Here is a 57,671-nt window from a genome sequence, read left to right as displayed (position 1 = left end):
TTATGCGCTCGAAACGCGAGTTAAAATCACAATTTAAAGTAGAAGAAGAAATAGCAAGGTTTAATGAAAATGATATTTAAGCACTTATTCACACCTAAATGGAAACATCCTAAACTATCAGTACGATTAGTTGCAATCGATAAATTAGATATAAGCGATGAAAAAGACGCAAAAATATTAGATGATTTGGCCTTTAATGATGATGCTATAGAAATTCGTAAGGAAGCGCTAAATAAGTTAAATGATATTACGCTTTGGTGGCAAGCTTATAAAAAAGATCAGGCTCAGGGAATAAAAGATATTGCTGAACAGCATGTATCAAAAGCGATATTAAAAGATGACGCATCTTTATCAAGTAAAATTAAAACTGAATATATTGATACTTGTACTAAAACTTCTTTATTAGAAAAGTTGGCTTTAGAAGATAAAAATAATAGTTTAAGAGTCAAACTGTTAAAACGTTTAGCGAAACCAAATTTGATAGAAACAGCATTTAAGCAAGGGGATGAATCTTTTCAGTTAACGCTTGTTGAGTTAGTTGAACAATATAAGTTATTAAAATCATGTCAAAATAAAGCTCATGGAGCCGCAAAAAGTAAAATAGAGCAATGTCTAGAGCAACTGAAATTAGCTAAAGAAATGCCACTTTTAGTTGAAAAAGAATCAAAACTAATTTTAGCTAAGCTGAATGCATTACGTGAAAAATCAGATTATGAGCTTGTAAAAAATCAATTTGCGCTATTAAATGAAAACTGGCAAGCATTAGAACTAAAGTGGTTAAACGAAGAACAACTTAGTATTGCAAGTGAAAAGTATTTAGCTTTAGTGAGTAAAGTAGAAGTTACTTTAGCTAAATTAGAACAAATAAATATCGACAAGTTAGCTCAAATTGCACTAAAAGAACAAGCTGAAGCTAAGTTGAGTTATTTTAATACACTTATTCATGATATTGAAGGTAAATTGAAGTTAAGCCTGTTATCTCCAAATGAAGAAACAACAGCACAATTAACGCGTTTATTAACTCAGTCACAAGAAGAGCTAATCGCTTGCGAGCCTAAATTAAAAGAACAAGCAAGCATACAAAGGCAATTTGATAGCTTTTCAGCACAAATAAATCGCTTGCCAGAGTTATTATTAAATGTGGAAGCGTTTTCTGAACATGTGTCAGAGTTTGAGACATTAGTTATACCTGAGGATTTATTAACATATGATGATGCTGTTATTGCTTTTGAACAATGGCAAAAACAGGCAAAAAGCTTACTGAACCAAATGCCTGCGCCAGTTAAACAAACAAATATAGACATACTTAATACACTTATAACACAGTGGAAAAGTAAATCATTTGAATTAAAGTCAAACCTTGAAAGTGCAAAAAAGCAATCTCAGAAAAAGTTGAGAGATTTAAAAAGATTATTAGATCAAGGGCGTTACAATATTGCTTTTGGTGTTTTTAAAGGTATGAATGAGTTATATCAAACCTTAACACCGGGTTACCAAAAAAGTTTACAAAGTGATTATGAGTTAATAGAAATAGCGTTAAAAAAAGCGCAAGATTGGCAGCAGTATATCGCTGAACCAAAACGTGATGAATTATTAAATGAATTAAAATCACTTATTGCTGAGGACTGTAAAGAACCTAAGTCTCGCGCAGCTCAAGTGAAACTATTTCGTAAGCGTTGGAATGAGTTGGGACGTATAAATAGTGATGAAGCAAAATTAAAAGCAAATGAATTTGATTTACTACTTGAAGAGGCCTTTATACCTTGCCGTACATTCTTTGCTGAACAAGAAGCCCAAAGAAAAGTACACTTAGCCGATCGTGAACAAATTATTGAAAAAATGACTTCTTTAAATACCTTAGAAAGTGATTCAATTGCACAGTTTAAGTTATTAGAGACTGAATATAATAAGCTTACCAAAGCTTGGCGTCAGGCTGGATCAGTAGATACACAAGCATACCAAGCATTATTAACACGTTATAAAAATGCTGAAAAAGTTATCATTACTAAAATCAAAGCAAAACATAAAATGCATGCACAAAGCAAAACAGCCTTGCTTGAACAGGCAAAAGTTTTTGCTGCTAGTGAAGATGCTTCTCAAGCATGTGAGCAATTAAAGCAATTACAAGAACAGTGGAAGTTAATAGGTTTTGCTGGTAATAAAGCTGAGAATGAATTATGGCAAGCTTTTAGAAAATGTAATGATGATGTTTTTTCAAAAAGAGAAACAGCTAAAAAACTACAAGAAAGTGAAATAAATGTACAGGTTTCAGCAATGGAGGCTGAGTTAAATGAATTTCAGCAAGCATTTTTAGCAGTAAAAGATTCAAGTGAAAAAGTGAAGTATTCTGTACTTTTAAAACAAGTTAATGAGTTTTCATTACTAATACCTCATGGTATGAAAGGACTTAAGTCAAAAGTAAACGAACTTATCGACAGCATTAAAGATAAGATTAAACACAGTGAGCGTTTGAATAAGCTTGCTAAACACGTTGAATTATTTGATGTACTGAGTCAGGATTTTTGTTTACCAAAAACATGGCATAAAGTGATAAAAAATAAGTCATTGAGCAGAGCGCAATTGACTGTTCGAATGGAAATTCTTGCGCAAGTTGAAACTCCAAAATCGGACGCTAAACTTAAAATGGATGAACAAATTGCCATGTTAAGTGAAAAAATGTTGGGTGATAATAATCAGTTAAATGATTTATTTATGCAGTGGCTAAATGTTACTGAGTTTACCGCGAAAGATACTGACTTCATTAAAAGAGTCAGGCCTATTTTTACGCAGTAAATATCTAAAATTAAAAAGCCAGATGCTTTGCATCTGGCTTTTTAATTTAATCTACCTGTGCTGAGAATAGCCGATTATGAACTTTATAGGCATATTCATCGCTCATACCTGCTATATAGTCACAAATTACTCTATTACCACATCCTGTTAGTTCAAAGGTTTCCAGCCATCTTTGTTGAGTATTTTCTGGTAATAACCTTAGGGGATCAGTAGAGAAAGCATTGAATAACTCAATAATAAGTTTTTGTCCTTTAAATTCTATTTGTTGCATTTTTGGTTTACGGATCAATAATTTATTAATGAAACGTTTAAGTACTTGTAAAATTGCCTTATATTCATCAGGTAAAGATAAACTATATGATAAAATTTCAGATGAAAAGCCATGCTGATTATTCTCAATTCTATTTTCAGTTATAAATAAATTTACTAGTTCACCTATCGCGTCTTTACGATCAGAATGATGTTTTGAAAATAGTTTGTGTGATATACGGTCAATGTTCGACTTAAGCCAAGGGCCTGATATTGATTTAAACTCACTTAGAGCAAAATCATGCCATTGTCCTAAACTTATGATTCCTGTGGCGATAGCATCCTCAAGATCATGTACTGCATAAGCAATGTCATCTGCCAACTCCATAATGGAGGCATCTAAAGATTTAAAACAGGTTTTATTACGATACTTATCTAAAGGTTGATGTTGTCGAATTAATTGCCTATCTGATTCATTTAAAGGTTTTAGGATCCAATCAAAAACATCTTTGTCATCAGAATATAAACCTTTGGCAGGTAGCCATAAGTCTGCTTTAATAAAAGGAGCCGTTGGGTCTACTTTAGGTTGTGTTAACCAAAGATTATCAATGAAGTCGGGATATTTTATAAAACCTAACAGTGTTCTACGGGTTAAATTCATACCAAACCCCGGTGTATAAGGTTCAAGTTTAGAAACTATTCTTAAGGTTTGTGCATTGCCTTCAAAACCTCCGCTATTTCTCATCATATAATTAAGCGCAATTTCACCACCATGACCAAAAGGCGGGTGACCAATATCATGTGCTAAGCATAAGGTTTCGATTTGACTGCGGCAGGGCAAAAAATGAGTATCGGGTAATGTACTTCTTAATTGCCCTAAAATACCACTCCCAATTTGGGCAACCTCTAAAGAATGCGTTAACCGCGTTCGATAAAAGTCATCGACTCCTATCCCCATAATTTGTGTTTTAGCTTGTAAACGCCTAAATGCTGCTGCATGTATAATGCGAGATCTGTCTTTTTGAAAAGGGGTTCGATGATCATTTGGTCTGTTCTTATCTTCTGTACTGCGTCTTTGGATCCAATGGCTCATATCTATTCCAATGTTTTGTAACAAGTTGAAAGTGTTTTATTATTTTTACTCAAGCCATTTCAAGATATGTGTTTAGGATAGGTATTTTATTGATGCACTAGTGAATACCCTCTTAAAATAGCTCTGACGATTTGTTTAATTTACCCTTAAGCGGTTGAATTCTGAATCTTGAACTGGCTTGGGTATATCATGTCATAAACTCAGCCTATGACAAACAATTAAGGAGCTACAATGCTTTGCCTATATTTATAACTAACACAAGCATCGCTGGTGTTATGTTATTAGCGCGTAAATATAAGAAATTGTTGAAAAACAAGATAATATTATTGGTCTTCTGAACCATCAGAAATATTACCAAGTTAAAACAAACAAAAATGAGTTTAGGCTTAACGAAAGCAATATTAATAAAGCTATTTTTATCGGATAGAAGCGGCTCTCATATTTCTTGCCTGAAATAAAGAAGGTGGTGTGTTTGAACTTTTTATTTGCAAAATAAAGAGCACAAGCATAAATATATAAGCTTTATAATCATCACTTATTTATTTTAATACAAGTAATTGTTATTCGCATACTTGGTTTTTTATGTCAGGAATGAATGATACTGTTAAGCGTTCTAATCAATAAAGTGAAAAAACCTTTCAACTCATACACAAAAAATATATTGGGATAGTGTTCAAAATTAAGCATATTCGCGTTTTTTTATGAAGTAGGTATAATACAGCCTAATTTGCTGGGGTTTGTGCTAGAAAAGGAATGATTTAAATGCACATTATTCATTGGTTTCGAATACGTTTTAAACGACCCTATATTTGTATCGCAATACTTATTTGTTGATATATTAAAACAAAAGAGGAACACTGAATGTTTAAGAGCGTATTACGTTTGTGCGTGATCACTTTTACCCTGTACGGTATAGTTTATCCATTTTTAATTAACCCACCAAAAAAAACAGAGCAAGTAGCAGAAGAAGATATTGTCATAAATAAAACTGTAAAAGTGATAGAAGAAAAACCATTACACACAGTAAAACTCCCTGATTTTTTAGCAATAAAAGATATAAAATTAAAAAAGAAAACATTTTTCAATTTTATAAAGCCGCATGTGAAAGCTGTAAATAAGCAAATATTACAGCAAAGAGCCCAGTTAGAAATTGCACTTATGATGTTGCAATTTGATGATAATTTAGCCGATAAACAATTAAACCAAGTTATTGCTATTTTTAAGCAATATAAGGTTAAGCATAAAGTTGATGTTGAAGGTATTTCATTAGCTTTGGAGCGAGTAGATATTGTACCCAGAGAATTAGCCTTGATGCAGGCTGCTAATGAGTCAGCCTGGGGAACTTCTCGCTTTGCAAAAATAGGTTTAAATTTTTTTGGCCAATGGTGTTATAGAAAAGGCTGTGGAATGGTACCTAAAAATAGAAACTCTGGTGCGGGTCATGAAGTTGCAGCTTATCAAACTGTACGGGCAGCAGTTAATGCTTATTTTTATAATATTAATACTAATCGCGCATATCGATCTTTGAGGAAAATAAGAGCCCACCAAAGAAAAATTCAGCAAACCCCTACGGCAGAAGGTTTAGCACAAGGATTATTAGCATACTCTGAGCGAGGAGAAGCCTATGTTAATGAAATTAGCCATATGATACGTTTAAATCAGGAATATTTTAGTGAATAAACAATTTTTTATTTTAGTTTGCAGCTCTGTTTTAGTATTTTCTAGTTTTCTTTCATCAGCAAAAGAGTTTGTTGTTGCTTATGACGGTTTTTATGATCGAATGAAAGTGGTAAATAAGGGAGAATATAATAGGGCTAAAGTGGGTTTTTATTTAAAAGAATTAAAGAGTGGTAAAAGTTGTATTTTATCACACGGACAGATTATTACAGAGCAACAGGAGTTTCCCTTAACATTTTCGCCTAATATGGAACTTTTATTGCCATTTGATGAAAAATTAGATAAAGATAAAGCAATTGTTATTGCACAGACTCAAAACCCAAAAGATGAATGCCAGTTGGTTATGCAAATAGAGGCATCGGGTAGTGATAAAACACAGTTAGCTAAAAATGACTTATTTGAAGTATATACTGAATTAAGTGATTTGATGGATGACTTATCCGGTTTTGTTTTAAGTACTGTATTCGGGTTTTTAATGCCAGATATCGTTGGGATCACACTTATTTTTGATGAACCAGTTACCTTATTATCAAAAAATGAGTCTGTAATGAATTGTTCTGATTTTAAATGTAAGGTTGTCATAAATGATGATTGGGAAGATGACATGCAAACTATAAGGTTTTCATCTGCACCAAGTAAAATAGTTCCATTTATTGAAAAGTAATGCTTAACAGTTAAACTCAGTAATTTTTATTCAGGAAATTACTGAGGTTCATCATTCAATATATTGTTGTTTTCTATCTTATCCTATAATGTAAGTACAATTACTCAAAAGTACAGCATAAAATACTATAGCGGATTTAGTTATAACAGCTATACTGAAATTCAAGTCTAAACAACAAACCTCAATGTAATGTTAAATAGATCATCATTAATAATTATGGACGCATTTCTGATGAGCCCATATTGCACAAGCGGCTTTACGATAGATAATATGCTAGGAGCAATGACTTGTTTTATTTCCTGCCCAGAATACCTGGAAGAAGCTAACTTAGAAGAATTGATTGCAGGTAATGCAGAAGAGGGCTTTAAGCAGATATATGGTCCAGGTCCAATTCATACAGCTTGGGTGGACATATTCAATCATATAGATACGGCTTTATCTCAAGGAGAGTTTTCCTTAATCAAACATTATAAATTATCTACTCAAGACGAATGCCCTAGTTTAGGTTTAGCACAGTGGTGTGAAGGTTATATTAAAGGCACACAACTCACTTATAGTATATGGCAAGAAGATTTTAACCTTCTTGATTCAATTCCACACTTTAGGAAAGGCGCTAATTTAGCAAAGGAATGTGATGCGACATTGAATTTAGTTGCTATGTTTGCAGATTGGCAAAAAGCACTTGAATTAAATGAAAATGCTCACGAGTTAAAAGCACAAGTAATGAAAATTTGTTCATCAATAGAGCTGGGTGTCGGTTTATTTTATCAACTAGGATGTGCATTAAGCGAAATAAAACTAGATGTTAGCGATTGTGATTTTGAATTATTTGAAATTGATGATGTTGAGTTTGATTTATCTGAATTTGAAGGAGTATGAGTTAAAAAATGGTGCTCGCTACTGGACTTGAACCAGTGACCTACGCCATGTCATGGCGGCACTCTACCAACTGAGTTAAGCGAGCCTAATAAAGCTTATGTTGAATATAAATGGTGCTCGCTACTGGACTTGAACCAGTGACCTACGCCATGTCATGGCGGCACTCTACCAACTGAGTTAAGCGAGCATTTATATGTTAAGGTCTTTAGCCTCTCAACAAGCCGCTAATATATAGCGACTTTTAATTGGGATCAAGTAACATTTTGGTTTATTGGTTTGTTTGCTGTTTTTTTAGTCTTTCTTTTTCACCGTTTTAGATTATTTAATCATTTAGCTAAAAAATTATACATGTTTATTTGATATCCATATTTCCGTTATTAAATGGCGTACGTGTTAAACGGTTTTTAACCGTTAGAATCATTAAAAATGATGCAACAGATAAACCAATAATAATGCCTAACCAAAATCCTTGAGCGCCCATTGGAGAGACGATTAAATTTGTTTTGCCTAAAACATAGCCAAAACTAAATCCAATGAGCCAATAGCTTATGAATGTGATGTACGAAATTGGGGTTGTGTATTTTAACCCTCGTAATACACCATTTGCTGCAACTTGTATTGCATCAGGTAGCTGATAAAAACAGGCTAAAATCAATATGGACGATGCAAGAGCAATTACTTCTGGTACATCTGAATAGATAGTACTGATCCAAGTGCGACCTAAAAAGGTACTTGATGCAACAATAATTGAAATCGCAATTGCCAATAAGAAACTGGTAAAAATAGTGCTTTTTAATTTCTTATATTGTTTTTGACCGTATAAATTACCTACACGAATACAAATAGCCATAGATAAGCTTAATGGCATCATAAAGAGCACAGTTGAAACACTCGCTGCAACTTGGTGCCCAGATACAACCACTGCGCCTAAGTTCGCTATAAATAAGGGAATACAGGCAAATAAGGTTACTTCAAAAAATGTAGCAAGCGAAATTGGTATTCCCATTTTAAATATGCTGGCCATGATAGAGAGGTCAGGCACTTTAAATTGGCTTAATAAAAATTTCCCTTGTAATTTTTTACTTGAATAGGTGTAAATTATTTGGCTGAGTGCCATGCACCAAAATACAATCGCAGTTGCAATGCCACAACCGGCACCCCCTAACTCAGGTAAGCCTAATTTCCCATAAATAAATATATAATTAGTAGGTATATTGACTGCTAAGCCAATGATGCTGATATAAAGTGCAGGTTTAGTAAGTGTCATTCCTTCGCTTACATTTCTAAAAATACAATAAATTAAAAAACCTGGTAGGCCCCATTTCACATAATTTAAATAAGCTAAAGTGAGCTCAATTACTTGCGGTTCAATGTTTATGAGGCCAATAATTAAATGTAACTGATTTATTAGAAACAAACCAAATAATGACAGTATTATTGATAAATAGAGTGCTTGATGAAATTGTATACGAACATCTGTAATTCTTTTTGCACCAAAAAGGTGAGCAACTATACCGGTTAATGCAAGTAAAATTCCTTGTAAACTCAATAGTATCGGATTCCAAAGCCCTGAAGCGATAGACAGTGCGGCCAAATCAAACTGACTTACTTGTCCCGCCATTATAGTGTCAACAACACCCATTAAAACGAGGATTACTTGTGCAAAAAATACTGGAATTGCGAGTCGAAGCAGGTACTTTGCTTCCCATAAACAAAATCTCATACTTGCCTATATGATAAAAAATAAGGAGAATCAGATTATATTCTAATTTATAACACTTTAGGTAAATATAAATGTTTACAGGTATTGTTCAAACACAGGCAACTGTGATCTCAGTGAGTGAATTACAAGGAATAAAAAGGTTAGTGCTTTCAGTTCCGGGTCAGTATCTACAACATTTAGACTTAGGAGCAAGTATTGCTATAAATGGATGTTGTTTAACGGTTGTGCATTTTGAGCTTGGGATCCGAGATGTCGTTGGACAAGTATATTTTGATATCATAGATGAAACATTAAGACTTACCAATTTAGGCTTATTAATTCAAGGTCAAAAGGTTAACTTTGAACGTTCAGTATGCTTTGGTACTGAGCTTGGTGGCCATATTGTATCAGGTCATATTCATACAACAGCTGTATTAAGTGATATTAATTACTCAGGCGATAATTGTAGCTTCAAATTTACAGTCGATAATAATTGGATGAAATATATAATTCATAAAGGTTTTGTGAGCATTAATGGGGCAAGTCTAACGGTTGGTGATGTGAATGAAAGTAGTTTTTATGTACACCTTATTCCTGAAACTCTAAAAATAACTAACCTGGGCTTAGCTAATGTGAATGACAAAATAAACATAGAAGTTGACCAACAAACTTATACAATTATCAATACTGTTGAGCGATATATGAAAAATAACATGTAGATGATTTGAGCTTATATAAATTATTCATCATCGTTATCTATATGCAATTCTACTTTGTTATAAGCTCTATCAATGTGCATGTTTAAGTGAATTGGATTGCAGCAGGCTGCACAGTCTTCATAATAGTCCTGATCGCCACTGGTTGTATCTACTTCAACTAAGACATGATGGCCACAGTGTGGGCAACTTATTCTTTGCATTTTGTAGTCTTTCATTGTCAGCTCACTTTGTTGCTTATAACGCAATAATTAAAGTGTAGTTGGCAATTTCGTATTAGGAAAACTCAGCTTGTGGTTTTTTATTAATCTATTATTCTTGATCAAAAATTGATTTTATATGTTCTTGTGCATCAATCAAATAATGGCCCTGAAAGAGGTTTGCATGATTTAGTAGGTGATAGAGTTGGTATATTTTTTTTCGCAAAAGATAGCCTTTTTGTAATGGGTATGTTTTTTCATAGGCTTGATAAAAGGTATCAGGAAAAGGGCCAAAGAGTTCTGTCATAGCAATATCTGTTTCACGATCACCATAATAACAGGCACCATCAAATATGGCGGGTTTACCTTTAACAAAACCTGTATTGCCTCTCCATAAATCACCGTGTAATAAACTTGGTAAAACGGTCGTATGGCGATGTAATTTATTTTTGACTAAACTGACCACATCATTAATATTACACAGGTTAAAACCCTTTTCTTGTAATAACTGAAGTTGCCAACCAATTCTTTGTTCAGAGAAAAAATAACACCAATTTTTGTGCCATTTGTTTGGCTGCAAAGTTGAAGCAATAAAATTATCATGTTCCCAGCCGAACATAGCTTGTTCATGTTTGTTATGCATTTTTGCGAGTGTAATACCAAATTCTGCCCAGTTTTGTTCACTATTATTTTGAAATTCCAACCATTCTAAAACAACATAACTATGTGCAAGTGTACTACCTGTACAGATACAATCAGGAATGAAAAATATACTTTTATTTGTAAGTTCAGCGAGATTGAATGTTTCACATTCAAAATTCTCTTTAAAATGATATGGCGCAAGTTTTACAAAATAATGATGATTATTATCACTTATTTTAAAAAAAGAATGGTTAGAGTGAGATTTTAATTGCTGCTTATGTTGAATAACAAAATCGAAATGTAACTCTTCACTAATATGTTTTGATATTGCGTGCCACATTATTTGCTCACTTTGTCAGTTTAGATTGATATGACCTTGTTAGCGCATAAAGAGTATGGCAAATAAATATAAGTTAGGCATTGTTTTTTAAAATAACAAACAGATAGCTTGTAGAGGGGTTTGTATCAGCTTAAAATTAGAAACTGCATCTTGAATTGAAATGGGTGTAAATAATACATTAAACCGATAGTGATTAAGTTATAACTAAGAATATTAGTGGAGTAGGATCTTGAACAAAAGTGTAATAACAAATTTTTTAGCTTTAATTTTAGCAGTCGTTGGTTTTTTAAGTGAGCAAGAAATCGTTAAAATGGTTGGTTTATTTGCATTGTCGGGCGCATTTACTAACTGGCTTGCCGTTCATATGTTATTTGAAAAAGTTCCGCTATTATATGGCTCAGGTGTGATCCCCGCAAATTTCATGCAATTTAAGTCAGCAATAAAATCAATGATAATGGAACAGTTTTTCACAAAAGAAAATATTGATAACTTTATGTCGGAGCAAAATGGTCAAGCACACCAGTTTGAATTTTCACCTATTATAGATAAAGTTGATTTGTCTCCTGCGTTTGATACTTTAGTAGATGTAGTGCAAGAGTCGTCTTTTGGCGGCATGCTTGCCATGTTTGGTGGAACAGAAGCTTTAGTACCATTAAAAGACCCTTTTATTATCAAAATGAAAGCATCAATCGTTGATATGACTCAAACTGAGGAGTTCAGTGAGTTATTAAGAGAACAATTAGAGCAACCCAGTGTTATTGCAGATATGCAAAATAAAGTGGGCGAAATAATAGATAAACGCTTAACAGAGCTTACGCCTGAGATGGTTAAAGATATTATTCAAACAATGATTAAAAAGCATTTAGGTTGGCTTGTTGTATGGGGTGGTGTTTTTGGTGGACTATTTGGTTTATCTGCTGCGGTTATCTAAGGTTTTATATAAAAATGACAGGTTCATTGTTTAACCTGTCAGCTTACAATGTATTAAAAATCAATACTCCTTTCAAAATAAACTCTTGACTATTTTTATGTTATCACTGCAAATTGTAGTTAGTAAAAAACCGATTAGTTATGTTTTTAATTATTCATAATGCAGGGTATTAATTGATGATTACAAGTATTTACAACTCAAATGTAAATGATTTCACTTTGTATTTTTAAGCTTTTGTAATTTATAATTTATTGAATGTAAAGATGAAATAATATTATTTGTTATTACATTTATTCACATCAATGCATTCAACTATGAGTGAGTATGGATGCAATACAGTACTTATTCGTTCATTCAGTTTCTATTCAGTTTCAATGCCCTAATTTGCATCTCAACCGAGTAACAACATGATGAGATGTGTTGTTACCCTGCGTTTTTATTGTTAAATAATTTAAGCAAGTAGGGTTATAAAAATGAAAAAATCACAGTTAAGTTTAGCTGTTACTTCAGCAGTATCACTGATCACTAGTATGCAAGTAATGGCTGTTGAGTCTTCAATTGAAGAAATCGAAAAAATCCAAATAACGGGTTCTCGAATTAACAGAACTGATATGGAAACGGCAAGTCCAGTTACTGTCATTACATCCGATTTTATTGCACAAAGCGGTTATACATCGGTTGCCGAAATTTTATCAACGCAACCTGCTGCTGCTGGTATGAGCCTAGGTTCTAGCTCAAATAATGGATCAGGAGGTTCGTCAACAGTTAACTTACGAGGTATGGGGGAGAATCGCACGCTTGTATTATTAAATGGTCGTCGTATGGTGTCATCTGGTACTGGGGCTGACTCATCTGTTGACTTAAATACGATTCCTGTTGCTATGATACAGTCTATTGAAATTTTAAAAGATGGGGCGTCAGCCGTATATGGTTCTGATGCAATTTCTGGTGTTGTTAATATCATCACTAAAAAAAATTATGAGGGTACATCAATATCGATTGAAGGAAGTCAAGCTGCACAGGGGGATGGTACAAGTTCGGGAATGAGTATTTTACATGGAATGGATTTTTCTAATGGTAATTTAGTTGTTGGTGCGCAATATTCAAAACGTGGTGAAGTAATTCAAAGTGACCGTGACCATGTTGACTCTGGTTGCTCTTCTTTTGTGCCTGAGGGCTCACTTGGAGGTAAAACACCAACAGGTGATGGTGGATTTGAAGATAGAGATCATTGTTATGATTATACAAATGACAGTTATGCTCAAACGCCAAATGAGTTGATAAGTCTTTTTTCTAGCTTTAATACTGAAATTGATGCAGATACACAATTTAATATTGATTTAATGTATACGCGAAGAAACTCAGACCAACAAATGGCACCACAACCTGCCAATATTGATTTAGATACATCAAAATTAGATACCCAATATACCGACCAATTTAAAGATGAAAATGGTATGACACCTGATGAGTTAAACTATAGACGTCGTATGGTTGATGCAGGTCCACGTATTTATGAACAAACAACAGATACATATAGATTCTCTTTAGGACTTGAAGGTTTGTTAGATAATGATGCTACTTGGGATGTTTCAGTAACATATGGCCGTAATGACTCTGTTGATAAAGTACAAAACTCGATACATGCAGGTAATATGGAAGCTGATATTTATGTAAATCAAGATGTATGGTTCAGCGGTGAGTCCATTGATACTGCATATTTACAAGATGCAGGGATCATGTACACAGAGTCTAATAAAGGGGGAAATGAACAATTCATTATGGCGGCTGGTTTAAGTGGAATAACTGAGTTTGATTTAGGGTATGCTGTCGGTATTGAAAATCGTTTTGAAAGTGGCTTTTATACGCCTGATTTAATAACACAAGCTGGGGAAAGTACGGCTGCACAACAAGACCCAACATCTGGTAATTATTCTGTACAGTCAGTGTATGCGGAACTTTCTTTACCTGTTACCGATGAGTTAGCTGTTGAAGCTGCCACGCGTTTTGATAACTACTCCACCTTTGGCAGCGCGATGACTTGGAAGTTAGGTGCAACATATCGCTTTAATGATAGCTTCATGTTGCGCTCGGTTGTTGCTACGGGGTTTAGGGCGCCAAATGTTTCGGAACTTTATTCAGGTAACTCAGGTTCTTTTGATTATCTAGATGATCCTTGGGGTAATGCGCAAGATGCGCAAATATTGGTAAATTATGCAGGAGATAAAGACTTACAACCAGAAGAAAGTGAGTCATTAACTTTTGGTGCTGTATGGGAAATATCTAGTGGTTTGTCAACAACACTGGATTATTGGAGCTTTAATATTACAGATGCGATTAGTCGGTTGAATGTGCAAACGCAAATGAATGAATGTTATGCAGGTAGTCAGGAAGCTTGTGATTCGATTAATATCGCAATGGACGGCAATTTAGATAATATGACATCAACATTAACGAATATTGGTTCACAAAAAACATCAGGAATTGATTGGAATATTAGTTTTAGACAAGAAAGCTATAAAGTTGCATTAGATACAACTTACTTAATTAATTTTGAAGAAGATGATGTTAGTTATGATGGCACTATTGATGGCAATATGGGGGGATATTCAAAACTTAAGGCTAATTTATCAGTAGATGTCAATTTAACTGATGATTTTACGCTGCTTTATAATGCACAATATATACAAGGAATGGATGGTGAAAATAATGGCAATTCCTATGCAACAGATGATGTCGTTTATCATAATGTATCTGCAGCAATTAACATGAATAATCAGTGGAGTATTAATGGTGGTGTTAAAAACTTACTTGATACTGATCCTGAGTATGTCCCAGATGGTAATGATATGAATACAATCCCTAGCTTATATGATGTTGTTGGGCGGACCTTTTTTATAAGTACATCGTATAAATTCTAATACTTTGTCCTGTGTTCCTTTCTAAAATAAACGATTTAAAATATTAAGGCGGCTTTTTTGCCGCCTTTAATTTAAACCGTCAACAGGTTTTTTTGATGGGTATAATAACTAATACTACTCGCAGTTTTGAGTATTTTGCTTTTCATTTTCAATTTTTTCACGTTCAGCTTTTGAAACATAAGCAGGTTTGTTACTTGTATGCATTTTAGATTTGAATTTCTTCAACTTTTTTTTAAAAATGCCATTAATTTTCTTTTGACGATTCATGGTAGACCTCATACTTACATAATACTATTGAGGCTATTGTAAGACGAATGGATGAAATAACAAAATAAACAACTAAAATAATAAATAAAAATCGACTTAATGTCTGTATTCTTGCTTGATACAGTAAGATATTGTAAGGTGCACCTCCTTTGACGCACAAGCGTATTTTATTAATGATAAGAGTGAATATATGAGCTTTACCACATTGGGTTTATCTGCCCCCATTTTATCTGCGGTCAGTGAACAGGGTTATGAAACGCCAACACCCATTCAGGAAAAAGCAATACCAGCAATCATTCAAGGCCGAGATATTATGGCCGCTGCACAAACCGGAACCGGTAAAACAGCTGGATTCACTTTACCATTATTAGAAATATTATCTAAAGGTCAAAAAGCAGGACCTAATCAAGCTAGAGCGCTTATTTTAACGCCTACGCGAGAGCTCGCTGCTCAAGTGAGTGAAAGTGTTGAGCTGTATAGCAAAAATTTACCACTTACCTCTACAGTTGTTTTTGGCGGAGTTAAAATTAATCCACAAATGATGAAACTGAGAAAAGGGGTTGATGTATTAATTGCAACACCTGGGCGTTTACTTGATTTAATGAATCAAGGTGCTGTTAAATTTAAGCATTTAGAAGTTTTAGTATTAGATGAAGCTGACCGTATGTTAGATATGGGTTTTATTCATGATATTAAACGTATTTTAAAATCATTACCTGATAAACGTCAAAATTTAATGTTTTCAGCAACATTCTCTGATGATATTCGCAAATTAGCAAAAGGGTTGATCCATAACCCTGTAGAAGTATCTGTTGAATCAAATAAGGCTGCAAAAACAATAGAGCACTGGGTGCACCCTGTAGATAAAGCTAAAAAACCAGCTTTATTAACCCATCTTATTCAAAAAAATGACTGGCGTCAGGTATTAGTTTTTACTCGCACAAAACATGGCGCAAATCGCCTAGTTAAACAGTTAGATAAAAATAAAATTGAAGCTGCTGCAATTCACGGTAATAAAAGTCAAAGTGCACGCACTAAAGCACTTGCAGGTTTTAAAAACGGAGAAATACGCATTTTAGTTGCAACAGATATTGTTGCTCGTGGTTTAGATATAGATCAACTTCCTCATGTCGTGAATTATGATTTACCAAATGTTTCTGAAGATTATGTACATCGTATTGGTCGTACAGGACGTGCAGGAGCGAATGGTGAAGCAATATCACTCGTAACTGCAGATGATATTCATGAATTATCAGATATAGAAAGGTTAATCCAAAAACTTTTACGACGTGAAATTGTTGAAGGTTTTGAGCCTATTAATAAAGTGCCTGAAACACGATTAGATACACGGCCTATCAAACCTAAAAAGCCGAAAAAACCAAAGAGTCCAAAAGTATCTGATAGCCAAGGTGAGCAAAAAAATAAACGACGCCATGGAGATAAAGCACCGCAAGGGCCAAAAAAACGTTCATCTGGTCATAAATCACAATCAAAGAAAAATACAGATAATAAAAGTGGTTCACAAGACGTATGGAAGAACAGTGCTAAAAAGCATAAGGAATAATCTTATTTAGCTAAAACTAATAAAGGCTTGATAACAAACATCAAGCCTTTATTGTATGAGAACTTATCTTTCTAATTCACCACGTAAATTGTCTTGCATTAAATGCCTGATAGTCTCAGTTTCAAGGCTTTGACTTAATAGATAATGTAGTTTCGTTAAACAGGCTTCTAATGTCATATCATAACCACTTATAACGCCAACATTTAATAGTGCGTTACCTGTTGCGTATCCACCCATATTAACACTGCCTTTCAAACATTGGGTGAGGTTGATTATTACAACGCCACGCTGGCTAGCATCTTCTAATAATTTTAAAAATTCAGGCTCCTGTGGTGCATTGCCTACACCAAAACTTAATAATACTAAGGCTTTTAGCTTTCCTTTTAAAAGGCTTTGCACAACATCATTGCTGATCCCAGGGTATAAATGTAACACTCCGATGTTTTGCGGTGTAATAGAACATACATCTAATTCATTTTCAATATAAGGACTTAATGTACCTTTAACTAATTCGATACTAATTCCAGACAATGCAAGAGGGTCTAAATTGGGTGAACCAAATGCATTAAAGCCATCAGCATGAATTTTAGTTGCGCGATTACCACGAAAAAGTTGGTTGTTAAAAAATAAACTCACTTCAGCAATTGGATAATTAGCGGCTAAAAACATTGCATTTAGTAGGTTTACCTGACCATCAGATCTTAGTTGTGAAAGGGGGATTTGAGAGCCTGTGACAATAACAGGTTTGGTCAAGTTTTCAAACATAAAGGATAATGCAGATGCGGTATAGGCCATAGTATCTGTACCATGCAATACAACAAAACCATCATAATCCTGATATTTACTTTTAATATCATCGGCTATCATTTGCCAGTGGGCTGGAGACATATCTGATGAGTCAATTAAAGGTTGATATTCATGGATATCAAATAAAGGCATTTCATCACGACTAAATTCAGCACTGGCCTTCACTGTTTCAGTGAGATAACCATCTGCAGGGATATACCCCCTCGCTGATTTTTTCATCCCGATAGTACCGCCAGTATAGGCAATATAAATACGTTTTCTTTTCATATTATGCTCAAAAATAATAAGGGCTTATAATAAAAAAGCCCAGTTAAATTACTGGGCTCTTTATATACTTAATATGCGTTCGACTCAAGCTTAATGAGTCTAATATTGACTAGTTTATGTCACATACTAAACAACGGGCGTATACGGCATTTGGATCATTATAATCTTTAAGTGATTGCACTTGAGAATGTAATTTATAAATCATAGAACCAACTTGGCTTTGTAAACCGGCTTCAAAGGTATTATCATTTTGTTCAAGATTTAAAAAGCTTTTAACATGTGCATTACTTAATAGCTCTTGAATAAATTTATCTTTAGTTGATAATTCTTGTTCAATTGTGATCACATCATAATACTTAAGGCTTGCAAGTTTAGCAGCAGCTTCAATAGCATCTTGCTTATTACCTAAGTGGTCAACTAAACCTAATTCTTTAGCTTTACTTGCGATCCAAACTCGGCCTTGGGCTATCGCATCAACTTCTTCAATACTCAGTCCTCGAGCTTCACCAACGATCGTTAAGAAACGTTCATAACCGCGTTCAATGCTCATTTGGATCATTTGACCTAGCTTAGGGTTGAGCTCACGCATTGGAGAAAAACCAGCCATTTCAGTTGTTGAAACACCGTCAGAGTAAACACCTAATTTAGCTAAGGTTTTATCGAATGTCATGATAGTACCAAAGATACCAATAGAGCCTGTAATGGTACTCGGTGCAGCCCAGATTTCATTGGCTGCGGATGCTATCCAATAGCCACCAGAGGCAGCAACAGAACTCATAGATGCAATAACTGGTTTACCAGATTCTTTAAGTGCTAAAACTTCAGCACGAATAACTTCAGAGGCAAACATGCTTCCGCCACCTGAGTCTATACGTAAAACAACGGCTTTAACTTTTTCATCTAAACGCGCTTTACGAAGTAATGCGGCTGTAGAGTCTCCGCCTATTTGTCCGGCTTTACGTTTACCATCTACAATATTTCCTTTTGCAACCACAATAGCTACTTTTTCTGTTAATGGATTAATAAATGGGATGGGTGGTTTAATTGTTTTTAAATAGTCTTTTAAAGAAACACGCTTAAAACTTTTACCTTTGATATCTTTACCCACTAAGGCAATTAATTGTTGGCGAATTTCTTCTTTTGTTTTTAATGAGTCAACCCAGCCATTATCTAGTGCATACTGACCGGAGTCACCATTTGCTGTTTTGAATTTAGATAAAAAATCATCCATTTTTTCATCAAAGTTATTTATATCAAAATTACGTTGCAGTGCGATATCTGTTTTGTATTCTTGCCATAATGCACCTAACCAAGCTTGAGCTGATGCTTTTGCGGGCTCTGACATGTTATTTCTTATAAAAGGTTCAACGGCCGATTTATAAGTTCCTACACGGAAAATATGCTGAGATACAGATAGTTTCTCTATAGCGTCTTTAAAATACATAGGATACATAGCATAACCTTCAACACCCATCCAACCATAAGGATGCATAGATATTTCATCGGCGTAAGCAGCTAAATAATATTGTGCTTGAGAATAATAATCACCTGTGGCAATTATTTTCTTTTTGGCATTTTTGAATCTAATTAAAGCATCGCTAACTTCTTTAAGTTTATTTAAGTGAGTATTACGCATGTTACGTAAGTCGAGTACCATCACTTTAATATTTTTATCTGAGGCTGCGCTATCAATAGCAGTGATTATATCGTCTAATAAAATTTCTGGTGGCTCATCGCTTTTTCCCATTGAGTCGCCAATAGCAGCTTCAAATGGGTCAACATATTTTTGTTGTTCAACAATAAAACCGGAAATGTTTAATACCAGTGCCGAACCTGGCTCGATAATTATTTCATCTTCATTTGAGCTGGCAGCAATGACAATTGCTATAACAATAAACAAAAAGAAAAAATTAAGGATGAGTCTTCTGGAAAAATTTAATGTATTCCAAAACCCAATAAAAAACTTCTTAATCAAAATTAGATCCTTAAATAATGCGTAAATAAATTAGAAAAAGCTATATTTCACATAATACCGTATTTTTTAGACAAACTTAAATTTAAATAGTTACGAATTGTTTATCTTGATAATAATTGTAAAAATCGTTAATGTCGCTAGCAGGTATGACCAGTTATGAAAGAATCAAAATGTTAGAAAAAAAATTAGAACTAAAAAACAACGCACTTAAAAACCGGTTAGTTATGGGCTCTATGCACACAGGGCTTGAAGAAGGACTGCGTAACCGTAGTAAATTACGTGCTTTTTATGAAGCAAGAGCAAAAGGTGGTGTCGGTTTAATCATTACAGGTGGTTATAGTCCTAACCTAAGAGGCAAATTAACGCCATTTTCATCATCGTTCAATTCGTGGATAGATGTTGTAAAACATAAGCCTATAACACAAGTTGTTCATAAGCACGACGGTAAAATTTGTTTACAGCTATTACATGCAGGGCGTTATGCATATCATCCATTAAATACAGCACCCAGCGCGATAAAAGCACCAATTAACCCATTTAAACCAAAGGAAATGTCTCAAAGTGCCATTAAGTCAACAATAAAATCTTTTGCACGTTCTGCATATTTAGCGCAAAAAGCAGGATATGACGGTGTAGAAATCATGGGGTCTGAAGGCTATTTAATTAATGAGTTTATGGCACCTAGAACAAACAAAAGACAAGATAAATGGGGAGGAAGTAATGAAAACCGCATGCGTTTTGCATGTGAAATTGTAAAAGCAGTTAGAAGTCTAGTGCCAAAAGATTTTATTATAATCTTTCGTCTCTCTATGCTTGATTTAGTAGAAAATGGTTCAACAATAACAGAGGTTGAAGAACAAGCAAAAACATTAGAACGAGCAGGTGTTGATATATTCAATACGGGTATTGGCTGGCATGAAGCAAGAGTGCCAACAATCGCAAGTATGGTACCACAAGGGGCTTTTAAGCGTTCGTCTGAGCAATTAAAGCAAATGGTATCAGTACCTGTTATTGCCGTTAATCGAATCAATACGCCAGATATAGCGAATCAAATATTAAATGACAACCAGGCTGATTTAATTTCAATGGCAAGGCCCTTATTAGCTGATCCTGATTTTTTTATTAAATATCAGAAAAAGCAAAGTGACAATATCAATATTTGTATTGCGTGTAATCAAGGGTGTTTAGATAATGTTTTTAAAGGTAAACGCGCAACTTGTCTGGTAAATCCACAGGCAGGTTATGAATTGGAATATGCACTAGAAAAGGCACCTAAAGCTAAAAATGTATTAGTTGTGGGGGCTGGACCTGCGGGTATGTCGTGTGCGTGCTATTTAGCAAAACGTGGTCATAAGGTGACCTTAATTGAAAAGTCAGCAAGCATGGGTGGTCAATTTAATTTGGCGATGCGAATTCCCGGAAAAGAAGACTTTAATTTTACGTTAAGTTATTTCAAGAATGAATTAGCAAAGCTGAATATAAACATTGAATTAAATACTGCTTTTAATCCTGAAATGAAAGATCAATACGATGACATTGTATTTTCTACGGGTGTGCGACCTAGATTGGCAAATATAGAGTGTAGCGATGGCAAACGTATTTTGGCTTATGATGAAGTCATAAAAGGTGAAGTTGAGGTTGGTAAAAAAGTGGCGATTTTAGGTGCTGGTGGTATCGGCTTTGATATGGTTGCATTTTTGGCTGAACCTGCTGATAAATCGATTGAGGAATTCCAAACTCAATGGGGTATTGAAACAAAGCAGCAAAATGAACAAGCAAAAGATAAAATTTATATGTTAAAGCGTAGTGCTGGACGGTTTGGTTCTGACTTAGGTAAAACAACAGGGTGGATCCATCGACAAGTTGCAAAGCAACAAAAAGTGGAGCAAATATCAGATTGTCACTATGTAAGTTTTAGCAACAAAGGTTTAGAAATAAAAGAAAATAATGAAACACGTTTTTTAGATGTTGATACAGTTATTGCTTGTATAGGACAAGTATCAAATACCAAAAGCTACGAAGCGGAAAAAGAAAATTCAAATATACATGTCATAGGTGGTGCTAAATTGGCCCAATCTATTGATGCAAAAAGAGCGATTTTGGAAGCATTAGAGATTGCCAGAGTAATTTAAATAATTAAATTTAGATCTAATTTAAATGTAAAATAAAAAAAGCCCACTAATCTTATTGAGTGGGCTTTTTATTTTTTGAAATAAAACCCTCTATTTCTAGGTCTTGGTTATTTGTTAAAAAGATTAATTGTTTTATCAATTTACAAGGTTTCAAATATGCTACAAAAAGTAATACATTTTTATCATACCAGTGTCGATAAATCACAAATAGCGTCAGGTTTAGCACCGCTTTTATTTAGACTTATTTTAGCGCCTGTGATGATTATTGCGGGTTATAATAAATTAGGCATCAGTGCTCCGTGGGATGGAGCTATTAATGCTGTGTTGGCAGATCCGAATGTTGTGGCTTGGTTTGGTAATACACAATGGGGACTAGGTTTACCTTTTCCTGATTTGCTTGCTTTTTTAGCTGGTTGGACTGAGTTTTTAGGTGGGTGGTTTCTTCTGATAGGGTTATTTACCAGAATTACAGTGATACCGCTTATGTTCACTATGCTTATTGCAGCAACAACTGTACATTGGGATAATGGCTGGTTTGCTGTTACACCAACTAATCCAAATACCAGTGCGGCCAAAGTACTTGATTGGTTATCTATTCCAGGTGCTAAAGACAGTTTACAAAACAGTATAGAAGCCAAAAAGCGATTAGATAAAATTAAAGAAATAATTGAAGTTAATGGCTTTCCTGATTACCTCTATGAAAAAGGCAAACCGGTTATTTTAAATAACGGTATTGAGTTTTCAGTGACCTATTTTGTTATGTTATTAAGTTTGTTCTTTTCAGGAGGTGGACGTATTACCAGCATGGATTATTGGTTGACTCGCTCTGGTACAAAGAAATAATGATTCTATAAAATAATTTAACAATACGTTATACCTATTATTGTAACTTTGTTATTCTCACATTAATTTAACAATAATTGATGTGAAATAACAAAACTATGAATGCACTAGATTTACTTTTAAACCGCCAATCTGATAGTAAGCTTCAAGCTCCGGGCCCAAATCAGGAGCAACTCAATATTATAAAGCAAGCTGCTTTAAAAGTACCAGATCATGGTGCCTTAACACCTTGGCAATTTATTATTGTGCAAGGAGATAAACGTAAGTTACTGGGTGAGATTTATCATCAATCTGCTATTGCAACTTTAAATCCACAGATACCAGCAGATGCAAAAGCCATTGAAAGGTCAAAAGAAATGCCAATGCGTGCACCTTTGATCATTATTGCAATTGCTAAATATAAAGAACACTTAAAAGTGCCCAGAGTTGAGCAAATTCAATCTGCTGGGTGTGCTGTTATGGCGATGCAACAGGCGGCATATGCACAAGGTTTAGCTGGAGTTTGGAGGACGGGAAGTTATGCCAGTTGTAATCATGTTAAAGCTGCTTTAAATTTATCTGAACAAGATGAAATCGTGGGATATCTTTATTTAGGTACTGCTGCAAATGATTTCATTAAACCTCACAGACATGATGTTAGTGAGTTTTTCTCAGAACTAAAATAAACGCATGGTTTGTCAATTGAGGATGTAAATTGAAACTTTTAAGTAATTAGGTCTAAATCTTTTTACTTAATTTCATATTCTATCCACATTTGTTATTTATCCTAAAGTTATTGAAAATCTAGCTAAATGTTTATAGAGCCCTAGTGTGTTCTTTGATCATATCCTAAAATTTATTTTTGCAGAAGTATGAATGAGAACCCTGATCTTAAAATGAAAAAACAATAAATAGAAGATACAAATAATGAAAATAATAAAATCCCACATTCTTATGGGACTTATTTTTGCTGCCTCAGTTTATCTGCTGGGCAGCACATTTGACCTTGCTCATGAAATTACTTTGACGCTGACTATCACCAGTTTAACAGGCTATTGGTGGATCACAGAAGCTTTACCTATTCCTTTAACTTCTTTATTGCCTATTGCAACTTTTCCGCTTGTTGGCATTTTAACGCACAAACAAGCCGCAAGTTCTATTGGTAGTCATGTTATTTTATTGCTTATGGGCGCATTTATGTTAGCGGTTGCAATAGAGCAATCACAAGTACATAAAAGAATTGCATTTATGATCATTAATAAAATAGGTGGAGGCAGTGCGCAGCGAATTATATTTGCAATTATGACAACGAGTGCAGTTTTATCTATGTGGATTTCAAATACAGCAACTGTTGTTGCATTATTACCTGTGGTCATTGCTTTATGTGCTAATACTGACAACGTTAAGTTTAAAATTGCATTATTATTAGGTTTGGCTTATTCAGCTTCAATAGGCGGTATAGGTACAATTATTGGCACCCCACCTAATTTAATATTTGCCTCTGTTTATGAGCAATTTGCCCATAAAGAATATGGGTTTATCAGCTGGATGAAAATTGCGGTACCCATCGTTATATTAGCGATCCCATTAGCTGCACTTTGGCTTGGTAGAAATATAAAATTAAATACGGCAATTGAATTACCAGATATGGGCAAATGGCAAGTTGCAGAAAAACGTGTTTTAACTATTTTTGGTTTGGTTGCTCTGGCTTGGATATTTAGAAAAGAACCTTTTGGGGGCTGGTCTGGACTTATCAATAATCAAACAATTGGAGACTCTAGCATCGCATTGTTGGGTGTAATCGCGATGGCTTTAACGCCTAATGGTAAAGGTAAAAAATTATTGGAATGGGAAAGTGCCAAAAATATTCCTTGGGGTATGTTATTACTTTTTGCTGGTGGTATTTGTATTGCTAAGGCATTTGTTAGTAGTGGCTTAAGTGAAATGCTTGGGCAGTTTTTGGTAAGTTTAGGTGCGTTACCCGTTTTGGTAATGTTATTTGCTTTAACTATTTCAGTGTCTTTTTTAACAGAGATCACTTCAAATACAGCAACAGCAACGTTACTTATGCCTGTGATAGCTTCAGCTGCAATTGCATTAAACTTACCTATTGAATTATTAATGATACCCGTTGTTATTAGCTGCTCATGCGCATTTTGTTTACCTGTTGCTACAGCTCCTAACTCAATTGTATTTGCCAGTGGTGAAATTAAAGTGATAGATATGGTAAAACAAGGCGTAATTTTAAATGTCTTATTGGCTATTATCATCACCTTAGTTTGTTTTTATTTGCTCACCTAATAAAGACCAATAAATCTAGTGGTTGGTGGTTTTTTATTCTTGCTATTTTTGGTATGGTTGTTAAATGTCAAAGCGAATTGCTTTAACAACCAATAAAATTAAATAAAAATAATAAGAAAGAGGCCGCGTAGGTGAATCATTTATTTTATCGCGAGAAAGAAACTTGGTGGCAGTGGTTAATTTGGGGCGTATTTGGTGCTTTATTAACTTATTACATCGCAACCTTCACACAAACTGAAGAATATATTTTTGCATCTTTAATCATCATCATTGGTTTATTAACTTGGCGGATGCAATCAGCAAAAAGATTTGGTTTTTTACGGGCATTTAAAATCAGCTTTTTTGTCTTTAGCTTTAGTTCTTTACCTTTATTACTCACAAAACCGATAAAACTGATTATATTAGGCGATGTCGATTTATCATTTGGATTAATACTTGCTGCGAGTGCGGGAATAATCGTAAGTTTGATTAGTTCATTTATTGCCAAATCACCTCGACAATATTATTAATTGTATTATTTATGAACCATCTGGATTAAAAATGTTCAGTTAAAATAAATAATTAATTTAGTGCTTTACAAGCATCTGCATAGTGACTATTATGCGCCCCAACAGCGGAGAGATGGCAGAGTGGTCGAATGCACCGGTCTTGAAAACCGGCATGGGTTTATAGCCCATCTAGGGTTCAAATCCCTATCTCTCCGCCACTTAATTTATAAAGAAGAGCCTAATCATTTGATTAGGCTTTTTTTTTGGAATAATAGGTTTTAGCACAACTCAAGTATATAGTTTAAAACGTATATATTTGTGCCATTAATTTATTACAATCGATATGAATTTCATTATAACTCTATGTCCTATCTAATCATCACTGTATATTATTGTTAATTTTACTTTCTAGATATTATTGATATTTATGGTTAAACAAAATTCAGAATAATTTTAATTAGGCTGTGATTAATAGCGATCAAAGTATATGTTTCTGTGAATTATAATCTTAAAGATAAGAAACTGTTAAACCGTTTAAATTGAGGTTGAAGCTTTAAACACTTTCATTAATTGTTTTACAAAGGCTTGGTTATCTTCTTCCAAACTTGAAAGCGCAAGTCCAAAAGGGGCAGATTCGATAATGCGGGCGAATGCCTCTACTGTGATATCTATTTTACTTAACGTCATGCGATTTTCTGTAAGCTCTTTTGAAACCCTTAAGCTGATTATTTTACGTACTTCTATCTCATTTTCAGTGATAATATCATTACAATGGCTTTGGCCTGCATGAAGTAAATCTGTTCTAATTAATGAACTGGATACTTCCTCAAATAACCCATCACATCGTTTTAATATAAATGCTTCAGTTTCAGCCCAAAAATCACCGTCTGATTGGCTATAATCCTGTAAAAGAACATTGTTATCCGATATGTATTTTTCTACAACAGCTCGAAAAAGGGCTTCTTTGGTCCTAAACTGTTTATGTATTGTTACACGGGAAATCTGTGAATATCTGGCGATCATAGATATATTAGCGGCGATATAACCGTGCTGAAAAAAACATTCTGTTGCACAGGTAAGAATTTTCTCTCTTGAGCTTGGCAAAATTAACATCTCGTTTGATTTGGACTTTATTTAACAATTTTAGCTTACAATTAATCGTTACTCAACAGGTTTACACTTATTGTAAATGTGTAAACCTCTTGCTATAGTTGCACAAAATTAAACAGGCTAGGTAATAAATACCTGGTTAATGATAGTGTTTTGGAGATATCGTGAATCGAATATTAATAGGTGTTTTACTTTTATGTTTACAAGCGTGTTCTGAGCAAGTTAAGCAAGAAAAAACTCAAGAACCCATTGTAGTTCAATTATTTGAAACAAAAAGAGTTGATGTTTCTAGTGAATACGAATTTCCTGCAACAGTATCTGCAGTTAAAAGTGTTGACCTTAAATTTGAAGTTTCAGGTAGGTTAATTTTTGAAAACCTTGTTGAAGGTAGCCCTGTTGCCAAAGGTGACGTATTGGCGCGTATTGATTCAGCGCCTTTTGAACGCCAAGTTTCTGAAGCAAAAATAAGATATGAAGATGCTGTACGTAACTTAGCGAGAATTGAAGAGGTGTTCAAAAAAAATGTCGCTTCTCAAAGTACATTTGATGATGCTAAATCACAATATGCTATAACGGAATTAGCCTTAGCAAATGCAAAACAAGACTTGAGCTATACCACCATAAAAGCACCATTTGATGCGGTAGTTGGTGCAAGGTTGATTGAAAATAATAGCTATATCAGTGCTGGAGATACCATCGCTAATTTGCAAGACAGATCTAAGCTTTATTTTACATTTGATGTACCTGAACGTGTTATGACTGCTAATGCAGGAAATCGAAATATAAAAGCAACAGCACATATCATAGGTCAAGAAGACAATATATTTGATATTACTTATGTAGAGCATGAAACATCGCCTAATCCAATTACTCAAACTTATGGTGTGACTTTTGCCTTAGATGGCAAAGTAAGTAACTTATTTTATCCGGGTTCTAGAGCAAGTGTAAAAATTGAAAATATGAGTGAACAACACAGTGCGATTTTAATTCCAATTAAGTCACTTATGGGTGATAAAAACAAGGGTTTTAAAGTTTGGAAGTTCAATCCAGAAATGAATAATGTACAAGCTGCACCAGTTGAAATAGCGAGTTTACAAGGTGAGTTTGCAGTTGTCTCTAGTGGTGTAAATGTAGGCGATAAAATCGTATCTGCTGCGGTTAATCAAATGAGTAAAGGGCTAAAAGTTAAAGAATATAAGGCAGAGTATTAATATGGATATTGCACGTTATTCTTTATCAAAACCAATAAATATATGGCTTATTGCGCTGTGCTTTATTGTAGGTGGTGTGATTGCTATGGGGAAAATAGGTCGCTTAGAAGACCCTGCTTTTACCATAAAACAAGCTGTTATTTTTACTTATTACCCGGGCGCAAGTGCTGAGAAAGTTGAAAGAGAAGTCACTGAACAAGTTGAGATAGCACTTCAACAAATGTGGCAACTTGATAAGTTAGAATCTGTTAGCAAACCAGGTTTTTCACGTGTCACCATGGAAGTTAAACCTACGATAGATGGACCTCTATTACCCCAAATATGGGATGAACTAAGAAAACGATTACGAGATATCCAAGGCTCATTACCACTAGGCGCAAGTGCCCCTGTTGTAATAGATGATTTTGGCGATGTGTATGGTATCTATTATTCATTAACGGCACCTGATTTTACAGCTTATCAAATGAGAGAGTTTTCACGACAAATTCGCAGAGAATTACTTGCTGTAGATGGCGTTGCTAAGGTACAAGTTGAAGGTATTATTGAAGAGCAAATTGTTGCTGAGATTGATAGTTATCAAATTGCTGGGTTAGGTTTGTCATTCCCTGAAATAAAACAGGTTTTGGCTAGTAATTTAAAACCATTTGTTGGTGGTAGGCTTTATATTGATGATAAACAGATCCGAATTCCAGTTGAAAGTTCAACCAATCGTGTTGAAGAAATAGAAAATTTATCTATTGTCCTACCAGGTAAAAATGCTTCTATAAAAATTAAAGATATCGCGAAACTTTCTGTGCAACCAGTTGATATACCAAGTGGATTAAAAAGATACAATGGCCACCCTGCTATTACTTTAGGTGTATCAGCACAGAACGATATTAATATAGTGGAAGTTGGCGAAAAAATAGAAGCTAAACTTGCCCAAGTGCTTAAGCAGTTACCAGCAGGGATAAATGTTGCTTCTATTTATGATCAAGCAAAAGTTGTTGAAAAATCAGTTGATGGGTTTATTTTAAATTTAGAATTATCTGTTGCAGTAGTAACTATAGCGCTATGTATATTTATGGGGTGGCGATCGGGCATTGTCGTTGGTGGCACATTATTAATTACAGTACTGGGTACAGTTTTAATTATGTGGTTATACGACTTACAGTTACAGCGTATATCTCTTGGCGCTATGGTAATTGCAATGGGCATGTTAGTGGATAATGCCATAGTAGTCGCAGAAGGCATGATGCTACGAATGGAAAAAGGGAAGTCGGCTTTTGAATCAGCCAGTTTTATTGTAAAAAGAACCCAGTGGCCTTTGCTTGGCGCGACTATTATCGGCATCGCTGCGTTTTCTGGTATAGGTTTATCAGATGATGCAACCGGTGAGTTTTTATTCTCTCTTTATGCAGTTGTATTAATTTCATTGATGTTGAGTTGGGTATTAGCTGTTTCTTTAACACCATTATTAGGGCGTTACTTTTATAAAGTGGGGCAAGTAACACAAGAGCAAGAATCACACTCTTTTTTACATAGAGGGTATTTAGTTGTATTAAAAGCTGCACTTCATTGGCGAGGGTTAACTTTAGTTACATTAATTGCAATAACAATCACTGCTTACGCAAGTTTTGGTTTAATAAAGCAAGGATTCTTTCCGCCTTCGAATACGCCTGTATTTTTTGTTCATTATTGGGGCGCACAAGACTCAGATATTAGAGCAACAGAAAAATACATGAAAGCAGGTGAAAAATTAATAATTGAAACACAAGGTATTGAATCACTATCAACTTTTATAGGTGAAAGCTCAGCAAGATTTACTTTAGTTTTTGCTCCTGAAATGCCAAATGAAAGTTATGGTCTATATCTTATTAGAGCAGAAAATGCTGCTGAAGTACCAAGATTAGCAAAAGAAATTTCAGATAAGTTAAGAAAGAATAATCCTAATGTTGAGTATTTTGCAGAAGTCATGCAGTTTGGGCCAGGCGCCGGCGCAAAAATTCAAGCAAGGTTTTCTGGGCACGATCCTGAAATTTTGCGTAGTTTATCTGAACAAACTAAAACAATTTTTCGTCAAGATGGTTTGATAAGGGATATTAGAGATGATTGGCGCGAAAAAGGCATTGTGCTTATTCCTGAGTTTGATGACATTGCGGCAGGTGTTGCAGGTGTGAGTCGAAGTGATTTTAGTGATGCGGTGAAATTTTATACTGATGGACTTACAATTGGGCAACTACAAGATGGCGATTATTTATACCCCATCGTTGCAAAAAATCAGAAGCAATCAGAGAATAAATTATTTGGCTTAGAAAATAGTTTAGTGTGGAGTAGCAGCCAACGTACTTATATTCCTTTTAAGCAAGTAAGTGGCAATATAACTTATCAAAGTGAAGAGTTACTTATCAATCGTCGCGATCGTGTCAGAACAATATCTGTTAAAGCTGAAGCTGGTTATCAAGAAACAACAGGGGAAGCTTTTGCTCGTATTAAACCTTTAGTAGAGGCAATACAATTACCAGATGGTTATCAGTTGGAATGGGGTGGTGAGTATGAGTCTTCACGTGACGCACAAGCCGCTTTAGGTCAGGGGCTACCACTTGGATTTTTAGTAATGTTTATTGTCAGTGTTTTATTATTTGGCCGTGCTAGGCAGCCTTTGATCATTTGGTTAATTGTACCTATGGCTGTTGTTGGTGTAGTAGCAGGGTTATTAATAGCAGATATGCCATTTGGCTTTATGTCATTACTGGGTTTTTTAAGCTTATTTGGTATGTTGATTAAAAATGCGATAGTGCTTCTTGAAGAAATTGATCTTCAAATAGACGAGGGCAAAGAAAAAGCAGTAGCTATCGTTGAAGCAAGTTTGAGTCGTTTACGCCCTGTATCACTTGCTGCTATCACAACAATTTTAGGTGTGATGCCTCTCGTATTTGACCCATTTTTTGCTGATATGTCAGTAACCATAATGGGCGGACTGGCATTTGCAACAATTCTCACTATGATTGCAGTACCTGTGTTATACAGTATTTTTTATAAAATAGATGTAAATAGAAATTAAGAGAAACAGGACTGATCACTTTTCTAATTTATTATCAGGTGTTTGTCTCGTCCTTAGCTAAGTTAGGGGTTTAATAGAAGACCAGTAGCGCTTGCTCTTGGTCTTTTTTATTAAGTAATTGAAAATAAACTTAAGTTACTTTATTAATGGTACACATAAGTGACTTAACCGCGTTTTAATCTTTTATGCCCTTTAAGAAGTGGTTTAACAAAACACAACTTTAAAAGGATATTTATTATTACTTGCCTATGATTAATTTTTTAATCGATAAATGTTTTTTGAATAATAACATTTGATTTACCCCAAATAGATACTATCTTTTTAAACTTAACTTCGAATCAAATTACCTTCAATAATTTAAAATATTAAGGATATAGCATGGACTTCAAAAATAAATCTTACGCTTTGTTTCTTTCTTTTTTATTAAACGCCATAACTGGCTCAATAGTTCGAGAAGGCTTAGTTTTAAATATCAATAGAAATGATCTTTTAGATAGATTGGAAGATTCAGATAGTAACTTAATCAATTATGATACTTTCCCTGAGTTTACCGCATGTAATAAAGCGTAATATTTTTATCATAAAACGGTTCTAGGCCTATCTAATATTTATAGTTAGGGACTAAAGCTAAGGATAGAACCATCACTTTAATGCGAGAAACGATTGTGAGGGAAGTTAAAATGCATGGAAAAATACAACTTAATCATGAGCTTGTAATAAAGCTACGTAGAAATTTAGGCTTGAGCCAATTTGAAATGGCGATGCAGTGTAGTGAAAAAAGACTCAATATTGCATTATCAACTATTAAGCGGGTTGAAACGGGTAAAAAAATTCTATTACGTACAGCGTTGAGTATTTCTGAATTCTTTCAGTGTAGTTTGGAGTCATTGACTGTGGGCTGTAATACAACAAAGCAGAATATGCCTGAGCAAATTCGAGGATCTAACGTATTTACTTTTAGCAGACAGTTTGAGCTAGATTTGTTTAATATCTGCCTTAAACACACGATACAGTCACATAAATTACATTTAATATCTGTATGTGCCTTGGCAAATATGGGTAAAACCCGTTTAGTTGGTGAGTTTATTGATGTGGCACAAAAACAAGGCTTTACCAGTTTCAGGCAAAGCATATTGCATGATCAAAATCTTCCCTGGTTTCATGCTTTAACTTCACTATGTGGTTATGAGATCCTTCAAGTAGGGTCATTACACAATACCATGCTGCAACAGCACAATCCGCAACTGAGAGTAAATAGAATTTGTAAGGCATGTCTTGATAAACTAGAAACAGAGCAGGGACCAATACTTCTAGTTTTGGAATATTTACATTGGGCTAAAGAGAGTTTGATATTATGCATCATACAGATGATAGTTGCGTTATCTGATAGGCCATTTGTTGTAGTGTTAACTTTTTTACCTGAGGTTGAACAAGAAGTTAATAGTTGGTGCCAAACATTATTGAATATACCTGTATTAAACCTAGAATTAAAAGCGTTAGCTGGTCATAATCCTAGAGAGCTGGCTCAACAAAATTTATGTGCTAATGGACATATAAATTGAACTGCACTTATTGAGGAAATAATATCGTTTTTTAATTACTGGATACAAGATTTGTGGCCTTATCGGAGCTATGTTTAAATTTATTACCTTCGATAAGCATGCTCATTTTAAATGCTCCTGCTCCACTTTTTATGCTCATCAAGCCAACCAATAAAAATAATCAATAAGGTTTTATATTTCAGGTTTTATAAAGATCCTTACCTTTTAATTTTGTAATAAATTCAAAAAATATCATTATGGACTTCAATTAATAATGATCACAGTCTTAATTATAAGACAAGCTAAGTGAGCCCGAGGTGACACTGAGGTGACACCAAACTGACGCCGATGGTTTCATTCGACTTTGATATAGTATTTGCATGCACTGAATAGGAGGTGCATTAGTTTGAAATAAGTGAGTTGCTTATTTAATTTAATAATGAAAACCGCAGAGCCGGACTTGCATTGTCTAGCCGTGAGAGTTCAATTCGGTTAACTTTGAATATGCAAGATACAGGACCTGACACTATATTTTTTATTTAATAAAGGATCTTAAAATGAGTCAAGAATATAAAATAATCTTTCAAAACAACGCTAGCGCAGGCGGAAATGTCTGTGTTTATCAAACTGCGCCAACTGGATGGGATTCAGTGTCTTGGTTTGTAAAAGGTACTAACCCAGGTACTGGTGCTACTTTTGATTGGACTATAGATTATGGCTTTCAATGGACTGAGTCAGGTACTTTGGTTCCCGGTGTTCAATTTGAGGCGCAAGGATTAGTTTCTGCTGAGTTGCAATCGAATAATAAAATTGAATTTGCCCAAAATGAATATGGTGGTCAGTTCATAAATCAAACTAATGGCACAAGTGGATCACTTGAAATTGATATAAACCCACAAGTTCCAGACCAAACTTATTCAACGGGTGTCACTATGAGTGGTAATGGTGCTTTCATGCAAGCTGCTCATCCTAATACAGCACAAACCTTTACTCCTCATCCAGAATATTGGATAACTTTTGGCGATATTAAAGAGTCTGCAGTTATGACATCAGCTTGGATGACTGCGGCTGCTGCTGTGAGCTTTCCTGCAAATGTTTATACTATGTATGTAACATTAAATGCTGATTATACTTGGACAGTATCACAATTTAATTCTAGTGAACTTACTGCACATACTTCAAGAATGAAGTTACGTGAAGTATCACAACTGAGTGCGAGAGAACTTGATGAGCATACATCAGTAGCTAAGTTACGCAAAGCGTGATTTAGAGCCATAACTTGTACTAAAAATGCGTACTACAAGTTATTAAGTTAATAATAATGAGAGTCTATATAAAAATAGGTTCTCATTATTTTATCTGTAGTGTTTATATATAAACTATCCAATTAAGTTTATTTTTAAGTGGCGTAAGTGATATAGCTTATTAAAAAAATTAGGTATGTTTTTTATATATCTCGAATGAAAATAATAAAAATGTTTGTTAGAGGTATCGTTATAATAAGGGAATTATAAATGGCTTTGTACAAGGTTATATTTACAAATAACTCTTCCGTACCAGGTGATGCATGCTTATTTCAAAAAAATAGTAAACAAGACTCATGGGAATCACTTGCTTGGTTTAGTTATGTCACAAATATTGGTGTTTCTAATACATTTAACTGGGATGATACGTCTTATGGGTTTATGTGGAGTGCAGAATCTATTCCAGCAACTAAGTCTTTAATCTCATTAAGAACTGCTAACCAAGTACTTTCTGCAAATTTAACAACAGAAAACTTCACCGAATTAAAAATGAATGATTATGGTTATTACTTTGATCCCAATCCCGCGACACAAGGCACTTCTTCTGGAACCCTAACCTATGCTGTCAATATAAATATTCCTACAAATTCAGCAAGTATCGGAATTACCATGAGTAACAACCCAGCTTTTGGGATGACAGCAAATCCAAATACAACTTCGCAGTTTACGCCTGATATTTCATATTGGATTACTTTTGGTAACATTCCTCAATCAGCAGTGATGGAGAGTTTATGGATTGAAAGTGCCGCAGAAATAATATTTCCCGCTAATATTTATACTATGTATGCAAATTTGAGTAGCCAAAATATTTGGACAATATCTCAAACACCCATCAACGAATAGTAATATTTTTCACAAAATGCATAACACAGTTTACTGAGTCCATTTACACTCATCTAATAGAGGGAGGAGTCTCAGAACCGTATTTTTAGGTTGGTTATCTTAAACTCGATTAACAAGCTTACAAGTTCAATTTTTAAATGACAGTGAATTAAAAACACCGCCATATACAGATAAAATGCGGCAATATCACAGCCAATAAAGACATGAATAAGTTCACCTTGCGAGGACAAGATAAAGTGAATGCTCAGTGGCAAATGTACTGTTTAGTTCATAACATAGAAAAGCTTAGAAATAGCCTGCATTAAAGATAAAACTCACGAAAGCACCCTAAATATCATTTAAATACGTCCTTTTTATTAATAAATACCACCACTATCTTCATTCTAGTTATAAAAATAAAAAATCAGCAAAAACGTAAACGTTTTTGATTGTTAAAACAATTTAATATCAGTAGAGTGTTTCGATTGAAAAATATTAATTTAAAACGAGTAATTCTACAGGCTCGTTAGGTTTTCAGTCATAAAAGGAGAGTATGATGATAAAAATACATTTAGTACTAATTATTAGTTTAATTCTTAGCGGGTGTAGCATTCATGAAATGGTCAATGGAGATGAAAAGCCAGGTTTAGCATATGTCTCAATAGATAAAAATGGTGATGTTGTTTCAAATAATAAGGGAACGGCACACTTTTTTGAAACATATGAAGAATCGTTAGAAAATACAAATTCTATTGGGTCGAAAATACTTGAAGACCGCGAACTCCTTAAAAGTTTGATGGAAGCAGGCACCAATAGATCAACTCTTTTTATATGGAGTGCTGAATACAATGGCGCTATGGTAGACTCAAAGGGAAATACATGTCTACAAGCTGCTACTTATGCAAAAACAACAAATACAAGTGTCGATATATCATCATCGTTATTAAATGTATTGAGTAAAATAAATCTTTCTTCAAATCCATCAGAAGCTGATAAATTAATAGCATTAAGTATCACTCAAGCAATAACAAAGCTTAATGATTCAACTGCTCAAAGCACATACTTAGCTGCTGGTCTATTTGGTTTGTGTGTACTCCAAGCTAACGGAGGCTTACAAGGAAGTGAATTACAGCCTGTTATTAAAGAGCTTATTAAAGCATCTTCATTAGAAAAGACAGAGCTTTAAAAAGTAGCTCTTCAATCAGAAGAAAAACCTAGCTAGGTGGCCAAAATGACTGTACCACTACAATCAAGCGTTAGTTGGCGATAAGATTCTTAGAGATAAGATATAGCAAAGTTTTTATCAATCTTTATTGACTGCTGACAATTTTGTTTTTGGCATACCTTGAAACTAAAGTATGAAATACCATATTTCAGGTTTAGTCAGGTTTTTAAAGAATATTTAAGCCATGCTTGGTTTATACGTAATGTATCAATCTATCGACTATTGATTATTTCAAATTTTAATTGCTTTAATTTATTTAAAGGCATGACATTATATCTTTTTGACTTCTTTGGTGAGCACCAATCTTTTACAGATTCAACAGGTGACTGAGTAAAGTTTGCTACATGTACAGGAGTGAGGGGTATATACGCCATAAGATCTTTTAACTCGTCATTTGTATTCATTTAAATATCCTTTTGAGCCTTAAAATAAGAGATAAATAATATAGCTCTGCATTATACTGTTTTTATATACAGTATCCAGTGGTTTTTATAACTAACCGTAAGTTGCATTAAGATATCAATAACATTTGTATGTTTATTATTAATGACAAATTGAATTAATTAAGTAGAATTCGCTTTTTATTTTATGTGTTTGAGGTTTAACAAAGTCAATGCAAGTTAAAATGAGTGTAAAATTATTACTTTGGAGTGCTTTTAGTTTATTTTATTATTTGGGATTTACGAATGTATTTAAAATGATTGATGATGCAGCCGCACAAAACTCTGGCGCTCAGTTTTACAGTTTAATTTATATCGCTTTGATTGCACATTTAATTAATAAATACGAAAAAGAATTTCCGAGGGCATGTAGTTGGTTTGTATCAATTTGTGGATTGGCTGTGATCACTGCAATTGTATTAACTAAGCAAGCAATGCCTTTAGATTTATTATATTCCCCTTTTTATTTATGTTTATATTTGGCGCTGCCTATCTGTTATGAGCTGTTTCGGTTTGTTATTTTAAAAAATACATCTAATTCAGGTCAGGATTAGGATTTGTTTATCTGATATATATGATAAAATTGAGCAAGATGCATCTTTGTTGCATCATTTTTTTAACTTATCTTAAGGTTATTTGAGAAAAATGTCTGAAAAATTTAAAGTAAATGCTGATAAAGCAAGCTACGGTATTGGTTTACAAATGGGTGAGCAATTAAAAGGTAATCCTTTTGAAGGTTTAAACCTTAACTTGGTTTTTGAAGGTATGAAAGACGCTTTCACTGGTTCTGAATTTCAAGTTGAAGTAACAGAAATTCAAGCTGCTTTTGAAGAAATCAATGCTGAAATTCAAGCGCGTCGTGCTACTGAAGCAAAAGAACTTGCTGCTGAAGGTACTGCATTTTTAGAAGATAATGCTAAGCGTACTGAAGTGACTGTAACTGAGTCAGGTTTACAGTATGAAGTAATCACAACAGGTGAAGGCGAAATCCCAACAGCTGAGTCTACAGTTCGTACTCATTACCACGGCACTTTAATCAACGGTACTGTATTTGACAGTTCAGTTGAGCGTAACGAACCTGCTGAATTCCCTGTAAGTGGCGTTATTAAAGGTTGGACTGAAGCATTACAAATCATGACTGTTGGTTCAAAATGGCGTTTATATATTCCTCAAGATCTAGCATACGGTGAACGTGGTGCAGGTGCTTCAATTGCACCTTATTCAACGCTTGTTTTTGATATTGAGTTATTAGAAATCGTATAATTTTTGTATTATATGTATTTAAAAACCCGCAATGTTGATATAACAAGGCGGGTTTTTTGTTGTTTGAAATTATTTATTTTTTAATTTAGTCATGTTTATTGTCTTGGTTTTGCCATTCATCACCAATTAAATCTTCATCGTCGGGACTTTCCCAAGAATAGGACTTCTCTTTTAATTTTGGATCCCACTTTCTAAATAATATTGCTGATATTATGCCTGCCAGTGCGCCAAATAGATGGTATTCATAAGAAATACCTTGTTCTGTGGGTAAAATCGTCATGATCATAGAACCATACATATAAAAAGCAATCATGAGTAAAACACTGGAACGTTTATCTCGACGAATGATACCGGCTATAAATAAGTAAAAAAATAACCCATGTGTTAAACCACTTGCACCAAAATGAAAGCTATCTCGGGCAAATAACCAAACGCCAAAACCTGAAACCAGCCAGATTATACCAATAGCCCACCAGCGAGAGTTTGGGTAGCCATAAAGTAAAAAACCGCCTAGTAATATGAGTGGTAATGAATTTCCTATGACATGTTGCCATGAGCCATGGATCAAAGGTCCGGTTATAATGCCAATTAAACCAGAAGTATTTAGAGGTTTTACACCTAATTGATATAACTCAACAAAAAAATAAGTTTCATATGCTTTTATTAACCATAAAAAAATGACAAATATGAAAGCAGTTAAAATGCTTTTTTGCAGTGAAGTATTTTTATTCATATTATGAGATATAGGGATACGAGTTGTCATTATCAAGATAAAAATTAATAAAGGAGCATTAATGCCTAATAGCAATAACTTAATCATCGAATTAAGATCGGCTAAAATTCCATACTTAGAATTAATTGCAGATCACTTTTGGTTTGTGATCATTGAAAATGGGCAAAAGAACAGGTGGGAAGTTTGGCAAAAAAAAGATTGTTGTAAAACAAGTTGGGGTCATTTACATCAAAATTTATTATCGTATGACAGTGGTGTCGGCTCAGGCAAGAGCAGGCTTGAAACTGTATTTACTGGGAGTGATGCATTTAAACTCAAGCAAACTATTCTATTATCAGTAACAGATTATAAAAATAAATATAATTACTTTTATTGGCCAGGACCAAATAGTAATACCTACGTACAAAATATGTTAGATAATGCGAAATTAAATTATTTATTAAGCCCAACGGCGATTGGCAAAGATTATTACGGCTGGCTAAATTGCATTAAAAAAGAGAAATACTTAAGAGTATCAAGTTTGTTTTTAGGATTAAAAATCAGTTATTACAATTACTTAGAAATAAATATATTATCATTTACTTTTGGTATTAACTTTAAAAAATTTTGCATTATTCACCCATTTTATCGAGCTAAAATCAGTGATTAGTTTGATTTGTAAAGTAGCTTTTCTTCTTTAAGCAAGTCACTTATTTTGTTGTTAGCAAAGCGTATTTTCTCGTTATATTTGTTTTTTATATTGGTTGATTTAATTTCAAAAGACGCAGGGTCATTTGATAGTTGTGATTGTCTTTTGGCATGTGCCAGTTCATTGTTTAAATTGAGTTGAAATAAACGTAAATTATCTTGTTGTTGCTTAATCTTTGAATGTATTTCATGGGATTGTAAAATGTTCTCAATTTGCTGGACATGTGATTGCGCGTTAGATGAAAAATGTTGCTCAAACTCTAAGATATTATCTTGAGAATTAATTTTATATAAAATACTCGATTTTGAATGCACAAGTGAATCTATTGTATCTTGTGTCATTTTTATTTGCTTAGTGAACTGAGACGTTATTTCACTTTTATTGTCTTCTAATTCCTGATGGTTAAACTCACCTAAATTTTTATTTGCTCGATTATTTAGCTGTGAAATTTTATTTTTTAATTGCTTTTGAAGCAGGCGTTTTTTTAACTTGTTTTCTTTAAGATCAATGATTACTTGTTTTAATTGTACGAGCGCATCGATAACAGTCCGGCTATATATCGTATTTTTCCTAAATCCAGCTTCATAGGAAGTTGCCGATGTTTTGACTATAATTTCAACAGCGTCTTTACTGCATGGGAATTGACTAAAACTGAGTACATCATCAACTTTACATTTATAAATAGATGCATGTATAGGGTATGAAATAATAAATAATATAAACAGTAAAATACGCAATATCTAAGCCTCTAATTATTATTCAATAAGCTTAGCAGTTAGATATGAATATGAGAGATAAGATCTTAATTATTTAAAAGATATTTTTAATTAATAAATTTTATAGTAAAATAACCTGTCACTTGTGTCAGAAAAGGTGGCGTTATTTTTTTGAGAACCACTTATTTTTATTAATGTGTACACTTTACAGTTTGTTCTCATCATTTACATCGTAAAACACAGCTATTAAAAGGTCTTTATGCTTTCACTTTCACATTTTAGCCGACATACCATTAAAGGTGATATCTTTGGTGCACTCACATCTACCATTGTTGCGCTACCTTTTGCTTTAGCTTTTGGTGTGACTTCAGGAGCGGGGGCGAGTGCGGGTATTTATTGTGCAATTCTAACGGGTTTTTTTGCCTCATTATTTGGTGGTACTAATCAGCAAATATCTGGACCAAATACTGGTTTAACCGTTGCAATGGCTGCGATATTAACGCAGTTTGTTTCTTTGTCGCCAGAGCATGGCATTGCTGCGGCTTTCACTGTTGTGAGCTTAGCAGGTCTGTTTCAAATACTATTTGGATTGCTAAAGCTTGGAAAATATTTCACATTAGTCTCTTATCCTGTGATTTCAGGCTTTACCTCAGGTATTGGCATATTAATTATTTTATCTCAAGTAGAGCTATTATTTGGCTCATCGTTTTTACAATTACAACTTTCTTTTGAAACATTGGTGAATGCAAATACCGTATTGGGCGGTGCTTGCTTATTATTGTTAATGCTTTGGCCTCAAAAACTTAACTTAGTGATTCCTTCCAGCATAATTGCACTCGTTGGTGCAACATTATTTTTTATTTTTTCAGATATTCAATTACCTGTTGTTGGTGCAATTAGTAGTGAGTTGCCGTCGTTAACGTTTCCAATTTGGGATAATGAATTAGCGAGTGAAATGATTAAGTCTGCATTATTAATTGCAACCTTAAGTACTTTAGACTCCTTAATGACTTCTTTAACTGTTGATAGTATAAGCAATGAGTTACATAACTCAGATCAGGAACTTGTAGGCCAAGGCATAGGTAATATGATTGCAGGTTTCTTTGGTGCTTTACCGGGTGGTGGTGCAACGATGAGAACGGTTACAAATTTACGTGCAGGAGGGATCACACCTTTGTCTGGTATGTTGCATGCGTTATTTATACTTGTTATTGTATTTTGGGCGGGTGAATATACGGCTTTTATACCAACAGCTGTACTATCAGCAATCTTATTAAATGTTGGCATCAATATTATTGATTGGAACTTCCTAAAACGAATTCATCAAATTCCAATTTTCAGTGTGGTTTTAATGGTGTCGACTATGCTGATGTCAGTGACCATTGATTTGGTAACAGCTGTACTGATAGGGGTGTTTATTGCAAACTTAGTAACGATTAGGCGATTATCTGAAATCCAGTTAGATAATTTAAAACTACTAACAAAACAAGATATAGAACAACTATCAGATGATACTCATTCCTTATTAAAATCGATGAAAGATACAGTATTATTATTGAATATTTCAGGTCCGATTGGTTTTGGTGTTGCGAGGGGGTTAAAACAAAGTGTTTCGCAGATTGATCAAGAAAAAACTTTATTAATAGATTTTACCGATGCAAGGTTTGTTGGTATAACCAGTACAATTGCAATTGAAGAAATTATTTTAAGCTATCAAAATCAGGGACGAGATATTTTATTGGCAAGTATATGTAAGCGTGTCCGTGAAGATTTTAATAAAATCAAATTGCTTGATAAAATAAATCCAGAGCATATTTTTGAATCTAGAAAGTCTGCGTTATTGTATTTACATAAAAGTGACTCTTATATTAAGGATTAACCATGCATCAAGCAGTTTTAAAATTTTGGTTTGAAGAAATTGACTCGTCAAAATGGTGGGTTAAAGATTTAGCGTTTGATCAACTTATTAAAAGCAAGTTTTTAGCATTACATCACAGTGCAATGAATTGTGAACTCTATGAGTGGCGAAAAACGCCTAAAGGAAGATTAGCTGAGATTATTGTACTTGATCAGTTTTCACGTAATATGTTTCGTGATACACCAAAGTCATTTGCCAGTGACTCGTTAGCACTTGTATTAGCACAAGAAGCAATAGATGTTAAAGCTGATGAAGCGCTAAGTGCGATTGAAAGGAGCTTTTTATATATTCCATTTATGCACAGTGAATCATTAAAAATACACAATGTAGCGATAGATTTATACAAAAAAAATGGTATTGAGTCTAACTATGATTTTGAAATAAAACATAGGGACATAATAGAAAAATTTGGAAGGTATCCTCACAGAAATCAAATTTTATCCCGAGAATCAACAGATGCAGAAATTGAATTTTTAAAACAGCCAGGATCTGGTTTTTAAGTTTAAAACTATAAAATAAAAAAGCCGCAGTGGGTAGCTGCGGCTTGGTTGTTATACCCAATTAATAAAGTGCGATATGGGTATACTTCATCCAGAAGTTATTTTGAACTTGCTGTTAATTTAATATCAGCAAAAGTTTCATATCCAAATACACCTATATGCCATTGCCCAGCTTCAGGGTTATTGATCGTACAAGTTTCAGTATTACCTGGTTGGAATGGACGACATTTGTAGGTACTTGTTGTTGGCTTACTAGCAAAGTTCACGTATAAATCAGCATCACCTGTACCACCCGATAGAGCAACATTGAGTGAACTCATACCTGAAGGTACTGTAATTGTACGATATAGCTTAGTTGAAGCAGTGCCCGCTAAACCTGTTTCATCAATCGTATTTGAAGAACCTGGCGCAGTATCATAGTCAGCAATTAACGAAACACCAGCATAAGTTTCATACCCTTTTAGCATGACGTGATAAGTACCCTCTTGTACGTTAGTAATTGCACAAGTTTCAGTATTTCCTGGTTTATATGGACGACAATCATATGTACTACTTGTTGCCTTTTGACCAAATTTCACATGAAGATCAACATCTCCAGAACCGCCTGAAGTTTTGAAAGTCAACTTTGAAGCACCAGCTGGTACATCAAAAGTAAAGGCTTTCTCAGTACCGGAATCACTTGCTAAGTTTGTTTTTGCAGTGCCTTTTATTAATGTTGAAGAGCTTGCAGCTGCTGATGTTGTAAAGGTAGCAGTAGATGACCAAGTATTACCACATCCATTATCAGCTCTTACGCGCCAGTAGTAGGTAGTATTTACAGCAAGATCTGCAGAGGGTTGATAATTAGTTCCATTATTTACAGTGCCTGTTGCTGCAATATTGTTAAACGAACTATCTGTCGCAATTTCAATACGATATGAAGTAACAGAGTTTTGTGTCTGCCAGCTAAATGTGGGTCTGATAGGGGTATTTGAAGCGCCAGAGGTTGGGGTTTCCAAATTAACACTTGCTGGTTTGTTGGCAATTGTTACTGCAACATCAAGTGCTTGTGTTGAAACACCTGTTGCTGTGCTATTTATTTTAAAGTTATAGCTACCTGTATTAATATTTCCAACAGAAACTGTTGCATTAGAGCTTGAACCTGGTGTTACAGGGTTGGTAGAAAAGTTGCCTGTAAATCCTGTCGGTAGGTTAGCGTATGCAAAATTAATGGGTTTGTTAAAGCCACCAGTTGCAGTTGTTGTAATTGAAATCGGTTTTAATGACGTATTTGCACATACTTGTTGCCCATTTTCCACCTTCTTTACCGTAATCGCTGGTCATCCAAAATGTACAGTTATCAACTGGATCAATTGACAAATGACTATAATCACCATTTCTATCACTGGCAATATGACTTGTGCCTGCAACAAGTACTTTTTCAGTTTGTGTCATAGTGCCATTTGTATCAGATGCTAATCTACCTGTCATATTAATGCCTGGATAGGTATCAACCCCTGCAATATGGTATGACAAAGCAATATTACCACTACCATCCATAGCTGCTGAGCCCATAAAGCGATTGTCAGTACCCGATGGTGCATATGTACCTTCTTGGTGAAGTGCCCAGCTACCTGAACCAACTTTTCTTAACTCAAACCAACGAATGCCAGCTCTGTCTGAACCTGCATCATGCACAAAGTTACCAACAATTGACTCATGTGCGGCAAATTTACGATATTGTGCGCGATACATAACGACTTCACGAACAGGGTCTAAAGTTTTAGTTGACCCTTTTTGTTTTAAACAACCAAAGCCTTGCGCGCCGCCAGTACAGACATCAGAATCAAATTCACTGATAGCAATCTTAATTGGCCCTGCTAATTGTGTATTAGCGCTGTTGTTATAGTCAGGCTTAAATGTCCACAACTCAATATAATCTTGGCTAGCATTGTTACTGCCTTTATTATTTATTTCATCATCATTTTGGCGAATAAATAAACCCGGTGCATTTGCATCTGGTCCTGATACCGTATCAACATCAACAGGTACCATCATTTGAAAGCCTAAACCTGCAAGCTTTGGTGCGGTTTTACGTTGCATTCTTGCTGTTTGGCCAGCGAGTAATTTGCTACGTTCAATCGCATAAATACCTGGGCCTGCACTTTCATTTGTGCCAATATAATAAGAATCTCCCCAACGGCCAAATTTAGGATAATCTGGAAATTCAGGGGCTTGAAATTCATATGCGTACCAACCACCGGATACAGGATTATCAGTTTTTGATACATAAACACATAAGCTGCGACCAGTTTGATTACTAAACTCTGTCATGACATAACGTTGTGCTGTTTCATCATAAAATACGATAGGGTCGCCTAAAGCATTTTTACATAAATTTGTTGCTAAAGTAGACATGGCTGTTGGGCCTGACACTTTATTTCCCGTTGCTTTATCAAAGATAGAAAATAAAGCGCCAGAATTGCCATTAATAGATTGAATGTAATGGTTTTTGCCAACCGTCCCTGTGGGGTCTGCCGGATTAACACCTGTAAAAGCAATACCATCAATATTAACTGAACCATCGTTAACAGCACGTGAGTAGGTGTTTTGAGCATCATTTTGTAAGTGAACTAAATGATCATCATTACCTGTCACTGTGTTTATAGGAGTAGTTAAGGGGCTTTTATTGAAATTAGGGTAAATTCTGCGAGGTATTGATTTTACCGGATCGCCTGCTGTCCAAGGTGAAATTGTTTCTAAGTCTCGCACATCACCTGCAAAAAATTCAGGTGAAACAGTATCCATTAATTGAGCGCCTTTAAATTCTTGTAATATTTGGCTATCGTTTATTAGTACTGGTTTATTTGTCGCTAATGCAGGTCCTGAAAACATCATCACTAAGGCTGAAGAGCCCAGAATTTTGTTTACAGATTTTGCAATTTTAGATATTTTATTGTCATTATATTTCATTGTTTAATACCTGATTTTACATAAATTTAGTGCACACTTTGCAACAGGCTTCCCACCATCAACGCTTGATCCGTCAATTTACAGGCGAGCACCACTTTTAGTTTCATTTTTATACAGGGGCAAACCCGCTAAAAAATTTAACTAATTCTTGTCATTATTTTTATATAAGTGAGGAACTATTGTTTCTTTTGATAATTCCTATCATTTCTTTCAACAATAGGATCGCCTGGTTTCCAAGGTACAACAGTTGGCAAGTCTCTTATGTCTCCCTTGAAATTTCCGGGTAAACTGATATAGCCGCCATGGGGTTTTTCAATTAATTTAATATTGATATGTCCATTTGGCGCACTTAAATTGATAGAGGAATTTGCGTGATTAAGATCAAATGAAAATGATGAAATATATTTATTTGAAATAATATTATTTTGGTTGAAGTTGCTCGTGAGAGATTTTGCAGATGCTTGAATATTAATATTTGCTTGCTTTGCAAGAGTGAAATTAATGTTACCGCTGTCTGTTATAACATTTTGATTGTTATGCCAGTTTATATTGTAATGATCTAATGTAATGTTACCTGAAGTCGTAAAGGCATTTAATTCACCGACGGAGCCTAAATCGATGTCTCCTGATGTTGTTTTTGCCCATAGATTTGAGAAGTGTTTTTTTGACTTAATGTCTCCCCAAGTTGATTCCATTTCAATACTAACGGTTTCAGGAATTGTCACTGCAATATCAACCCTGCCAATAAAATGACCCTCTTCATCAAATTGCCCTTGAGGGTATTGCACTGTGATAATCGTAAATTTAGATGTTTCTTGTATATCAAACTTGGGGATGGCGGGATCTGGCCCTATTTTTTGAATTGAAGCTGACACACCAATGTTATCTTCACTTCTAATTCGTGAACTGATATTACCAAAATGGTTAATGACTTTAACTTTTCTATTCTCAGGTAAATTACCTATCCAACTATAATTCTCAAGTGTCACATCCTCTATCGTATAAGTTTTTGCATAGGCCATATTTGTCAAGCTAAGACCTAATAGTAAAGTTAAAGATTTCATTATTTTTTCACTTCAAGTTAGTTATATGAGTTTTATTTCTCAAATTACTTGCTCGCAAATGTTACTTGTTGTTAACTTTTTGGCAACATAACTTGTGTAGTGATTTGTATCCTAAAACTATCGGTTTGATACAAACTGGTACATTTGGTTTATATATAAAGTGATTCTAAATTGATAGTTTATGCACCGAATACGCTGTGTTTTATGTTTTTAGGTTGTCACTATATGAAGTTTTTTATTTGCATTATTGGTTCTTTAATTTTTTTACCGTTTATAGGGCACGGCGGTGAAATAAATCAAGTCGCAGGGATTAACAATGTAGAGTCAATTGAAATCGTAGGGAAGAAACATAGCGCAGCGTATTCTGAAATATTTAGTAATGACTATATATATTTAGATGAAACACTTAATCCAAGCAATACTTTCTCAGAATTAATTTCAACTACAGCGGGTGTTGACTTAAATGGTCAAGGCGGGAAGTTCCAAGTTTTTTCAGTCCGTGGTTTATCGGGCTTTCGTGTTCAAACTCAACTTTCAGGTATTACACTCAATAGTGAACGTAGCGCTGGTAGCTCTACTTCTTTTATAGATTCTTTTTTTATTGATGAAATTGAAATTATTAAAGGTGCAGGTGCAACGTTTTATGGTTCTGGTGCCATCGGGGGCGTTGTACAAATGAAACCGAAATTTTTCCAATCTCTTAGTGCCACTTCTAGCTATGAGTATTCAGGCGATATTTTTACAAATAAAGCTGCATGGGGGAATGATGGTTTTTCTTTTGCAATGAGTCATCAAAAAGAAAAGAATAAAAAGACCCCTTTGGGGGAAAACCTTAATTCACACTTTGAGCAGACTTCGGCAAGTCTTATGACTAGGTTTGACGTTCTTGATGGCATTAAGGCTTACGCATTTTTATTGCCAAGTTATGCTCATGATATCGGTAAAGCAAACTCAGATGACTTTGTATTAAAGAAAAACACATCATACCCTAAAGAAACACATATTTTAGGCCAGTTTGGATTAACAGCATCAACATGGGCGTTAAACTTAGCAGTTCATAAACAAGCATTAAAAACAAAAATAATCAGATTTAATAAACGTCGAAATGAAGTAAACACACAATCTACAGATTTTACTGCAAACATTAATAGTCACTTTAATTTTAATGGCTGGTCTGGGTCTTTTGGTTTAGATCAAGAATATCGAAAAAATGTTACTGCGAAAGAGCAAGAAATAAAAGTGAGTAAAAACTCAATAAAGAAAGGGCTTAACTTAGCTGCAGATCAGTATCAAGCAGGCATTTTTGGCAATGTAAATGTAAAGTTAAGTGATTTCATGTTAAGTACAGGAATGCGGTATAACTTTATAAAACAAAAGCAGGAGAGTGACTTTTCAGATAATCAGTTAACGGGTTATTCAAGTATTGCTTTTAGCTTCTTTGATAATTGGCAATTATCATCTTCGGTCAGTCAAGGTTTTAGGTTTGCAACTTTGTCAGAGCGGTTTTACACAGGTACTACAGGCAGAGGGAAAACCTTGGGTAATCGGAATTTAATACCTGAAACTTCAATAAATTATGAGTCTAAATTAAGCTATCAAGCTAATACGACTTCTTTTGATGCTTCACTATTTAAAAATAACGTAAAAAATTATATAGAAAGAGTTCAAATAGGTAAAAATGTTAGGAGTTATAAAAATGTTAGAAATGCTTATATCAAAGGGCTTGAATTTAGACTGTCAGGTGATCTTTATCGGAATCTAACATATCAGTTTCTTGGACATTATTTAACGTCAGAAGATTCAAAAGGTAATTATCTTAACGATATATCAGCAAACAAAATACAAATCAAACTCGATTACCAAACTAATAGTTATCGAGGGGTACTATCGGTGAAACATAGGTTTAAAAAAAATAAGATTGCATTCGGTGAGCAAGTATTAAAAAAAATAACGGTAATAAATTCAAAATTCATATACGACATTACGGAAAATTTTCAAATCAGTTTATGGCTTAATAATCTATTAAACAAACAATATGTTCTGACTGCGGACAATAAAAGCGCTTTGTCAGAAGAGCGCCAAATTGGTTTTGGTATAAACTGGGCTAATTGATAAACTTACTAGCATATTCCAGTATGTTAAAGTTCTGTAAATCTATTTAAATATCTTGCTTTGTGAGTCTGCTCCATGAATTCGCCATATTTTATTGTGATGTTTATCCTTTTTTCATCAAATTCCTATGCCAAAATATTAGGTAAGATTAAACTAGCAACATATTTAAAGCCTGCAATTTTTACACAAGTTTATCCGATTAAATTTTATATATTATCTATTTCTGAAAAAATGTTGAAACGTATCAAGCATAAAGATTTAAGAATTGGCTTGTTGAGAGGAGCAGCATATTTCGATCAACTTGATAATGATGCAACTTTAATTAAAGTTAAGGTTAGTACAATAGAGCAATTAATTGGCATGTTATTGAAAGGGCGTATAGATACATTTTTAGGCAGAGAAGAGTCTATTAATCCCATTATTGAAAGAATACGTTTTAAACATAAATTGAAAGTTTCTCTTATCACTATAATAAAAGTATGAGCAGTTACATTGCGATCTCTAAGCACTCACCCATCATAAAAGATGCAGATTTATTATCTGAAAAACTAAGGTTGGTATTATAAAAAAGTAAATAATAACTTTGTATCCACCGTGATACAAAGCAAGGACAAACTGTTACCCCAAAACGACTTCATACTCGATAAACTCAAGATGTAAGCTAATACTCATCGGAGATTTATATGAAGAAGTTGTACACAAGTATTGTCATGTTAAGTATTTTGGGCGCTAATACTACCCAAGCACAAGATATGCATACGTTTAAAAAAACAAATTGGTCTGCGATACAAAATGCTGCTGTTGTAGATGTAAAACGTATTAATAGTAAAGCGCTTAAATCTTCACAATTTAGATTAAATTTTGATTCTCTTGAACACCTTCTCGTTAATGGTGAAAGCTTTATACTTGACTTACCGCTACCAGATGGGAAGTTTGAAAAATTTAAATTGCAACTATCAAGTGTAATGAGCCCTGAACTTGCCCAAAAATATCCAAACATAAGAACATTTTCGGGTTACCAAGTAAGCAACCCTGAACATCATGGTCGATTTGATATCACCCCAAGTGGTTTTCATGGTGTTTTTAATTATGAAGGGGATAAGGTTTTTATTGAACCTAAAAGCCGAGATGATCAGTTTCAATACCAGAGTTACTTTAGAAAAAATGCACTACCTATTAGTAAATCAGCTTTAGGGAAAAGGTTGGCCCCTCGTAAAAATACTTTAAGATCAGCACGTACTCATTCTGAAAAAGTACGCCTTAAAAATACACAGCAAATGAAAACATATAAAATTGCTATTGCCACAACCGGTGAATATAGTGAATTTCATGGTGGTACAAAAGCAAGTACATTAGCAGCGTTAGTGACATTATTAAACCGTGTTAACGAAGTCTATCAAAGAGATTTAGCCATAAAGCTTGAGCTGGTGGCTAATAATGACACGATTATATATACCGACAAAAATAGTGACCCTTTTAAAAATACTGATGAAGACATTGATGCAATTTCACAGGTTATCAATAATGCAATTGGTAATGCTAATTATGATATTGGTCATATTGTTGGCACTGGTGGAGGGGGACTAGCAGGGTTTGAAGTTGTTTGTTCTGAAACAAAAGCAGAAGGACTGACAGGTAGTGACAGCCCAACAGCAGATGCATTTCATATAGATTATGTTGCCCATGAAATAGGCCACCAATTTGGTGCCGATCATACCTTTAATGGTGCGGCAGGTTCCTGTGAAGGAAATCGAGAATCATTAAGTGCGTACGAACCAGGTAGTGCAACCACAATTATGGGATATGCAGGCATATGTGAAGCGCAAAACCTGCAAAATAACTCAGATCCGTTTTTTCATATTCACTCTATAGATCAAATTTCATCATTTATCTCTAAAGCAGGTAGCTGTGGTACAAATACGCCTAAGTCAAATCAAGCACCGAGTGTAAGTACAGATGCTAGTTTTACCATACCAGCAAGAACGCCTTTTACGTTAACAGGTCAGGCAACTGATGCTGATAATGATACATTGAGTTATAGCTGGGAGCAGTATGATTTAGGTGGGCAAACAAATAATAAAAGTGATGATAATACTGATGATGGTAAACGTCCTTTATTTAGAACATTTTCCCCACAAAATACTGCCAGCCGTACTTTTCCAAAATTAGGTGATATTTTGTCTAATAACTCAGAATATGGAGAAACATTACCAACAACGACGCGAGAAATGAACTTTCGATTAGTGGTTAGAGATAATAAAGGCAATATTGCAGATAAAGCAGTTAAAATAAATGTTGTAACTAATGAAGCTGGCTTTAAAGTTTCGGAACCGAGTGTATCTACTCGCTGGACGGGCACGAATAACCTGATAACTTGGAATACAGCCAATACAGAACAAGCACCCGTCTCGTGTAATAAAGTTGATATTTTATTATCTACAGATTCAGGTATGAGCTTTACGAAAAACTTAGCCACTAGTACACCAAACGATGGCTCAGAGCAAGTTTCACAGAAAAAGCGAGAGTAAAAGTAAAATGTAGTGACAATATTTTCTTTGCGATTAACAAGGGAGATTTTCAAATTAATGCTGATGTAACTATTAATTCGAAGCCTATATTTACAGGACAAAAAGAATTAACTTTTGCTGAAGACACCAGTATTACGCTAAAAGCATCTGATTTGGTCTTTTCCAATAATTTAACAGTTGATAGTTTAGAGGTTAAATCCGGTGACAATTATACATTTGACGGATTAAAAATAACGCCATTAGCTAATTTTAATGGTTTATTGACTATTAATGCACAGGCCAAAAAAGGTGAGCTCAAAAGCGATGCTTTTGTTATTAAAGTTCAGGTGTCTTCTATTAATGATTTACCCATAGCAAAAGCGGATACTGTAAGTGTGATACAAGGGTCATCTGCCAATGTAATTGATGTCTTATCAAATGACACCGATATAGATAATGATACCCTCACAGTAAAAAGTTTTAATTACACCGGCACGGGAAAAATTTCAATATCAGATAACAAACTGGTTTATACACCAAAAGCGGGCTTTACTGGCGCTGAAACTTTGACTTATCAAGTGACAGATACAAATCAAGGTATTAGCTCAGGTAGCGTTTCTATTACAGTACAAAAGAAATCAACAACTGATGAGAGTAAAAAGTCATCTGGTGGAAGTTTAGGGTTTTTATTAAGCTTATTATTCATTGGTCTTGGCAGGGCTAGATTTAAAGGAATAATGAAATGAAAAAATATGTCGCCTTTTTAGTGGTTATGCTAGCTGGTTGTGGTACTGAGATATCAAAGCCAATTAAAAATGAGCCATCGGATAGTTTGAGTAAGGTAATGCAGGCCGTTGATTTTGCAAAATCACACTCAGATTATAGGCTTTATATGACGCTTGGTCGAAAACAGACGATTCCAGGTTTTGAAAATAAAAATTTTGATAAACTTAAAAATCGATGTGGCCTTAAAGCAATGAAAGGGACAGGAGATGTTTTTAAATCGGCAGATGATAAAAAAGAAAAACGTTTAAGGTACCAATTTGCGCGTCAGTTTAATGAAATTATGTTTTTACAATGTATAAAAAATAGTTAATGCCATTTGTTAGTGAGTGTTATGCCATTGAATATGTTTTGATGGTATATCCAAGCGACTTTAAAATGAGCATTTAGGGCTACTGAGTCATTAATGTTTCAGGCGCACCTTTTTTATCGTTATTCTTAAAAAAGATGCGCCAACATATATGTTGGTAACAATGAGCATGATTTTCTCAGTAGTCAATGCTGAATTGGTTTAGAGATGCTTATGGCATATTATTGATTTTTAAAGGGACAAAGAATCCTTTTTAATCAATGTCTTGCTTTCATGGATAGAGGTACTTAGGTTATGTTTGCAAAATAACAACCTGTGTCTATAGCACTTCTAATTCCAATTGAACTCTGCATCTTGAAGTGGTTTGGGTATATCGCTATTATCCATTTAACCAAATATGAATAAGTTGAATGTCTCTATGACAGAAAGTGAAAAAATACTATTAATAGATGATGATGTTGAGCTGACCTCTTTGATTAAGCAATTTCTTTCAATGAATGGATATCAAGTTGAAGTAGAGCATAACGGTGAGGATGCAGTTAAAAGTATCTTAAAATATCAACCTGATTTAATCGTATTAGATTTAATGTTACCTGGTGTTGATGGATTAACCATTTGTCGTCAAGCAAGAGATGACTTTAGTGGTCCTATCATTATGCTGACCGCCTTAAATGATGATATTGATGAAGTCACAGGTTTAGAAGTGGGTGCTGATGATTATTTATGTAAGCCAATAAAGCCAAGAGTTCTTTTAGCACATATACGTGCACAGCTTAGACGACAATCTAATTTAAATAAATTCTCTCAACAAGATATTAAAACTGTTAATTCTGGTGAATTGATTATTGATGCACGCAAACGCATCGTCACTTATCAGGGGTTAGATATTTCTCTTACTAGTGCTGAATTTGATTTGTTATGGGTTTTAGCACTAAATGCTGGCAATATCATTTCCCGCGATCAACTACATTTAGAAATTTTCAGACTCGAATTTGATGGTTTTGATCGTTCTATTGATTTAAGAATATCGCGATTAAGAAAAAAACTTGGAGATGACCCAAAAGAGCCTCAAATAATTAAAACAATTAGAAACAAAGGTTATTTACTTGCTAATTAGCAATAAAAAGACATCAGTTATTATTTCAGTCATGTTATTCATAAACTTAGTGGTAGCGAGTCTATTAGATACTCATGTTTATTACCCCTTAGAAAACTATCTGCTAAATAAATACACTGATTATTTATTGCTTGCTAAAGAAGATTTAAAAGATGAGTTTTATCAAAGTGACAATACATTGTGGCAAAATAAAGCTATAACCTTGGGAGCGCAATATAAAGCCCAATGTATTGTTTCATCACGTAATTCAGGTAACTTATCACAGGAAAACTTTAACTTATTAAAGCTTAAACAATCACAATCTGGATTATTAGACTTAGAGACCGCTATGGTGTATTACCCATTAGATGATGAGTATATTGTTGAATTAGGGCCTATACCATTTAATAATTGGATGACCTTTATTGCGGACTGGTTTAGCTGGACATGTGCCATTTTAATAAATATCTGTTTGGCATTTTTATATTTATCACATACTGAAAATCAGCGTAAGAAAATAACACAAACTGTCTTAAATCTGCCTTTTGATTTTAATCAAAATAATGTTGATATATATGATCACCTTAAAGAGTTACAAAACTTAATTATTAAAACCTATGATAAAAATGAGACTAGGCTGATTTTACAAAGAGATTTACTGCATGGGGTCGCGCATGAATTTAGAAGCCCTATGGCCCGAATTCAATTTGCATTAGAAATGTTAGAAGATACACCTGAGAGTGAACAAGGAAGTTTACGTAAAAGTATGCATGACTCCCTTGCCGATTTAGATAAGCTGGTTAAAGAGCTTTTATATTATGCCAGAATTAAAGACACTGAATCAGCAATTCAAAATGAAGATATAAACCTAAATGAATTATGTTTAAGTGCAATAGGTCAGGTTGAACATTTTTATAATCAAATGTTATTTGAATTTCAATCAAGGGAAGAAATTTACTTTAAAGGTGATAAGAATTTAGTTAAACGTATGTTAATTAATTTATTGCGAAATGCAGGACGTTTTGCAAGTAGCAAATGCAAAATACAGATCCTTTCAAATAACTTCAATGTTGTAATTCTAATTCAGGATGATGGTGTAGGTATTCCGCCAGGTAAAACGGACCGTATTTTTGAGCCTTTTACACGGCTAGACCCAAGTCGATCTAGAGACTCTGGCGGCTGTGGGTTAGGTTTGGCTATCGTGGCATCTATTATTAATAAACATAAAGGCAATATCAGAGTTATTGAAGGTGAATTAGGGGGAGCATGTTTTAAAATATCATTACCAAAATGATAAATAGCGATACAAATGGATACACTCAACCCCTAATTTTATTGATAATCTGTAGGTAATTTAAGCATCTAAAATATCTTCGGAAATAATAATGAAAATTCAAAACCAAGCTGTTATTGCACCACAACACAATGTTAAGTCAGTTCAATCTGACTCACAGACTACGCAATCAAATAATGTTAAGTCAATTGCAGATAAACCAAATATTTCTGAAGCAGGTAAAGTGACGCAACAAATAGATTCACTCTTTGATAAAGTCGATAATATATATATGACACATTTATCTTCGGAGCAAAAAAAGGAGTTAGATACAAGTTATAAAAAACTAGATGAGTTGTTCGAAAAACAGGAATTAAGCCCTGCCCAAGATAAAACCATTAATGCCTTATTTGATAAAATAGATGAAATATTCACTTCTGCTGAAAAGTCACTGACACCAAAAGAACAAGAAACATTAGCTAATTTAGATCTCAAAATTAATGATTTATTAGAAGTTGAAAATAAAGGTTTTGAAACTCAAATAAATGAAGAACTTGATGGTTTATTTTCTCAAAGGGAAGGCTTATTAACTTCAAAGTTGAGTTCACAGCAAAAAAATGAGTTAAAAGGCTTAAATGAATCACTTAATGCATTATTTGATAATTTAGATAGTGATGAAAATACACAGCAAGCAAATAAGCTCTTTGAAAAGATTGATAATATTTTACAGTCTAGTTATAACACACTCTCTGAGGATGATAAAAATAAAGTAGACCAGCTTGATCAAAATATAAATAATTTATTTGAAGAGTTAGATCAAAATTTTGAAGATAGTTTGACTTATTATTGAAACGATTTAACTGATTAATATCTGAATACGCAGTTTATTTTTTTAATGCGCATTAAAGGTGCAAGAGTGTGAAAGATAAATAACCTCTATACTAAAGTGCAGTATCATTGCAATTAACTGATGGGATCAAGTTCAAAAAATATACTTGCTCCCATTTTTATGGTTTCAGCTCAGTATAATAATAAATGACATAGCTTTAAGTTAATGATGTGAGTTCTGCTAATTGCTCAGAAAACATATCAGTCAAAAATATGAGAAGAGGAAATATATAAAAATAACTACGCATTAAAAGTGCAATCGTTTTATTTGCGTAGTTTAACTCCATAAAATGATCCATGACTCTTCGTCCTTTATAGGCAATTGAAAAACAAATAACAGCAGTGATAAATATATGTGGATCAGCAGTCTCTGCAATGAAGGCGTTTGCAAGTGTAATAAGCATTAAAATAATCCATGAGATATCCAGTCTATTTAAATTAAACATTTTAGTGACCTTAGCGTAATACATATAAAAGTGGAAAAATGATGATCCAAGCAAGATCAACCATGTGCCAATAACTTGCAATGGCTGTTAAGCCAACATGGTTTTCTTGAGTATAATAACCTGATTTTAATTGCTTGATAGCCCATAATAAACTACCACTGGCCCAGCCGACATGGAGTAAGTGGTTGAACGTCATATAATAATACATAGTATAAAAAGAGTTTGTATCGCTGTGGATCCCATGAGATGAATTCCAATAATACTCCCATATTTTTATCATTAAATATAAAACACCAGCTGAAACTGCAGCCCATAACCATTTGATACTTTGGTTTTTATTTCCTTGTCGTATTGCGAACAATGCTTTTGCTACAAAATAACTACTTGTGATCAAAGCAATGGTATTTAATGTGCCTGCTAATGTATTAAGATGTAATGGTCCTTGAGAAAATTGTTCTGGATAATGTGCTTTTGCAATAAAATATACAATGAAAAACATTGCAAATTCAGTCATTTCAGCAAAAATCCCGACCCAAATTGCACGATTTCCTGGTATTTTATTACGCGTTTCAGGCTCATTTATAACACTGCCACACCCATTTAAATAAAAAGGGGCTATTAATAATGAATTCATGATGAATAATATTATCAACACCTATGCTTAAGTCATTTTCAATCGGACTCTGCCGCTTGGAGTGATTTGAGTATAGATATTAAAAATCTCCATTTAAATAAAAAGACTAACTCTATAGGCAAATTTAATACCAAAAGCATAAAATTATAACTCTTTGTTTTTTAATGCTTAGTTCAAGGGGATAACTTATTCATTGCTTGGTTAACCACGACATTTAGCGAAATCATGCTATTTCGTGTGTATTATTTCAGCTAAATTTGTTGGGATATATGTTTAAAATTGGCTTTGATATTTAATCATAATTTTTCATAAATAATAAAATAAGACTATTATTATCTTCAGTGATAAAAAATATAAGGAATATTATTTATGTTTGAAAGTATTCTAAACGCTGTATTACCTTCTTTTTCAAAATCAGATAAACATGCCGACTTAGATTATTTTGAACGTACACGTACTGGAACATCACATTCATTTAATGAAAATTTGGAACAAAAAGTAGCACTTTCAAAATCAGTAAAAAAGGAAGTTATGCCATTAAATACGCATGATACTGATTTTCATAATTATTTATTTGGTGAATCACAACTACAAAATATACAAGATCCTTTTAGTGACTTTGTATCTAAAAAGATTGAGTTACTTTTATTATCCCCAAGTATGTTATTAAATGAATTACCTGTAATGCCATCGTCGGTAAATACTTTGATGTCAGAGTTAAAAAATGATGACTTTGATATTAATAAGTTACTGGAAGTTATTGAGCAAGAGCCAAGTATGGCCGCAGATGTAATTAAAACTGCTAATAGTGCGATTTACAAACGTAGTGAAAATCAGGTAACAAATTTAAAAACTGCATTTATGAATATGGGTGCGAAGGGGTTAATGGAAGCTGTGCTTTTGAGTTATATAAAAAAAATCACTCCAAGTACGAATGTTTATTTTAAACAATTTGGCGGTAAAATATGGCAGCACAGCTTACAAACGGCGCTTTATTCAAAAGCGCTTATTAAATCAAATCCTGACAGTGTCGATGAAGCCACGGCTTATTTTGTTGGATTAATTTTGAATTTAGGAAAAATGGTAATTTTTCAAGTTATGGTTGAAGCATTTAGCTTTGTAGACCCCGATGTTCCCCCTAATTCTCAGTCTTTTAAAAATTTAATCAGTTTATATGCTACGGAATTAACATTCACGATTGCAAAATTCTGGCAAATGCCAACAGAAATATTAGATGTAATAGAAGAACAAACAAGTGGAAATACTCGCAATTGTGTATTAGCAAAAGCCATTTATGATGCAAATATTATTAGGGGCTGTTGATCTTTGTTTGAATTTTGTGCGTAAGTGACAATCTCGTATAATTCACTTCGCCAAAACCAAACTAAACGAGATTGTCATGCCCCGATTAATGCTCACTGATGAGCTGTGGTCGAAACTAAAAGCTATATTGCTTGAAGATAGAGTTTATAACAAGCTTGAACATCGACAAACACTAGAAGGAATACTTTATCGCTTACGTGTTGGCTGTCCGTGGCGTGATTTACCTGAATGTTTTGGGTTGTGGAATACCATTTATCGTCGTTTTCTTCTTTGGTCAAGAAAAGGCATATTAATGAGACTGTTCAAAACTTTAGCAAAAAATAGTGATACAGAATGGGA

The 57,671-nt window shown here is 34.1% G+C and carries 52 protein-coding genes, 3 tRNA genes and 1 pseudogene (1 of these 56 running past the window's edge); 38 read left to right on the top strand and 18 right to left on the bottom strand.

Annotated elements, in window-relative coordinates; all coding sequences use genetic code 11:
• Window positions 1-80: the 3' end of a YeaC family protein gene (locus BM088_RS15875; protein ID WP_091986442.1), read on the top strand. It extends 202 nt beyond the left edge of the window; only the last 80 of its 282 coding nucleotides appear in the window; the start codon falls outside the window, past its left edge; its stop codon occupies window positions 78-80.
• The gene (locus tag BM088_RS15870) at window positions 70-2,793 is read left to right on the top strand and encodes a DUF349 domain-containing protein (protein ID WP_177208075.1); all 2,724 of its coding nucleotides are present in this window, start codon (window positions 70-72) and stop codon (window positions 2,791-2,793) included. The genes BM088_RS15875 and BM088_RS15870 overlap by 11 nt, the downstream gene beginning before the upstream one ends.
• 46 nt (window positions 2,794-2,839) lie before the next feature.
• Here the strand turns inward: BM088_RS15870 and BM088_RS15865 are convergent, their stop codons facing one another.
• The gene (locus BM088_RS15865) at window positions 2,840-4,135 is read right to left on the bottom strand and encodes an anti-phage deoxyguanosine triphosphatase (RefSeq protein WP_091986436.1); all 1,296 of its coding nucleotides are present in this window, start codon (window positions 4,133-4,135) and stop codon (window positions 2,840-2,842) included.
• Between the two features lie 861 nt (window positions 4,136-4,996).
• Between BM088_RS15865 and BM088_RS15860 the strand changes: the two genes are divergently transcribed.
• From BM088_RS15860 to BM088_RS15850, 3 genes are all read left to right on the top strand, one after another.
• Complete coding sequence (locus tag BM088_RS15860; RefSeq protein WP_091986432.1) at window positions 4,997-5,815, top strand: glucosaminidase domain-containing protein; 819 nt, start codon at window positions 4,997-4,999, stop codon at window positions 5,813-5,815.
• Window positions 5,808-6,476, top strand: a complete 669-nt coding sequence (locus BM088_RS15855) for a DUF2987 domain-containing protein (RefSeq protein ID WP_091986427.1) — start codon at window positions 5,808-5,810, stop codon at window positions 6,474-6,476. Before BM088_RS15860 ends, BM088_RS15855 begins: the two co-directional genes overlap by 8 nt.
• 231 nt (window positions 6,477-6,707) lie before the next feature.
• Complete coding sequence (locus BM088_RS15850) at window positions 6,708-7,355, top strand: UPF0149 family protein (RefSeq protein ID WP_177208074.1); 648 nt, start codon at window positions 6,708-6,710, stop codon at window positions 7,353-7,355.
• A 9-nt stretch (window positions 7,356-7,364) separates the two neighbouring features.
• Here the strand turns inward: BM088_RS15850 and BM088_RS15845 are convergent.
• The 3 genes from BM088_RS15845 to BM088_RS15835 form a co-directional block, all read right to left on the bottom strand.
• Window positions 7,365-7,440 (bottom strand) — tRNA-Val (locus tag BM088_RS15845).
• Between the two features lie 26 nt (window positions 7,441-7,466).
• A tRNA-Val gene (locus tag BM088_RS15840) sits at window positions 7,467-7,542 on the bottom strand.
• 165 nt (window positions 7,543-7,707) lie between these two features.
• Window positions 7,708-9,078 (bottom strand): MATE family efflux transporter, encoded by a 1,371-nt coding sequence (locus BM088_RS15835; protein ID WP_091986419.1) that lies wholly within the window; start codon window positions 9,076-9,078, stop codon window positions 7,708-7,710.
• Between the two features lie 71 nt (window positions 9,079-9,149).
• On the opposite strand from BM088_RS15835, the gene BM088_RS15830 reads away from it, so the two are divergent.
• Complete coding sequence (locus BM088_RS15830) at window positions 9,150-9,776, top strand: riboflavin synthase subunit alpha (RefSeq protein WP_091986415.1); 627 nt, start codon at window positions 9,150-9,152, stop codon at window positions 9,774-9,776.
• Between the two features lie 20 nt (window positions 9,777-9,796).
• On the opposite strand, the gene BM088_RS15825 is transcribed toward BM088_RS15830, so the two are convergent.
• Together BM088_RS15825 and BM088_RS15820 are read right to left on the bottom strand one after the other, a co-directional pair.
• Window positions 9,797-9,991, bottom strand: coding sequence for a CPXCG motif-containing cysteine-rich protein (locus BM088_RS15825; RefSeq protein WP_091986411.1), 195 nt, complete (start codon window positions 9,989-9,991; stop codon window positions 9,797-9,799).
• Between the two features lie 94 nt (window positions 9,992-10,085).
• Window positions 10,086-10,955 (bottom strand): fructosamine kinase family protein, encoded by an 870-nt coding sequence (locus BM088_RS15820; protein ID WP_091986408.1) that lies wholly within the window; start codon window positions 10,953-10,955, stop codon window positions 10,086-10,088.
• Window positions 10,956-11,184: 229 nt separating this feature from the next.
• Here BM088_RS15820 and BM088_RS15815 point away from each other — a divergent pair, with 229 nt between their 5' ends.
• Together BM088_RS15815 and BM088_RS15810 are read left to right on the top strand one after the other, a co-directional pair.
• Entirely contained in the window at window positions 11,185-11,886 is a 702-nt protein-coding gene (locus tag BM088_RS15815; protein WP_091986404.1) for a DUF445 family protein, read from the top strand.
• Between the two features lie 473 nt (window positions 11,887-12,359).
• Window positions 12,360-14,807: a TonB-dependent receptor plug domain-containing protein gene (locus BM088_RS15810; RefSeq protein WP_091986400.1), complete on the top strand. Its 2,448-nt coding sequence runs from the start codon at window positions 12,360-12,362 to the stop codon at window positions 14,805-14,807.
• 114 nt (window positions 14,808-14,921) lie between these two features.
• Here the strand turns inward: BM088_RS15810 and BM088_RS15805 are convergent, their stop codons facing one another.
• Window positions 14,922-15,074: a DUF2986 domain-containing protein gene (locus BM088_RS15805; RefSeq protein ID WP_091986397.1), complete on the bottom strand. Its 153-nt coding sequence runs from the start codon at window positions 15,072-15,074 to the stop codon at window positions 14,922-14,924.
• Between the two features lie 190 nt (window positions 15,075-15,264).
• On the opposite strand from BM088_RS15805, the gene BM088_RS15800 reads away from it, so the two are divergent.
• Window positions 15,265-16,638 (top strand): DEAD/DEAH box helicase, encoded by a 1,374-nt coding sequence (locus BM088_RS15800; protein ID WP_091986393.1) that lies wholly within the window; start codon window positions 15,265-15,267, stop codon window positions 16,636-16,638.
• A gap of 63 nt (window positions 16,639-16,701) precedes the next feature.
• Here the strand turns inward: BM088_RS15800 and ansA are convergent, their stop codons facing one another.
• The gene (ansA, locus tag BM088_RS15795) at window positions 16,702-17,712 is read right to left on the bottom strand and encodes an asparaginase (RefSeq protein WP_091986390.1); all 1,011 of its coding nucleotides are present in this window, start codon (window positions 17,710-17,712) and stop codon (window positions 16,702-16,704) included.
• 109 nt (window positions 17,713-17,821) lie between these two features.
• A complete protein-coding gene (sppA, locus tag BM088_RS15790) occupies window positions 17,822-19,687 on the bottom strand; it encodes a signal peptide peptidase SppA (RefSeq protein ID WP_091986385.1) in 1,866 nt (621 codons plus the stop codon).
• 170 nt (window positions 19,688-19,857) lie between these two features.
• On the opposite strand from sppA, the gene BM088_RS15785 reads away from it, so the two are divergent.
• The 6 genes from BM088_RS15785 to BM088_RS15760 all read left to right on the top strand — a co-directional run bounded on the left by BM088_RS15785 (window position 19,858) and on the right by BM088_RS15760 (window position 25,648).
• Complete coding sequence (locus BM088_RS15785; RefSeq protein WP_091986382.1) at window positions 19,858-21,819, top strand: FAD-dependent oxidoreductase; 1,962 nt, start codon at window positions 19,858-19,860, stop codon at window positions 21,817-21,819.
• 156 nt (window positions 21,820-21,975) lie between these two features.
• The gene (locus BM088_RS15780) at window positions 21,976-22,662 is read left to right on the top strand and encodes an HvfX family Cu-binding RiPP maturation protein (protein WP_091986379.1); all 687 of its coding nucleotides are present in this window, start codon (window positions 21,976-21,978) and stop codon (window positions 22,660-22,662) included.
• Window positions 22,663-22,760: 98 nt separating this feature from the next.
• Entirely contained in the window at window positions 22,761-23,327 is a 567-nt protein-coding gene (locus tag BM088_RS15775; RefSeq protein ID WP_091986375.1) for an NAD(P)H nitroreductase, read from the top strand.
• 241 nt (window positions 23,328-23,568) lie between these two features.
• Entirely contained in the window at window positions 23,569-24,942 is a 1,374-nt protein-coding gene (locus BM088_RS15770) for an SLC13 family permease (protein WP_091986372.1), read from the top strand.
• Window positions 24,943-25,073: 131 nt separating this feature from the next.
• Entirely contained in the window at window positions 25,074-25,451 is a 378-nt protein-coding gene (locus tag BM088_RS15765; protein WP_091986368.1) for a hypothetical protein, read from the top strand.
• Window positions 25,452-25,557: 106 nt separating this feature from the next.
• A tRNA-Ser gene (locus BM088_RS15760) sits at window positions 25,558-25,648 on the top strand.
• 316 nt (window positions 25,649-25,964) lie between these two features.
• Here the strand turns inward: BM088_RS15760 and BM088_RS15755 are convergent.
• Window positions 25,965-26,534 carry a TetR/AcrR family transcriptional regulator gene (locus BM088_RS15755; RefSeq protein ID WP_177208073.1) on the bottom strand — a complete coding sequence of 190 codons (570 nt, stop codon included), beginning with the start codon at window positions 26,532-26,534 and terminating at the stop codon, window positions 25,965-25,967.
• Window positions 26,535-26,704: 170 nt separating this feature from the next.
• On the opposite strand from BM088_RS15755, the gene BM088_RS15750 reads away from it, so the two are divergent.
• From BM088_RS15750 to BM088_RS15715, 8 genes and pseudogenes are all read left to right on the top strand, one after another.
• Complete coding sequence (locus tag BM088_RS15750) at window positions 26,705-27,751, top strand: efflux RND transporter periplasmic adaptor subunit (protein ID WP_177208072.1); 1,047 nt, start codon at window positions 26,705-26,707, stop codon at window positions 27,749-27,751.
• A 1-nt stretch (window position 27,752) separates the two neighbouring features.
• Window positions 27,753-30,794 (top strand): efflux RND transporter permease subunit, encoded by a 3,042-nt coding sequence (locus BM088_RS15745; protein ID WP_091986355.1) that lies wholly within the window; start codon window positions 27,753-27,755, stop codon window positions 30,792-30,794.
• A 378-nt stretch (window positions 30,795-31,172) separates the two neighbouring features.
• Window positions 31,173-31,364, top strand: coding sequence for a hypothetical protein (locus BM088_RS15740; RefSeq protein ID WP_091986350.1), 192 nt, complete (start codon window positions 31,173-31,175; stop codon window positions 31,362-31,364).
• A 110-nt stretch (window positions 31,365-31,474) separates the two neighbouring features.
• On the top strand, window positions 31,475-32,356 hold the full coding sequence (locus BM088_RS15735) for a helix-turn-helix transcriptional regulator (protein WP_143085097.1): 882 nt from the start codon (window positions 31,475-31,477) through the stop codon (window positions 32,354-32,356).
• 536 nt (window positions 32,357-32,892) lie between these two features.
• A complete protein-coding gene (locus BM088_RS15730; RefSeq protein ID WP_091986342.1) occupies window positions 32,893-33,600 on the top strand; it encodes a hypothetical protein in 708 nt (235 codons plus the stop codon).
• A 249-nt stretch (window positions 33,601-33,849) separates the two neighbouring features.
• Entirely contained in the window at window positions 33,850-34,482 is a 633-nt protein-coding gene (locus tag BM088_RS15725) for a hypothetical protein (protein WP_091986339.1), read from the top strand.
• Window positions 34,483-34,661: 179 nt separating this feature from the next.
• Window positions 34,662-34,787, top strand: a pseudogene (locus tag BM088_RS27910) (transposase); the annotation flags it as partial.
• Between the two features lie 230 nt (window positions 34,788-35,017).
• Window positions 35,018-35,647, top strand: a complete 630-nt coding sequence (locus tag BM088_RS15715; RefSeq protein WP_091986333.1) for a hypothetical protein — start codon at window positions 35,018-35,020, stop codon at window positions 35,645-35,647.
• 251 nt (window positions 35,648-35,898) lie between these two features.
• Here the strand turns inward: BM088_RS15715 and BM088_RS15710 are convergent, their stop codons facing one another.
• The gene (locus BM088_RS15710) at window positions 35,899-36,090 is read right to left on the bottom strand and encodes a hypothetical protein (protein WP_091986329.1); all 192 of its coding nucleotides are present in this window, start codon (window positions 36,088-36,090) and stop codon (window positions 35,899-35,901) included.
• 209 nt (window positions 36,091-36,299) lie between these two features.
• Here BM088_RS15710 and BM088_RS15705 point away from each other — a divergent pair, with 209 nt between their 5' ends.
• Both BM088_RS15705 and bamJ read left to right on the top strand, forming a co-directional pair.
• On the top strand, window positions 36,300-36,680 hold the full coding sequence (locus tag BM088_RS15705) for a hypothetical protein (RefSeq protein ID WP_091986324.1): 381 nt from the start codon (window positions 36,300-36,302) through the stop codon (window positions 36,678-36,680).
• 91 nt (window positions 36,681-36,771) lie between these two features.
• Window positions 36,772-37,389, top strand: a complete 618-nt coding sequence (gene bamJ, locus BM088_RS15700; protein ID WP_091986319.1) for a BamJ family beta-barrel-assembly machinery protein — start codon at window positions 36,772-36,774, stop codon at window positions 37,387-37,389.
• 85 nt (window positions 37,390-37,474) lie between these two features.
• On the opposite strand, the gene BM088_RS15695 is transcribed toward bamJ, so the two are convergent.
• The gene (locus BM088_RS15695; RefSeq protein ID WP_245763842.1) at window positions 37,475-38,209 is read right to left on the bottom strand and encodes a rhomboid family intramembrane serine protease; all 735 of its coding nucleotides are present in this window, start codon (window positions 38,207-38,209) and stop codon (window positions 37,475-37,477) included.
• Here BM088_RS15695 and BM088_RS15690 point away from each other — a divergent pair.
• Window positions 38,184-38,771: a DUF3750 domain-containing protein gene (locus BM088_RS15690; protein ID WP_091986315.1), complete on the top strand. Its 588-nt coding sequence runs from the start codon at window positions 38,184-38,186 to the stop codon at window positions 38,769-38,771. The two genes, BM088_RS15695 and BM088_RS15690, sit on opposite strands and share 26 nt — an antisense overlap.
• Here BM088_RS15690 and BM088_RS15685 read toward each other — a convergent pair.
• Window positions 38,768-39,547: a hypothetical protein gene (locus BM088_RS15685; protein ID WP_091986312.1), complete on the bottom strand. Its 780-nt coding sequence runs from the start codon at window positions 39,545-39,547 to the stop codon at window positions 38,768-38,770. The two genes, BM088_RS15690 and BM088_RS15685, sit on opposite strands and share 4 nt — an antisense overlap.
• Window positions 39,548-39,785: 238 nt before the next feature.
• Here BM088_RS15685 and BM088_RS15680 point away from each other — a divergent pair, with 238 nt between their 5' ends.
• Both BM088_RS15680 and BM088_RS15675 read left to right on the top strand, forming a co-directional pair.
• The gene (locus tag BM088_RS15680) at window positions 39,786-41,405 is read left to right on the top strand and encodes a SulP family inorganic anion transporter (RefSeq protein ID WP_091986309.1); all 1,620 of its coding nucleotides are present in this window, start codon (window positions 39,786-39,788) and stop codon (window positions 41,403-41,405) included.
• 2 nt (window positions 41,406-41,407) lie between these two features.
• The gene (locus tag BM088_RS15675) at window positions 41,408-41,944 is read left to right on the top strand and encodes a DUF924 family protein (RefSeq protein ID WP_091986305.1); all 537 of its coding nucleotides are present in this window, start codon (window positions 41,408-41,410) and stop codon (window positions 41,942-41,944) included.
• 98 nt (window positions 41,945-42,042) lie between these two features.
• On the opposite strand, the gene BM088_RS15670 is transcribed toward BM088_RS15675, so the two are convergent.
• The 3 genes from BM088_RS15670 to BM088_RS15660 form a co-directional block, all read right to left on the bottom strand.
• Complete coding sequence (locus BM088_RS15670) at window positions 42,043-43,242, bottom strand: PPC domain-containing protein (RefSeq protein ID WP_091986301.1); 1,200 nt, start codon at window positions 43,240-43,242, stop codon at window positions 42,043-42,045.
• On the bottom strand, window positions 43,163-44,896 hold the full coding sequence (locus BM088_RS15665) for a hypothetical protein (protein WP_091986298.1): 1,734 nt from the start codon (window positions 44,894-44,896) through the stop codon (window positions 43,163-43,165). Before BM088_RS15665 ends, BM088_RS15670 begins: the two co-directional genes overlap by 80 nt.
• A gap of 176 nt (window positions 44,897-45,072) precedes the next feature.
• The gene (locus BM088_RS15660; protein WP_091986294.1) at window positions 45,073-45,960 is read right to left on the bottom strand and encodes a DUF4097 family beta strand repeat-containing protein; all 888 of its coding nucleotides are present in this window, start codon (window positions 45,958-45,960) and stop codon (window positions 45,073-45,075) included.
• A gap of 225 nt (window positions 45,961-46,185) precedes the next feature.
• Here BM088_RS15660 and BM088_RS15655 point away from each other — a divergent pair, with 225 nt between their 5' ends.
• From BM088_RS15655 to BM088_RS15620, 8 genes are all read left to right on the top strand, one after another.
• Window positions 46,186-48,072, top strand: a complete 1,887-nt coding sequence (locus BM088_RS15655) for a TonB-dependent receptor domain-containing protein (protein WP_177208071.1) — start codon at window positions 46,186-46,188, stop codon at window positions 48,070-48,072.
• Window positions 48,073-48,147: 75 nt separating this feature from the next.
• Window positions 48,148-48,555 (top strand): hypothetical protein, encoded by a 408-nt coding sequence (locus BM088_RS15650; RefSeq protein ID WP_091986287.1) that lies wholly within the window; start codon window positions 48,148-48,150, stop codon window positions 48,553-48,555.
• A gap of 200 nt (window positions 48,556-48,755) precedes the next feature.
• The gene (locus tag BM088_RS15645; protein WP_091986284.1) at window positions 48,756-50,600 is read left to right on the top strand and encodes a reprolysin-like metallopeptidase; all 1,845 of its coding nucleotides are present in this window, start codon (window positions 48,756-48,758) and stop codon (window positions 50,598-50,600) included.
• A gap of 152 nt (window positions 50,601-50,752) precedes the next feature.
• A complete protein-coding gene (locus tag BM088_RS15640; RefSeq protein WP_091986281.1) occupies window positions 50,753-51,325 on the top strand; it encodes an Ig-like domain-containing protein in 573 nt (190 codons plus the stop codon).
• The gene (locus tag BM088_RS15635) at window positions 51,322-51,675 is read left to right on the top strand and encodes a hypothetical protein (protein WP_091986277.1); all 354 of its coding nucleotides are present in this window, start codon (window positions 51,322-51,324) and stop codon (window positions 51,673-51,675) included. Before BM088_RS15640 ends, BM088_RS15635 begins: the two co-directional genes overlap by 4 nt.
• 415 nt (window positions 51,676-52,090) lie before the next feature.
• A complete protein-coding gene (locus tag BM088_RS15630; protein WP_091986273.1) occupies window positions 52,091-52,789 on the top strand; it encodes a response regulator in 699 nt (232 codons plus the stop codon).
• Window positions 52,779-54,062, top strand: a complete 1,284-nt coding sequence (locus BM088_RS15625) for a sensor histidine kinase (RefSeq protein ID WP_091986258.1) — start codon at window positions 52,779-52,781, stop codon at window positions 54,060-54,062. The genes BM088_RS15630 and BM088_RS15625 overlap by 11 nt, the downstream gene beginning before the upstream one ends.
• 91 nt (window positions 54,063-54,153) lie before the next feature.
• Entirely contained in the window at window positions 54,154-54,891 is a 738-nt protein-coding gene (locus BM088_RS15620) for a hypothetical protein (RefSeq protein WP_091986254.1), read from the top strand.
• A 196-nt stretch (window positions 54,892-55,087) separates the two neighbouring features.
• Here BM088_RS15620 and BM088_RS15615 read toward each other — a convergent pair whose 3' ends face one another.
• Complete coding sequence (locus BM088_RS15615; RefSeq protein ID WP_091986250.1) at window positions 55,088-55,375, bottom strand: cytochrome C oxidase subunit IV family protein; 288 nt, start codon at window positions 55,373-55,375, stop codon at window positions 55,088-55,090.
• A gap of 10 nt (window positions 55,376-55,385) precedes the next feature.
• Window positions 55,386-56,009 carry a cytochrome c oxidase subunit 3 family protein gene (locus BM088_RS15610; protein WP_218156534.1) on the bottom strand — a complete coding sequence of 208 codons (624 nt, stop codon included), beginning with the start codon at window positions 56,007-56,009 and terminating at the stop codon, window positions 55,386-55,388.
• Between the two features lie 369 nt (window positions 56,010-56,378).
• Between BM088_RS15610 and BM088_RS15605 the strand changes: the two genes are divergently transcribed.
• Both BM088_RS15605 and BM088_RS15600 read left to right on the top strand, forming a co-directional pair.
• Window positions 56,379-57,332 carry an HDOD domain-containing protein gene (locus BM088_RS15605; protein WP_091986245.1) on the top strand — a complete coding sequence of 318 codons (954 nt, stop codon included), beginning with the start codon at window positions 56,379-56,381 and terminating at the stop codon, window positions 57,330-57,332.
• 76 nt (window positions 57,333-57,408) lie between these two features.
• A partial coding sequence (locus BM088_RS15600; protein WP_177208070.1) for a transposase occupies window positions 57,409-57,671 on the top strand: 263 nt, incomplete at its 3' end.

This window comes from Pseudoalteromonas denitrificans DSM 6059, from assembly GCF_900112265.1.
Classification (GTDB): domain Bacteria; phylum Pseudomonadota; class Gammaproteobacteria; order Enterobacterales; family Alteromonadaceae; genus Pseudoalteromonas; species Pseudoalteromonas denitrificans.
Note: the sequence above shows the minus strand (reverse complement) of the source record. Positions and strands in the feature narration are given on the sequence as shown.

Excerpts from the sequence above, each read along its gene's own strand:
- BM088_RS15870 (WP_177208075.1), top strand. The coding sequence starts at position 70 with ATGATATTTAAGCACTTATTCACACCTAAATGGAAACATCCTAAACTA.
- BM088_RS15865 (WP_091986436.1), bottom strand. The coding sequence starts at position 4,135 with ATGAGCCATTGGATCCAAAGACGCAGTACAGAAGATAAGAACAGACCA.
- BM088_RS15860 (WP_091986432.1), top strand. The coding sequence starts at position 4,997 with ATGTTTAAGAGCGTATTACGTTTGTGCGTGATCACTTTTACCCTGTAC.
- BM088_RS15850 (WP_177208074.1), top strand. The coding sequence starts at position 6,708 with ATGAGCCCATATTGCACAAGCGGCTTTACGATAGATAATATGCTAGGA.
- BM088_RS15835 (WP_091986419.1), bottom strand. The coding sequence starts at position 9,078 with ATGAGATTTTGTTTATGGGAAGCAAAGTACCTGCTTCGACTCGCAATT.
- BM088_RS15830 (WP_091986415.1), top strand. The coding sequence starts at position 9,150 with ATGTTTACAGGTATTGTTCAAACACAGGCAACTGTGATCTCAGTGAGT.
- BM088_RS15825 (WP_091986411.1), bottom strand. The coding sequence starts at position 9,991 with ATGAAAGACTACAAAATGCAAAGAATAAGTTGCCCACACTGTGGCCAT.
- BM088_RS15820 (WP_091986408.1), bottom strand. The coding sequence starts at position 10,955 with ATGTGGCACGCAATATCAAAACATATTAGTGAAGAGTTACATTTCGAT.
- BM088_RS15810 (WP_091986400.1), top strand. The coding sequence starts at position 12,360 with ATGAAAAAATCACAGTTAAGTTTAGCTGTTACTTCAGCAGTATCACTG.
- BM088_RS15805 (WP_091986397.1), bottom strand. The coding sequence starts at position 15,074 with ATGAATCGTCAAAAGAAAATTAATGGCATTTTTAAAAAAAAGTTGAAG.
- BM088_RS15800 (WP_091986393.1), top strand. The coding sequence starts at position 15,265 with ATGAGCTTTACCACATTGGGTTTATCTGCCCCCATTTTATCTGCGGTC.
- ansA (WP_091986390.1), bottom strand. The coding sequence starts at position 17,712 with ATGAAAAGAAAACGTATTTATATTGCCTATACTGGCGGTACTATCGGG.
- BM088_RS15785 (WP_091986382.1), top strand. The coding sequence starts at position 19,858 with ATGTTAGAAAAAAAATTAGAACTAAAAAACAACGCACTTAAAAACCGG.
- BM088_RS15780 (WP_091986379.1), top strand. The coding sequence starts at position 21,976 with ATGCTACAAAAAGTAATACATTTTTATCATACCAGTGTCGATAAATCA.
- BM088_RS15775 (WP_091986375.1), top strand. The coding sequence starts at position 22,761 with ATGAATGCACTAGATTTACTTTTAAACCGCCAATCTGATAGTAAGCTT.
- BM088_RS15770 (WP_091986372.1), top strand. The coding sequence starts at position 23,569 with ATGAAAATAATAAAATCCCACATTCTTATGGGACTTATTTTTGCTGCC.
- BM088_RS15745 (WP_091986355.1), top strand. The coding sequence starts at position 27,753 with ATGGATATTGCACGTTATTCTTTATCAAAACCAATAAATATATGGCTT.
- BM088_RS15740 (WP_091986350.1), top strand. The coding sequence starts at position 31,173 with ATGGACTTCAAAAATAAATCTTACGCTTTGTTTCTTTCTTTTTTATTA.
- BM088_RS15735 (WP_143085097.1), top strand. The coding sequence starts at position 31,475 with ATGCATGGAAAAATACAACTTAATCATGAGCTTGTAATAAAGCTACGT.
- BM088_RS15730 (WP_091986342.1), top strand. The coding sequence starts at position 32,893 with ATGAGTCAAGAATATAAAATAATCTTTCAAAACAACGCTAGCGCAGGC.
- BM088_RS15725 (WP_091986339.1), top strand. The coding sequence starts at position 33,850 with ATGGCTTTGTACAAGGTTATATTTACAAATAACTCTTCCGTACCAGGT.
- BM088_RS15715 (WP_091986333.1), top strand. The coding sequence starts at position 35,018 with ATGATAAAAATACATTTAGTACTAATTATTAGTTTAATTCTTAGCGGG.
- BM088_RS15710 (WP_091986329.1), bottom strand. The coding sequence starts at position 36,090 with ATGAATACAAATGACGAGTTAAAAGATCTTATGGCGTATATACCCCTC.
- BM088_RS15705 (WP_091986324.1), top strand. The coding sequence starts at position 36,300 with ATGCAAGTTAAAATGAGTGTAAAATTATTACTTTGGAGTGCTTTTAGT.
- bamJ (WP_091986319.1), top strand. The coding sequence starts at position 36,772 with ATGTCTGAAAAATTTAAAGTAAATGCTGATAAAGCAAGCTACGGTATT.
- BM088_RS15690 (WP_091986315.1), top strand. The coding sequence starts at position 38,184 with ATGCCTAATAGCAATAACTTAATCATCGAATTAAGATCGGCTAAAATT.
- BM088_RS15695 (WP_245763842.1), bottom strand. The coding sequence starts at position 38,209 with ATGATTAAGTTATTGCTATTAGGCATTAATGCTCCTTTATTAATTTTT.
- BM088_RS15680 (WP_091986309.1), top strand. The coding sequence starts at position 39,786 with ATGCTTTCACTTTCACATTTTAGCCGACATACCATTAAAGGTGATATC.
- BM088_RS15675 (WP_091986305.1), top strand. The coding sequence starts at position 41,408 with ATGCATCAAGCAGTTTTAAAATTTTGGTTTGAAGAAATTGACTCGTCA.
- BM088_RS15665 (WP_091986298.1), bottom strand. The coding sequence starts at position 44,896 with ATGAAATATAATGACAATAAAATATCTAAAATTGCAAAATCTGTAAAC.
- BM088_RS15660 (WP_091986294.1), bottom strand. The coding sequence starts at position 45,960 with ATGAAATCTTTAACTTTACTATTAGGTCTTAGCTTGACAAATATGGCC.
- BM088_RS15655 (WP_177208071.1), top strand. The coding sequence starts at position 46,186 with ATGAAGTTTTTTATTTGCATTATTGGTTCTTTAATTTTTTTACCGTTT.
- BM088_RS15650 (WP_091986287.1), top strand. The coding sequence starts at position 48,148 with ATGAATTCGCCATATTTTATTGTGATGTTTATCCTTTTTTCATCAAAT.
- BM088_RS15645 (WP_091986284.1), top strand. The coding sequence starts at position 48,756 with ATGAAGAAGTTGTACACAAGTATTGTCATGTTAAGTATTTTGGGCGCT.
- BM088_RS15635 (WP_091986277.1), top strand. The coding sequence starts at position 51,322 with ATGAAAAAATATGTCGCCTTTTTAGTGGTTATGCTAGCTGGTTGTGGT.
- BM088_RS15630 (WP_091986273.1), top strand. The coding sequence starts at position 52,091 with ATGACAGAAAGTGAAAAAATACTATTAATAGATGATGATGTTGAGCTG.
- BM088_RS15620 (WP_091986254.1), top strand. The coding sequence starts at position 54,154 with ATGAAAATTCAAAACCAAGCTGTTATTGCACCACAACACAATGTTAAG.
- BM088_RS15615 (WP_091986250.1), bottom strand. The coding sequence starts at position 55,375 with ATGTTTAATTTAAATAGACTGGATATCTCATGGATTATTTTAATGCTT.
- BM088_RS15610 (WP_218156534.1), bottom strand. The coding sequence starts at position 56,009 with ATGAATTCATTATTAATAGCCCCTTTTTATTTAAATGGGTGTGGCAGT.
- BM088_RS15605 (WP_091986245.1), top strand. The coding sequence starts at position 56,379 with ATGTTTGAAAGTATTCTAAACGCTGTATTACCTTCTTTTTCAAAATCA.